Origin of the sequence: Acinetobacter sp. AOR14_HL (genome assembly GCF_027855175.1) — a bacterium.
GTDB lineage: Bacteria > Pseudomonadota > Gammaproteobacteria > Pseudomonadales > Moraxellaceae > Acinetobacter > Acinetobacter calcoaceticus.
Genome location: NZ_JAKTII010000023.1, coordinates 1 through 41,451, shown reverse-complemented (window position 1 = coordinate 41,451; position 41,451 = coordinate 1). Strand labels below are relative to the sequence as shown.

Annotated in this window: 39 protein-coding genes; 32 read left to right on the top strand and 7 right to left on the bottom strand. The window is 40.0% G+C overall.

Annotated elements, in window-relative coordinates:
• From pcaF (MKL38_RS19070) to MKL38_RS19000, 15 genes are all read left to right on the top strand, one after another.
• Positions 1-1,080: 3-oxoadipyl-CoA thiolase (pcaF, locus tag MKL38_RS19070; protein WP_270904131.1), on the top strand; the 1,080-nt coding region annotated here is incomplete at its 5' end.
• Between the two features lie 2 nt (positions 1,081-1,082).
• Positions 1,083-2,441, top strand: coding sequence for a 3-carboxy-cis,cis-muconate cycloisomerase (gene pcaB, locus MKL38_RS19065; protein WP_270904130.1), 1,359 nt, complete (start codon positions 1,083-1,085; stop codon positions 2,439-2,441).
• On the top strand, positions 2,438-3,223 hold the full coding sequence (gene pcaD / locus MKL38_RS19060; RefSeq protein WP_270904129.1) for a 3-oxoadipate enol-lactonase: 786 nt from the start codon (positions 2,438-2,440) through the stop codon (positions 3,221-3,223). Before pcaB ends, pcaD (MKL38_RS19060) begins: the two co-directional genes overlap by 4 nt.
• A gap of 42 nt (positions 3,224-3,265) precedes the next feature.
• Positions 3,266-4,621 carry an MFS transporter gene (locus tag MKL38_RS19055; RefSeq protein WP_005040146.1) on the top strand — a complete coding sequence of 452 codons (1,356 nt, stop codon included), beginning with the start codon at positions 3,266-3,268 and terminating at the stop codon, positions 4,619-4,621.
• Positions 4,622-4,636: 15 nt separating this feature from the next.
• A complete protein-coding gene (pcaC, locus tag MKL38_RS19050; protein WP_005040148.1) occupies positions 4,637-5,050 on the top strand; it encodes a 4-carboxymuconolactone decarboxylase in 414 nt (137 codons plus the stop codon).
• A gap of 10 nt (positions 5,051-5,060) precedes the next feature.
• Positions 5,061-5,786 (top strand): protocatechuate 3,4-dioxygenase subunit beta, encoded by a 726-nt coding sequence (gene pcaH / locus MKL38_RS19045; protein WP_003652026.1) that lies wholly within the window; start codon positions 5,061-5,063, stop codon positions 5,784-5,786.
• A 14-nt stretch (positions 5,787-5,800) separates the two neighbouring features.
• Positions 5,801-6,430 carry a protocatechuate 3,4-dioxygenase subunit alpha gene (gene pcaG / locus MKL38_RS19040; protein WP_003652024.1) on the top strand — a complete coding sequence of 210 codons (630 nt, stop codon included), beginning with the start codon at positions 5,801-5,803 and terminating at the stop codon, positions 6,428-6,430.
• A gap of 69 nt (positions 6,431-6,499) precedes the next feature.
• The gene (gene aroD, locus MKL38_RS19035) at positions 6,500-7,327 is read left to right on the top strand and encodes a type I 3-dehydroquinate dehydratase (protein ID WP_130172936.1); all 828 of its coding nucleotides are present in this window, start codon (positions 6,500-6,502) and stop codon (positions 7,325-7,327) included.
• 19 nt (positions 7,328-7,346) lie between these two features.
• Positions 7,347-8,798 (top strand): NosD domain-containing protein, encoded by a 1,452-nt coding sequence (locus MKL38_RS19030; RefSeq protein WP_270904128.1) that lies wholly within the window; start codon positions 7,347-7,349, stop codon positions 8,796-8,798.
• Between the two features lie 66 nt (positions 8,799-8,864).
• Entirely contained in the window at positions 8,865-10,184 is a 1,320-nt protein-coding gene (locus MKL38_RS19025) for a carbohydrate porin (protein WP_270904127.1), read from the top strand.
• A gap of 81 nt (positions 10,185-10,265) precedes the next feature.
• Positions 10,266-12,695 carry a glucose/quinate/shikimate family membrane-bound PQQ-dependent dehydrogenase gene (locus MKL38_RS19020; protein ID WP_270904126.1) on the top strand — a complete coding sequence of 810 codons (2,430 nt, stop codon included), beginning with the start codon at positions 10,266-10,268 and terminating at the stop codon, positions 12,693-12,695.
• 651 nt (positions 12,696-13,346) lie between these two features.
• Complete coding sequence (locus MKL38_RS19015; protein WP_270904134.1) at positions 13,347-13,805, top strand: DUF6438 domain-containing protein; 459 nt, start codon at positions 13,347-13,349, stop codon at positions 13,803-13,805.
• A 135-nt stretch (positions 13,806-13,940) separates the two neighbouring features.
• Positions 13,941-14,354 (top strand): YeeE/YedE family protein, encoded by a 414-nt coding sequence (locus MKL38_RS19010; protein WP_198079248.1) that lies wholly within the window; start codon positions 13,941-13,943, stop codon positions 14,352-14,354.
• Between the two features lie 4 nt (positions 14,355-14,358).
• Positions 14,359-14,772, top strand: a complete 414-nt coding sequence (locus tag MKL38_RS19005; protein WP_270904125.1) for a DUF6691 family protein — start codon at positions 14,359-14,361, stop codon at positions 14,770-14,772.
• Between the two features lie 4 nt (positions 14,773-14,776).
• Positions 14,777-15,643: an MBL fold metallo-hydrolase gene (locus MKL38_RS19000; RefSeq protein ID WP_270904124.1), complete on the top strand. Its 867-nt coding sequence runs from the start codon at positions 14,777-14,779 to the stop codon at positions 15,641-15,643.
• Positions 15,644-15,738: 95 nt separating this feature from the next.
• On the opposite strand, the gene pcaU is transcribed toward MKL38_RS19000, so the two are convergent.
• Both pcaU and MKL38_RS18990 read right to left on the bottom strand, forming a co-directional pair.
• Positions 15,739-16,551 carry an IclR family transcriptional regulator PcaU gene (gene pcaU, locus MKL38_RS18995; RefSeq protein ID WP_003652006.1) on the bottom strand — a complete coding sequence of 271 codons (813 nt, stop codon included), beginning with the start codon at positions 16,549-16,551 and terminating at the stop codon, positions 15,739-15,741.
• A 43-nt stretch (positions 16,552-16,594) separates the two neighbouring features.
• A complete protein-coding gene (locus MKL38_RS18990; RefSeq protein ID WP_270904123.1) occupies positions 16,595-17,515 on the bottom strand; it encodes a LysR family transcriptional regulator in 921 nt (306 codons plus the stop codon).
• Positions 17,516-17,603: 88 nt separating this feature from the next.
• Between MKL38_RS18990 and MKL38_RS18985 the strand changes: the two genes are divergently transcribed.
• The 4 genes from MKL38_RS18985 to MKL38_RS18970 are packed head-to-tail and all read left to right on the top strand — an operon-like array spanning position 17,604 to position 21,439.
• Entirely contained in the window at positions 17,604-18,845 is a 1,242-nt protein-coding gene (locus MKL38_RS18985) for an acyl-CoA dehydrogenase family protein (RefSeq protein WP_270904122.1), read from the top strand.
• 17 nt (positions 18,846-18,862) lie between these two features.
• Positions 18,863-19,984: a phosphotransferase family protein gene (locus MKL38_RS18980; RefSeq protein ID WP_270904121.1), complete on the top strand. Its 1,122-nt coding sequence runs from the start codon at positions 18,863-18,865 to the stop codon at positions 19,982-19,984.
• Positions 19,981-20,679, top strand: coding sequence for a histidine phosphatase family protein (locus tag MKL38_RS18975; RefSeq protein WP_270904120.1), 699 nt, complete (start codon positions 19,981-19,983; stop codon positions 20,677-20,679). The genes MKL38_RS18980 and MKL38_RS18975 overlap by 4 nt, the downstream gene beginning before the upstream one ends.
• Before the next feature lie 16 nt (positions 20,680-20,695).
• Entirely contained in the window at positions 20,696-21,439 is a 744-nt protein-coding gene (locus tag MKL38_RS18970) for an SDR family oxidoreductase (protein ID WP_004643004.1), read from the top strand.
• 38 nt (positions 21,440-21,477) lie between these two features.
• On the opposite strand, the gene MKL38_RS18965 is transcribed toward MKL38_RS18970, so the two are convergent.
• The 3 genes from MKL38_RS18965 to MKL38_RS18955 all read right to left on the bottom strand — a co-directional run bounded on the left by MKL38_RS18965 (position 21,478) and on the right by MKL38_RS18955 (position 25,082).
• Positions 21,478-22,734 carry an OprD family outer membrane porin gene (locus MKL38_RS18965; RefSeq protein ID WP_270904119.1) on the bottom strand — a complete coding sequence of 419 codons (1,257 nt, stop codon included), beginning with the start codon at positions 22,732-22,734 and terminating at the stop codon, positions 21,478-21,480.
• Positions 22,735-22,849: 115 nt separating this feature from the next.
• Positions 22,850-24,199, bottom strand: coding sequence for a spinster family MFS transporter (locus tag MKL38_RS18960; protein ID WP_270904118.1), 1,350 nt, complete (start codon positions 24,197-24,199; stop codon positions 22,850-22,852).
• Positions 24,200-24,614: 415 nt separating this feature from the next.
• A complete protein-coding gene (locus MKL38_RS18955; protein ID WP_270904117.1) occupies positions 24,615-25,082 on the bottom strand; it encodes a MarR family winged helix-turn-helix transcriptional regulator in 468 nt (155 codons plus the stop codon).
• Between the two features lie 148 nt (positions 25,083-25,230).
• Here MKL38_RS18955 and MKL38_RS18950 point away from each other — a divergent pair, with 148 nt between their 5' ends.
• From MKL38_RS18950 to MKL38_RS18890, 13 genes are all read left to right on the top strand, one after another.
• Positions 25,231-26,340, top strand: coding sequence for an amidase (locus MKL38_RS18950; RefSeq protein WP_270904116.1), 1,110 nt, complete (start codon positions 25,231-25,233; stop codon positions 26,338-26,340).
• A 36-nt stretch (positions 26,341-26,376) separates the two neighbouring features.
• On the top strand, positions 26,377-27,525 hold the full coding sequence (locus MKL38_RS18945) for an acyl-CoA dehydrogenase family protein (protein ID WP_270904133.1): 1,149 nt from the start codon (positions 26,377-26,379) through the stop codon (positions 27,523-27,525).
• A gap of 25 nt (positions 27,526-27,550) precedes the next feature.
• Complete coding sequence (locus MKL38_RS18940; RefSeq protein ID WP_000387554.1) at positions 27,551-27,910, top strand: hypothetical protein; 360 nt, start codon at positions 27,551-27,553, stop codon at positions 27,908-27,910.
• A 10-nt stretch (positions 27,911-27,920) separates the two neighbouring features.
• Positions 27,921-28,448 carry a nuclear transport factor 2 family protein gene (locus MKL38_RS18935; RefSeq protein ID WP_270904115.1) on the top strand — a complete coding sequence of 176 codons (528 nt, stop codon included), beginning with the start codon at positions 27,921-27,923 and terminating at the stop codon, positions 28,446-28,448.
• Positions 28,449-28,477: 29 nt separating this feature from the next.
• On the top strand, positions 28,478-29,755 hold the full coding sequence (locus MKL38_RS18930) for an aromatic ring-hydroxylating oxygenase subunit alpha (protein ID WP_017388273.1): 1,278 nt from the start codon (positions 28,478-28,480) through the stop codon (positions 29,753-29,755).
• Positions 29,756-29,765: 10 nt separating this feature from the next.
• Positions 29,766-30,251, top strand: coding sequence for an aromatic-ring-hydroxylating dioxygenase subunit beta (locus MKL38_RS18925; RefSeq protein WP_270904114.1), 486 nt, complete (start codon positions 29,766-29,768; stop codon positions 30,249-30,251).
• 10 nt (positions 30,252-30,261) lie between these two features.
• Positions 30,262-30,999, top strand: a complete 738-nt coding sequence (locus tag MKL38_RS18920; RefSeq protein ID WP_270904113.1) for an SDR family NAD(P)-dependent oxidoreductase — start codon at positions 30,262-30,264, stop codon at positions 30,997-30,999.
• A 34-nt stretch (positions 31,000-31,033) separates the two neighbouring features.
• Positions 31,034-31,987 (top strand): PDR/VanB family oxidoreductase, encoded by a 954-nt coding sequence (locus tag MKL38_RS18915; RefSeq protein WP_270904112.1) that lies wholly within the window; start codon positions 31,034-31,036, stop codon positions 31,985-31,987.
• A gap of 44 nt (positions 31,988-32,031) precedes the next feature.
• On the top strand, positions 32,032-32,988 hold the full coding sequence (locus MKL38_RS18910) for a p-hydroxyphenylacetate 3-hydroxylase reductase component (protein WP_270904111.1): 957 nt from the start codon (positions 32,032-32,034) through the stop codon (positions 32,986-32,988).
• Between the two features lie 197 nt (positions 32,989-33,185).
• Positions 33,186-34,100, top strand: a complete 915-nt coding sequence (feaR, locus tag MKL38_RS18905; RefSeq protein ID WP_151740789.1) for a transcriptional regulator FeaR — start codon at positions 33,186-33,188, stop codon at positions 34,098-34,100.
• Positions 34,101-34,310: 210 nt separating this feature from the next.
• The gene (gene tynA / locus MKL38_RS18900) at positions 34,311-36,626 is read left to right on the top strand and encodes a primary-amine oxidase (protein WP_270904110.1); all 2,316 of its coding nucleotides are present in this window, start codon (positions 34,311-34,313) and stop codon (positions 36,624-36,626) included.
• A gap of 144 nt (positions 36,627-36,770) precedes the next feature.
• Positions 36,771-37,988, top strand: a complete 1,218-nt coding sequence (locus MKL38_RS18895; protein ID WP_270904132.1) for a hypothetical protein — start codon at positions 36,771-36,773, stop codon at positions 37,986-37,988.
• 33 nt (positions 37,989-38,021) lie between these two features.
• Entirely contained in the window at positions 38,022-39,509 is a 1,488-nt protein-coding gene (locus MKL38_RS18890; protein ID WP_270904109.1) for an NAD-dependent phenylacetaldehyde dehydrogenase, read from the top strand.
• Between the two features lie 63 nt (positions 39,510-39,572).
• Here MKL38_RS18890 and pcaD (MKL38_RS18885) read toward each other — a convergent pair whose 3' ends face one another.
• Both pcaD (MKL38_RS18885) and pcaF (MKL38_RS18880) read right to left on the bottom strand, forming a co-directional pair.
• Positions 39,573-40,352 carry a 3-oxoadipate enol-lactonase gene (pcaD, locus tag MKL38_RS18885; protein WP_270904108.1) on the bottom strand — a complete coding sequence of 260 codons (780 nt, stop codon included), beginning with the start codon at positions 40,350-40,352 and terminating at the stop codon, positions 39,573-39,575.
• 10 nt (positions 40,353-40,362) lie between these two features.
• Positions 40,363-41,451, bottom strand: a 1,089-nt coding sequence (gene pcaF, locus MKL38_RS18880; protein WP_270904107.1) for a 3-oxoadipyl-CoA thiolase, incomplete at its 5' end; no start/stop codon positions are given.

Genomic DNA, 41,451 nt, shown 5'->3' with positions numbered 1-41,451 from the left:
AATGTAGATTGGGAACAGGTCGATGATGTGATCTATGGCTGTGCTAACCAAGCCGGTGAAGACAACCGTAATGTCGGCCGTATGTCAGCACTGCTTGCAGGTTTACCGTATCAGGTTCCAGCAACCACTATTAACCGTTTGTGTGGTTCATCACTCGATGCGATTGCCATTGCTGCCCGTGCCATTAAAGCGGGTGAAGCGAACTTGGTGATTGCAGGTGGTGTAGAAAGCATGAGCCGTGCACCCTATGTGATGGGTAAGTCAGACAGTGCTTTTGGTCGTAGCCAGAAGATTGAAGACACCACTATGGGTTGGCGTTTTATTAACCCAAAACTTAAAGAATTGTATGGTGTAGACACCATGCCTCAGACTGCCGAAAACGTCGCTGAAAAGTTCAACGTAAATCGTGCAGATCAGGACCAGTTTGCCTTGGCGAGCCAACAACGCACCGCAAGCGCGCAAGCCAAAGGCTTTTTTTCTAAAGAAATCGTGGCAGTTGAAATCCCTCAGCGTAAGGGTGATGCTGTTGTGATTGATACCGATGAACATCCACGTGCATCGACCACACTTGAAGGTTTAAGCAAACTTAAACCAGTTGTAAAGGCTGATGGCACTGTCACTGCGGGTAATGCTTCGGGCATTAACGATGGTGCAGCAGCATTACTGATCGCATCTGATGAGGCAGTTCAAGCTTACAACTTAAAACCACGTGCCAAGATCATTGCTTCAACAGCAGTGGGTGTGGAACCGCGCATTATGGGTTTTGCTCCAGCACCAGCCATTAAAAAACTACTTAAACAAGCCAACCTGACTTTAGATCAGATGGATGTGATTGAGCTTAACGAAGCTTTTGCTGCACAAGCTTTGGCAGTGACCCGTGATTTAGGTTTGCCAGATGATTCTGAAAAGGTCAATCCAAATGGTGGTGCAATTGCTTTGGGTCATCCGTTAGGTGCCTCAGGTGCACGCCTAGTGACTACAGCATTAAACCAGCTTGAGCAAACAGGCGGTCGTTATGCCTTGTGTTCAATGTGTATTGGTGTAGGCCAAGGTATTGCACTCATTATTGAGAGAGTTTAATCATGAGCCAGTTATATGCCAGCTTGTTTTATCAAAAAGACGTCACTGACATCTTTAGTGATTCAGCTTTAATCACATATATGATTCAGGTTGAAGTTGCACTAGCTCAAGCACAGGCACAAGTTGGCGTGATTCCTCAAAATGCTGCTCATACAATTGCCCAAGTAGCTGAGCAGGCACTAGAAAAGTTTGATTTTCCAGCGTTGGCTGTAGCAACTGGCTTAGCTGGAAATATCGCAATTCCATTTGTAAAGCAGCTTACGGCAATTGTTAAAGATGTAGATGAAGATGCTTCACGTTATGTACATTGGGGCGCAACAAGTCAGGATATTTTAGACACAGCTTGTATTTTGCAATGCCGCGATGCGTTAAACATTGTGGAAGCACAACTTCAACAGTGCTACACCACTGCATTACAACAAGCTAAGCAATATCGCCATCAGGTCATGATTGGGCGTACATGGTTACAGCAAGCTTTGCCAATTACTTTAGGACATAAGCTTGCACGTTGGGCTTCTGCATTTAAACGTGATTTGGACCGTATACAAGCAATCAAACCACGTGTACTCACTGCTCAGTTAGGTGGTGCTGTGGGTTCATTAGCTTCTTTGCAAGATCAAGGTTCACTTGTGGTAAATGCATTTGCTAAGCAGTTGAATCTGACTGTACCCACAAGCACATGGCATGGTGAGCGCGACCGTATTGTAGAAATCGCAAGTGTGCTCGGCATCATTGTCGGGAATACGGGCAAGATGGCACGTGATTGGTCACTCATGATGCAAACCGAAATTGCAGAATTGTTTGAACCAACTGCAAAGGGTCGTGGTGGTTCATCAACCATGCCGCATAAGCGTAATCCAGTTGCAGCAGCTTCAGTACTTGCAGCAGCAAATCGTGTACCAGCACTTATGTCTAGTATCTATCAAAGCATGGTGCAGGAACATGAGCGTAGCTTAGGCGCATGGCATGCAGAATGGCTGGCAATCCCTGAAATTTTTCAGCTTTGTGCTGGAGCATTAACTCGTACTGGTGAAGTTTTACAAGGTTTCGAAGTTAATGCTGAGCATATGCAGCAGAACCTTGACTGTACTAACGGGTTGATTATGGCCGAAGCTGTGATGATGGCACTGGCTCCAAAAATTGGACGTTTAAATGCACATCATGTTGTTGAAGCAGCTTGTAAAACAGCCGTGGCTCAAAAGCAGCATTTATCTGAGGTGGTTAGTCAGTTAGATGAAGTAAAAGAACATTTTTCCCCAGCAGAAATTTTGGAAATATTTAAAGCAGAAAACTATTTGGGCAACACTCAAGCTCAAATTGATGCTGTTCTGCAAGAAGCACAAGGAGGAGACATAAAGTGAAACAGCTTATAACCAATCGACAAGGTAAACAGCTCGCTGTATATACCGACGGATTAAAAGATGCTCCAGCACTTGTGTTATCTAACTCGTTAGGAACAGATCATGGAATGTGGCAGCCGCAAGTAGATGAGCTTAAAAGTCATTTTAATGTCATTACATACGACACACGTGGTCATGGCGAAAGTGATGTGATCGCTGAATCATCTTTACAAAATTTAGGTGAAGATGTTGCTGATATTTTAGATGCCTTAAATGTTGAAAAAGCTCATTTTTGTGGAATTTCAATGGGTGGAATTACAGGGCTTTGGTTAGGTATTCATTATCCAGAGCGCTTTCACAGCATTACAGTTGCAAATTCAGCAGCCAAAATTGGGCAGGCTGATGCTTGGTTAAGCCGCGCCGAATCTGTAGAACAAAATGGACTGGCTGAATTGGTTAAAACCACACACACACGTTGGTTTAGCGAAAAATTCGACTATCAACATAATGTGGTTGCACAAACGACGATTCAAAGTCTCGCAAACACACCAGCACAAGGTTATGCCAATGCATGTCGTGCTTTAGCACATGCTGATTTAAGAGATGAAATTGCACAAATCCAAATCCCAGTACTGCTGGTTGCAGGGACATATGATCCGGTGACTACAGTAGCAGACGCTGAGTTTATGCATCGTGCTATCAACAATAGCCAACTTGCTAAATTGGAAGCATCTCATCTTTCTAATATTGAACAACCACAAAGATTTACTCAGGAATTGACTAGGTTTATTCAGCAAATCTAATAGCTTAGTGATTTAAAAGGAATTGGCCTTAAGGAGGCAAATATGGCGTCTCAGGATTACGCTGCACCAAACAAAAGTATCGATGCTCAAGCACTGATTAATGATGCTCCACTCAGTAAGTATCAATGGATGATCGCAATCATCTGTTTCTTAATTATTTTTACTGATGGGATCGATACTGCTGCAATGGGTTTTATCGCTCCAGCTTTGGCTCAGGACTGGGGCGTTGACCGTTCTCAGTTAGGCCCAGTGATGAGTGCTGCACTTGGTGGAATGATTATTGGAGCTTTGGTTTCTGGCCCGACAGCTGACCGTTTTGGTCGCAAAATCGTTTTGGCAGTATCAATGCTGATTTTTGGCGGTTTTACCTTGGCATCTGCCTATGCCACAAATCTGGATAGCCTTGTTGTATTGCGCTTTTTGACAGGTATTGGGCTGGGTGCAGCTATGCCAAATGCCACCACATTATTTTCTGAATACTGTCCAACACGCATTCGTTCACTATTGGTGACATGTATGTTCTGTGGCTACAACTTAGGTATGGCAACAGGTGGCTTTATTAGTAGCTGGCTCATTCCGACTTACGGTTGGCACAGTCTATTTTTGCTGGGTGGCTGGTCACCTCTGATCTTAATGATTTTAGTGATTTTCGTTTTACCTGAGTCTTACCGCTTTTTAATTGTTAAAGGTAAAGACCCAGAGAAAGTACGCAAAATTTTAAATCATATTGCGCCAACTCAAGTTAAAGACGTAAGCACTTTTTATGTTCCAGAAGAGAAAACTGAAACGGCTCAAAAGAAAAATGTTTTTGGAATTATGTTTTCTAAACCATATGCGAAAGGAACACTTTTGCTTTGGTTGACCTATTTCATGGGATTGGTTGTTGTTTACTTGCTTACAAGCTGGTTACCAACACTCATGCGTGAAACTGGTGCCTCAATGGAGCGTGCTGCATTTATTGGTGGGTTGTTCCAGTTCGGTGGTGTGGTCAGTGCATTGTTTATTGGTTGGGCGATGGACAAATTCAACCCGAACCGAGTGATTGCTATTTTCTACTTCGCCGCAGGTCTATTTGCGATTGCTGTCGGTCAAAGCTTAGGAAATTCAACTTTACTTGCTGTATTGGTGCTTTGTGCAGGTATCGCGATTAACGGTGCGCAATCTTCAATGCCAGCTTTAAGTGCACGTTTCTATCCAACCCAATGCCGTGCAACAGGCGTGTCTTGGATGACAGGTATTGGACGTTTCGGTGCAGTATTTGGTGCTTGGATTGGTGCAGTACTACTCGGTAACGATTGGTCGTTTACTGCCATTCTCAGTTTATTACTGATTCCAGCGACTGCTGCGGCTGTTGCTGTATTTGTTAAATCACTTGTTGCGCATACCGATGCAACTTAATGGAGGTCTATCACAATGAATGATGAAGAACGCTATAAACAAGGCATTGAAGTGCGGACTGAAGTTTTAGGTGAAAAGCATGTTGGTCGGTCTTTGCAGAACTTGAATGACTTTAACCAAGATTTTCAAAATTTTATTAGCCGTTACGCATGGGGTGAGGTGTGGTCTCGTCCAGGCTTACCACGTCACACACGTAGTTTAGTGACGATCGCAATTTTATTGGCGCTTGGTCGTGAAGATGAACTACGCATGCATTTACGTGCTTGCTTCAATAATGGTGTAACCAAAGAAGATTTAAAAGAGTTGATCTTACATAGCTCACTCTATGCAGGTTTACCTGCTGCAAACGCTGCAATGCATATGGCTGAAGAAGTCTTTAAAGAATTGGGGATAGAAGTAAGCCCAGTTGCAGCGAAAGAACAGGATTAAGGAGATAAAGATGTCACAACATAGCTGGGGTGCTTACGCCCAACGTAATACAGATGATCATCCACCAGCGTATACGCCAGGTTATAAAACAAGTGTATTACGTTCGCCAAAAAATGCATTGATCTCTATTAACGAGACTTTAACTGAAGTCACTGCACCGCATTTTTCTTCAAATCTGTTTGGCCCAAAAGATAACGATTTGATTTTGAACTATGCCAAAGATGGTTTGCCAATTGGTGAGCGTGTCATTGTTCATGGCTATGTTCGTGATCAATTTGGTCGTCCTGTAAAAAATGCGCTTTTAGAAGTATGGCAAGCCAATGCTTCAGGTCGTTACCGTCATCCAAACGATAAATTTATTGGTGCCATGGACCCTAACTTCGGTGGTTGTGGTCGTACATTAACGGATGAAAATGGTTTTTATATTTTCCGTACCATTAAACCGGGTCCATATCCGTGGCGTAACCGTATTAATGAATGGCGTCCGGCACATATTCATTTCTCTTTAATTGCTGATGGTTGGGCTCAGCGCTTGATTTCACAGTTTTATTTTGAAGGTGATACTTTAATCGATTCTTGTCCGATTTTAAAAACCATTCCTTCTGAAGATCAACGTCGTGCACTAATTGCACTAGAAGATAAAAACAACTTTATCGAAGCTGATAGCCGTTGTTACCGTTTTGACATCACTTTACGTGGACGTCGAGCGACTTACTTCGAAAACGAATTGACTTAATCAGGAGCCTTAGCATGAATAACTGGAATTTTCAGGAATTAAAAGAAACTGCATCTCAAACGGGTGGTCCTTACGTTCACATTGGTTTGTTACCACAACAAGCAAATATCGAAGTTTTTGAAAACAACTTCAATAACCAGCTTGTACAAGACCAGACCCAAGGCCAGCGTATCCGTCTTGAAGGGCAAGTATTTGACGGGTTGGGTTTACCTTTACGTGATGTGCTTATCGAAATCTGGCAGGCCGATGCAAATGGTATTTACCCAAGTCAGGCTGATACACGTGAGCAAAAAGCTGACCCAGCTTTTCAAGGTTGGGGCCGTACTGGTGCAGACTTTGAAACAGGTATCTGGAGTTTCAATACTATTAAACCGGGCGCAACTGCGGGGCGTAAAGGTTCAACTCAGGCACCTCATATCGCTTTAGTGATTTTTGCTCGTGGTATTAATTTAGGTCTTAATACGCGTGTTTATTTTGAAGATGAAGCAGAAGCAAATGCCAATGACCCGATTCTAAATAGCATTGAATGGGCACCACGTCGTCAAACACTTATTGCAAAGCGTTTTGAAGAAAACGGTGAAGTTGTTTACCGCTTTGATATTCGTATTCAAGGCGATGACGAAACTGTATTTTTTGATATTTAAGAAACACCCAAGGCTACACATGCTCGTCTATGGATGCGTGTAGCCTTTTTAAGGATGAATGATATGAACATGAAAACATTATTAAGCTTAAGTTTGCTTGCACTCCCATTTTTTACAGCTCAGGTGAATGCTGAACCTGTTGCTTTAGCCGCTCAAACACAACCTACGAGTACAGCCGTTAAAACGATTGTTCCGATTACAGCAAAAACTAAAGAACAAGCTTTAGCGCAAGCTCAAGTTATTGCAAATACGGCAGATGCTGATTTGGCAGAGTTTCGAATCGATTTACTCAGTTTTGCTAGTGATACAAAACAAGTCATTGCGTTAGGTCATGAGTTAAAAAAGATTTTAGGCAATAAGCCAATGATTGCCACAATTCGTACTAAAAACGAAGGTGGTCAACTTGAAATTAGCGATGCGGATTATGGTAAGACCTATCAGGCTTATTTAAAAAATCCGTTCATGGACTGGTTAGATGTTGAAATGTTCCGTGATCAAAAAGTAGTTTCAGAAATTGTTCAAAAAGCACATCAAAAGAAAGTGCTGGTTGTGATGTCTAATCACGACTTCCAAAAAACACCAAGCCAAGATGAAATTGAAAAACGCTTGTTAAAACAAGATCAGATGGGTGCAGATGTTCTCAAAATTGCAGTGATGCCAAAATCTAAACAAGACGTTTTCACTCTAATGAACGCGACTTTAAAAGTGAGTCAGCAAACCACTAAACCTTTATTGACCATGTCAATGGGGCAGTTAGGGACGATCTCTCGTGTTGCGACAGCCAATATGGGTGGAAGTTATAGCTTTGGCATGATTGGTGAAGCATCCGCACCGGGGCAAATTGATGTGACCAAGCTCAAACAGATTTTAAAAACCGTTCAACCAACAAACCCATAAATCATAAGGACATGATGAAATGAATACATTACGTTTAACTACTCTTGCATTAGGTTTGATGGTTTCAGGTGTAGCCGCGGCTCAAACTTATGTTGTTGACCGTTATCAGGACGACAGCAATAAAGGTTCTTTACGTTGGGCAATTGAGCAAGCTAATGCTAACCCAGCCGATGCGAGCGAAATCTTGATTCAGGCAGTGGGCAAAGCACCCTATGCAATCAAATTAGACAGCGCGCTTCCTGAGATTAAAGCACCGGTCAAAATCATTGGTACCCAGTGGGATAAAACTGGTGAATATATCGCGATCGATGGTTCAAACTATATTAAAGGCGAAGGTGCGAAAGCTTGCCCGGGCGCAAACCCTGAACAGTATGGGACCAATGTGCGTACGATGACTTTACCGGGCTTAGTACTACGCGATGTAAATAACGTCACGTTAAAAGGTCTAGATATTCATCGTTTCTGTATTGGTGTATTGATCAACCGTTCAAGCAATAATCTCATTCAACATAACCGTATTAGCAATAACTACGGTGGTGCTGGTGTCATGCTTACTGGTGATGATGGACAAGGTAACCCAACTGCAACCACGACCAATAACAATAAAGTTTTAGATAACATCTTCCAAGATAATGGCGATGGTTTAGAACTAACCCGCGGTGCTGCTTTTAACCTGATTGCAAATAACCATTTTGTTTCAACTAAAGCAAACCCGGAGCCATCACAAGGTATTGAAATTTTGTGGGGTAATGACAATGCCGTAGTCGGTAATAAATTCGAAAACTATTCGGATGGTTTACAGATTAACTGGGGTAAGCGTAACTATATTGCCTACAACGAAATGACCAATAACTCGATTGGTTTTAACATGACTGGCGATGGCAACATTCTCGATAGCAACAAAGTTCATGGTAACCGTATTGGTGTTGCGATTCGCTCGGAAAAAGATGCAACTGCAAAAATTACATTGACTAAAAACCTGATTTGGGACAATGGTAAAGATATTAAGCGCTGTGAAGCGGGTGGTTCATGTGTACCGAATCAGCGTTTAGGTGCAATTGTATTTGGTGTACCTGCACTTGAGCATGAAGGATTCGTAGGTTCTCGTGGTGGTGGTGTAGTTGTTGATCCATCTAAACAACAAAAAACATGTACTCAACCAAATCAACAAGGCTGTAATGCTCAACCTAATCAGGGTATTAAAGCTCCTAAATTAACTGCGAATAAAGGTTCAGTTGCGGTAGAAGTTAATGGTTTACCAAATCAACGTTACCAAGTTGAATTTTTTGGTAATCAAAATGTGGCATCAAAAGAAGCTGAGCAATATTTAGGGGCAATAACAGTTGCTACAGATGCACAAGGAATTGCAAAAGCGAATTGGAAGCCAACTGTAAAAGTTGCCTCAATTACAGCGAATATCACTGATCGTTTTGGTGCAACTTCTGAGCTTGGTTTTACAAGTGTTAAATAACAATAAGGAAAGCGCCTCAAACTGAGGCGCAGCATAGAAATATAGAAATGATAAAAGGGACTTAAAATGCCGAATTTAATGAAACTGAGTGTATTAACAATCGCTGTATTAGGTAGCCAATTTGCGCTTGCGAATGAGCCGTGGTCGCAAGATCGTCAATGGTTGCTTGGCGACTGGAATGGTGAGCGTCAGCAGCTAGAGCAACAGGGCTATAAATTTACAGCTTCTATTATGAGCCAAGCTGCCACAAATTTAGATGGTGGTTACAACGACAGCAATACTTTTGAAAATGCTGCACAACTTTCTTTAGGTGCAAACTTCGACTTAGAAAAAATTGCTGGATGGAAAGATACAACAGCGAGCCTAGTCGTGACTAAACGTGACGGGAATGCACTCACTTTAGAGCGTATTAAAGACCCACGTTCTAGCCAATTAGGCAATGCTCAAGAGATTTATGGCCGCGGTAAAATCTGGCGTCTGTCTCAGGCATGGGTCAAAAAAGGTTTTGTTGATAACACAGTACAGGTCAAAGTGGGCCGTATGGGTATGTCAGAGGACTTTAATAGTTCTCAATGTGAGTTTCAGAACTTATTGCTTTGCGGTGGGCAGTTAGGAAAATCAATCGGTTCAATTTGGTACAACTCACCAGTTGGTGTTTGGGCTACAAATGTTAAATATCAGTTTGCGCCTGAGTGGACTTTGGGTGTCGGTGTTTATGAGGTAAATCCTGACAATATTAAAACCGAATCAAATAGTGATGGTTTTAATCTGGATATGAACAACGTGAAGGGTGCAACCATACCAGTTGAGCTTGCATGGAAACCAAAACTTGCTGCTTTTAATGGCTTACCGGGTGAATATAAAGTAGGGGCGTTGTACTCAACAGCAGAAGCGAATGACATTAAAACTGCCGGCAAAGTTCATGATGGGAAACAAAGTTTCTGGATTAATGCTCAGCAACAACTTACCCATAAAGGTGAAGACCCTAAACGTGGTTTATACGTAAGCTTGAACGGTGTTGTAAATGATAAAGCAACTACCTTTGTTCAAAGTACACAACAACTTGCACTTTGGTATAAAGGGCCGTTTGATAGCCGTCCAAATGATTCGATTGGTTTTGGTATTGCCAATTATGTGGTCAATGATCGTGCTAAAGATAAGCAGATCGCAACAAACGAAAGTCGTGGATATTATAGCTATGATGCGATTGCATCTGACTATATTCCAATTCAAGACGACGAACTAAATGTCGAGTTGAACTATACCTATCAATGGTCTCCGGCCGTTATGTTACGTCCAAACATTCAATATATCCATCAACCTGCTGGTGTAAAAGCGGTCGATGATGCTTGGGTGGCTGGTCTTAGCGTGAAAGTCAATTTTTAACAATGTTGATGGCTGGTTAGACATAGTTTAACTGGCCCAAATGCTTGAACTATTGTGTTCAGTATATGTGGAGTAGGATCTATGTCTGAGTCAGATTCTAAGTTTCATATCTTATTCAAAATATGGTGTTTTCTATTAGGCCTAGTTTTATTGGCTACTGGTGTTTTTTACATCGTAGGCGGTGGAAAGCTAGTGTCATTAGGTGGATCTTGGTATTTCCTCGTCGCAGGGCTGTTGATTACCATTTCTGCATTTAGTATTTTTCGTAAAAAGGCGCTTGGTGTCTGGATTTTTGCGGCTGTTTTCGTTGGCACTGTAATTTGGTCGCTGATTGACGCAGGTTGGGAATTCTGGCCGTTATTCTCGCGGTTAATGTTTCCTGCTGGTCTTTTTGCTGCATTGTTATTTACCTTGCCGTCAATTCGACGTTACCAATTTCAAACTAGCTTGGCATCTTCATCTTATGCAGTGGGTGGATTAGTTGTTGTTGGTATGTTGATTGCGCTCTACCAAATGTTCCAACCACATCCAACAGTAGCAAGTTCAGGTGAAAAGCTACCTTTAGTACCAGTTGACCCTGCTAAAAAACAGGTGAATTGGGAAAATTATGGAAATGATGCTGGTGGTAGTCGTTTCGTTGCTCTCGATCAAATTAACCGAGATAACGTTCATAAACTAAAAGAAGCTTGGCGTTTTAGAACAGGCGATTTTAGCACGGGTAGCGGTAATGGTGCGGAAGACCAAATGACCCCACTACAAGTTGGGAATAAAGTCTTTTTATGTACACCGCATAATAATATTTTTGCGATCGATGCTGATTCAGGCAAACAGCTCTGGAAAGCTGAGGTGAACTCTAAAGCCGATGCTTGGGAGCGCTGCCGTGGTGTTGCATACTTTGATTCGACTAAGCCACTTGTACAACCAACTTTGGCTGGTGCAAATGCAGTAACCACAGTTGCAACCAATACGGCATGTCCACGCCGTTTATATACCAATACACCTGATGGTCGTTTAATTGCAGTCAATGCAGATAACGGTCAGCGCTGTGCTGACTTTGGTGTAAATGGAACAGTTGACTTGTTAGAAGGTCTAGGAGCTGGAACTAAAGCTCCACGTTTTGAAGTCACTTCTGCACCGACTATTGCTGGAACAACCATTGTAGTAGGTAGCCGTATTGCCGATAACGTAGCCGCAGATATGCCGGGTGGTGTTATCCGTGGTTATGACGTGATTACAGGTAAACTTCGCTGGGCATTTGACGCACGTAATCCAGATCCTAACTATGTTCTTAAACCGGGTGAAACTTATAAACGTAGTTCGGCAAACTCTTGGGCTGCAATGTCATATGATCCGCAAATGAATACGGTGTTTTTACCTATGGGTAGCTCATCTGTCGACATTTGGGGTGGTAACCGTAACCCCTTAGATCATAAATATAACACTTCTGTTTTGGCACTTGATGCAACAACAGGTAAAGAAAAGTGGGTATATCAAACTGTTCATAATGATTTATGGGACTTTGACTTGCCAATGCAACCGAGTCTAGTCGACTTCCCATTAAAAGATGGTACGACGAAACCTGCTGTTGTCATTGGAACCAAATCAGGTCAATTCTTTGTGCTTGACCGTGTAACTGGTAAACCATTAACTAAAGTGATTGAACAGCCAGTTAAGCCTGCCAATATTCCGGGTGAGCAATACAGTGCAACTCAACCACGTTCAGTTGAAATGCCTCAAATTGGTAATCAGACTTTAACTGAATCAGATATGTGGGGTGCAACGCCGTTTGATCAGCTCATGTGCCGTATTAACTTCAAGTCAATGCGTTATGAAGGTTTATTTACTGCACCGGGTACTGATGTTTCATTAAGCTTCCCAGGTTCTTTGGGTGGCATGAACTGGGGTAGCATTGCTTTTGATCCGACTCATCGTTATATGTTCGTCAACGATATGCGTCTTGGGTTATGGATTCAGTTAATGGAACAGACCCCTGAAGATATTAAGATTCAGGCGAGTGGTGGAGAAAAAGTAAATACGGGTATGGGTGCTGTGCCAATGAAAGGCACACCATATAAAGTGAATAAAAACCGCTTTATGTCGGCTCTTAGCATTCCGTGTCAAAAACCACCATTTGGCACCATGACTGCAATTGACATGAAAACACGTCAAATCGCATGGCAAGTACCGCTAGGTACAGTACAGGATACTGGACCTATGGGTATCAAAATGGGCTTAAAAGCACCAATTGGTATGCCAACTATTGGTGGACCAATGGCAACACAAGGTGGATTGGTCTTCTTTGCTGCAACACAAGATTACTATTTACGTGCTTTTGATTCATCTACAGGTAAAGAACTGTGGAAATCACGTATGCCAGTAGGTAGCCAAGGAACCCCAATAAGCTATGTTTCACCGAAAACAGGTAAACAATATGTGGTTGTTACGGCAGGCGGTGCTCGTCAGTCTCCTGATCATGGTGATTATGTAGTCGCTTATAGCTTAGAACAGTAATTAAATAAGGCAAAAGAGAGCATTTCTCTTTTGCCTTTAACTTTAATATATTTTTTGTATTAAAGCCTGAGAGTAAGTTCTATTGTTTTATATAGATAGGTTTACCAAATAGTAAAAAAGTGCTTTAACTTATTGCAAAACCTAAAATATTCCTAAGATTGATAACGCTTGAACACTAGATATAGTCGAACTGTTAGATATTTTTTCGCAATGTTTTACCTATAAATAAATCTTATTTGTTTGTTAAGTTTTGTTTAACTTAAAGTTGTGAATTTTAATTAGAAATAAACATTATTAACTTTTTAGTATTGAAAAGTAGGAATTTTTTGCCGAAAAAACAAGCGTAAATATATATTTATATTATATTTATATAATTTATAGCATTACGTTAGAATGATCGTCGCAGGTTATTACTACCCAGTAATAATTTGTATTTCAGGAATTTAAGCTTTTATTGGCTTAAGGCTCATCGCAAGATGGGCCTTTTTTTATGCGACCTAAACTATAATATTTGATTATTATGAAAATAGCCTAAGCAGCGGTGTGTATCAATTAATGAAAACAATCACAAAAAATAGTCTTTAATGACAAGAAGTGTATGATTTGATAAATTAAAGCCACTTGATAATAATAGGTGATACGATGAGATTTTTGGTTCTTGCAACTTTATCTGGTTTAGCTTTGATGGGTTGTGCATCTGTTCAGCAAGCACCGAATACACAAGAAACTATTCGTTATGCTTCTAGCCCATGCTTTGGCACATGTCCAATCTATTCTGTAGAAGTAACACCTACAGGTTTAATTCGCTTTGAAGGTAAACAATACACTAAAGCTATAGGCGTTAAAGAAATTCAAGGTAGTGTAAAAGATTATAAAAAACTTGCAGATGATCTAAAAACTTATCGCCCTGAAACGGGTACACAATCAAAAACTGCGGGTTGTCAGCAAACTGCAACTGATATGTCTAGCTATTACATTACTTGGATTCAACCAAATGGCGCAGAAACAAAATTAAGCCATTACACAGGTTGTATCTCTCCAGCAAATAATAGACTGAATAAAGTCATGGAAAAGTTGCCTGAACAATTAGGCATTAAAGATCTAATTTAATGATGAAAGCCCCAGAATATTGGGGCTTTTTCTTGTTAAGAAGAATTATATACTTGAGAGTTTTGTTTTAAGTATTTCTAAAAGAATCAGCGTATAATACAGATTATAAAAACATATATTGTTAAGAGTGGTTATATGTCAAATATTGTCTATGCCTTTTTGGGTGGTTTGTTACTCGGCATCGCAACAGTTGGATATTTATATATAAATGGTCGTGTAGCTGGAATTAGTGGATTGCTTGCTCAAATCATAAATCCAACTAAAGACACCTTTAAAAGTTCTGCATTCTGGTTCATTGCGGGATTGGTAATTACACCTTTCATATATGGTTATTTTTATCAGCCTGAAATTGAAATCAAAGCCAACACATATGCACTTATTTTAGCAGGTCTAATTGTGGGCTTTGGAACACGGCTAGGATCTGGATGTACAAGTGGTCATGGTATTTGTGGCATGAGCAGGTTATCAAAACGTTCGATGATAGCAACAGCAGTTTTTATGTTTGCTGGCATGTTAACTGTTTATATCATTCGTCATGTGTTGGGGTAATCCTATGAAAAATATCTTTGCTTTTATATTTGGTAGCTTGTTTTCATTGGGTTTAATGATCTCTGGCATGTCTAATCCTGAAAAAGTTTTAAGTTTTCTAGATATATTTGGACAGTGGGATATCAGCTTAATGTTTGTAATGTTAGGTGCTATTGCTGTGGCATTTATTCCGTTTCAAAAGGCTATAAAAAGTCCAAAAACACTTTTTAATGAACAAATTCAATTACCAATGAATACACAGATTGACCAAAGGTTAATTGTCGGGGCTTTTATTTTCGGTATAGGCTGGGGAATAGCAGGTATATGTCCAGCGCCGGCTTTAACGCTTATTGGGTTAGGACATTTTGAAGCGCTTTATTTTATTGTGGCAATGTTATTAGGAATGTTTATTTACCGAGTCTTAAATAAAGGAAATTAAACCTATGCGACAACCTCTAGTAAAAGATTTTTTTCATGAAAATACCAATACTTTTAGCTATGTTGTTGCGGATTTGGTTACGCGTCAATGCGCTATTATTGACAGTGTACTTGACTACGATGCAGCTTCGGCGACTACGAAAACAACCAATGCTGATTTTATTGTCGATTATGTTTTAACTCAAAACTTCAAAGTACAGTGGATTTTAGAAACTCACGTACATGCAGACCATATGACTGCTGCCCAATATTTAAAATCTAAATTGGGTGGCACAATTGCCATTAGTCAAAAAATCTCAGTAGTACAAGAAACTTTTTCTGCTATCTATAATTTTGATTTTAAAAAATTTAATGAAAATCAGCCTTTTGATTATTTATTTGAAGATCATGAGCATTTCAAAATAGGGGATATAGCAGCCTATAACATTCCTACGCCAGGGCATACACCTGCTTGCTTAAGCTATGTAATTGCTGATGCTGTTTTTGTGGGTGATACTTTATTTATGCCTGATTATGGTTCGGCCAGATGTGACTTTCCTAAAGGGAGTGCTGCTGAGCTCTATGACTCGGTACAAAAGCTTTATAAACTTCCTGATGAGATGCGTATGTTCTTGTGCCATGACTATAAGCCAGAAGGTCGTGATGAATATGTCTGTCAAACAGATATAAAAACTCAAAAGCAAAGCAATATTCATTTAAACCGACAAGTTTCTAAAGAGGCATTCATAAAAATGCGCCAAGAAAGAGATGCTACTTTGGCAATGCCAAAATTAATTCTCCCTTCAATTCAAATTAATATGAATGCAGGAAATTTTCCGGCACCTGAAGCGAATGGCATCCGTTATTTAAAAATTCCATTTAATTACTTTTAAAAATGGCCTAAGTGGATTCATTCAATCATTACCACTCAACAAAATAGCCTAAGCGAATAATAAAATTTATCCCATAAAAATAGCCTAAGTAAGATTTAAAGAACTTGTCTCAAATCCCGCGAAGTCTCTTGCAATAAAGGCAAAATGTGTTGAATTAAATATTCTTCAGTTGTTTTCATGGTTGGAGAAACAATGTTTAAAGCTGCAACGACTTTAAAGTCTTGCCCATAAATAGGTACGGCGAGTGCGTGAACACCTAATTCATGTTCTTCACGTGAATAACACCAATCTTGTTCTCGGATCTCTTGTAGTAACTCTAAAAATTTATCGTTTTCAATATGCGTATATTTGGTTAAACGCTGTAGTGGGTATTTTTGAAGCCAGTCCAATTGTTCTTCCTGGCTTAAATGTGCCAGTAAAATTTTACCCGCCGAGGTCGCATGAGCAGGTAAGCGATTACCCAAGTGTAAGCCGTATGGATTTACACGGTCAGTTTGTTGATGCGCCGCACTACGTGCAATAGTAATGGCTTCATAACCGTCAAGTACCATCACTGAATAAATTAGAGAGGTTTGGTTAGTTAATAGGTTTAATAAAGGCTGCGATACTTTTGGAAGTTGGGCTGCACCTAAATAAGCCCCCGAAAATTTAAGAACTTTAGGGGTTAAATAGTAATAGTGACCATCTGACTCAAGATAGCCTAGATATTCTAAGGTTAATAAATGACGTCTTGCTGCCGCTCGGGTAAGTCCGGTTTTTTCAGCAGCCATAGAAATGTTTAGGCGATGTTGATTACTGCTAAAGCTATCTAAAATCGCCATACCTTTACCGATGCCAGCAATGTAATCTTCATGACGAATAGTTTTCTTGTTGTCCTGATTCTGGATTATTCGTTCATCTTTACTCATGACAGGTCCTTGTACGATGTAGGCGTTAGTAGATCAATTTGCTTTATTGAAAAAGTTTAATAATTTCATGTCGCAAAAATTGATGCCTTAAATTATCCCTTAAATCTTCATGCCAAAACATCCCCATTTTGATATTGCTCATCTCAAATGGGAGTGAATGCAAACGAATTTCCGAACTATAGGATAAATGCTGCAAAATCATTCGGGGCATAGTCAATATTGCATTAGATTGTGCACCTAGCACTTGTAACGCCGTTGAGTAGTTTTGACAGCGCATGAATACATTTCTTGAAATTTTTTGATGTTGGTTTAAATAAATATCTTCAAGTAAAGCACCCGTACGGCGTGACGAAACACCGATGTGTCGACCATTGATATAACTAGATAAATCGACTTCTTTAAGTTGACTGCAAATGACAAATTCATCTGTTACCAGATGGTCAAAGGTAATTTTTGGAGATAAGTATTGTTCCAGATCAATCACGAAGTCGAGCTGTTGTGTCGCCAAGTCTGCCATAATATGTTTTCGATCTAGCTTCATACTCACAAACTGCAAATCTAAATTAAGATTTTGAAAATGTTGAGCAAGTCTTGGAAGAATAATAGGCTCAATTTCATCATGCACGGCGATTTTTAAGTTTTTTAAACTGGTTGGGTCAAAGGCATGTTTCTGCTGGCTAATATTTTGAATGGTTAAAAGCGCTTGCTTCACAGTGGGGTAAATCTGTTCTGCAAAAGGCGTTGCAGACATTTTATTACCTACACGTATAAATACATCATCTTCAAGTTGTTGACGTAACCTTTGCAAGGCGTGGCTTGCTGCCGATTGCGTAATATTAAGACTACTTGCCGCATTTGAAATACTTTTTTGCTCATAAATAGCGATAAAAAGCGGATATAAATTGATATCTATTCGGTGGAAAAAGCTTAAATCAAGCCCATGCTGGTTATGAATATTATTCATGATGTGTTATTTAATAAAATCATTTCATTCATATTAAGTTTCAAGTTATGTTGATGTAAAGACAAGATAATGATGTAAAGGAAAAATAATGTTTGAACTCTCAAAAACAGCTCAAGATTTTGTCGAGCGAACAAGAAGATTTATTCAAGAAGAAATAGAACCTGTTGAAGCAAAATTTTGGGAAGAAGTTCATGAGCTAAATCCGGATGGAAACTGGAAAAAATGGCAGTGGCCAGCACTTCTAGAAATGCTGAAATCTAAAGCGAAGCAAGCTGGCCTTTGGAATATGTTTTTACCAGATGACAAGCTTGGTGCAGGGTTAACAGTTCAGGAATATGCTCACATTGCCGAATTAACTGGTCGTAGTTTATTGGCGCCCACCGTTTTTAACTGTAACGCACCTGACACAGGGAATATGGAATTGTTATGGCGCTATGGCAGTGAACAGCAAAAACAGCAATGGTTACAGCCTTTACTGGATGGAAAAATTCGCTCTGTTTTTTGTATGACTGAACCAGACGTTGCTTCAAGTGATGCAACAAATATGCAAGCAACTGCACTCATAGAAGGGAATGAAATTGTTTTAAATGGCAAAAAGTGGTGGTCGTCTGGTTTAGGTGACCCAAATGCCAAAGTCATTATTTTTATGGCTCATACCCCAGATGAAAGCAAAGACCGTCATCATCAACACTCCATGGTTTTAGTGCCTATTGATACGGCGGGTGTTGAAATTCAGCGTATGTTACCTGTGTTTGGTGACTACGATGCGCCACATGGACATGGTGAAGTCCATTTTAATAATGTTCGAGTGCCTCTTGATAACTTTATTGGTGGAGCGGGTCAAGGTTTTGAAATTGCTCAAGGCCGCTTAGGGCCGGGACGTATTCACCATTGCATGCGCTGTATTGGAGCTGCTGAAAAAGCTTTAGAACTGATGATTGACCGTGGTATGTCTAGAACTGCGTTTGGCAAAGAAATTTTAAAACTCGGTGGGAACCTCGAACGGGTAGCTGATGCACGGGTAGCGATAGATCAAGCTCGGCTTTTAACCTTGTATGCAGCCTATAAAATGGATACTTTAGGGAATATGGCCGCTTTAACAGAAATATCTGCAATTAAAGTGGTGGCTCCAAGTGTTTTAGAAAAAGTAGTCGACATGGCGATTCAGCTACATGGTGGCGCGGGCGTTTCAAGAGATACACCATTAACAGGTTTCTTTGCTCAAGCGCGTAGTTTACGTTTAGCTGATGGTCCAGATGAAGTACATAAAGGCATGATTGCCAAATTAGAGTTAGCCAAACGTGGTTATGGTCGTCATAAGAAAGTATAAGTTTAAAGGAAATTAGAATGTCGGTAATTGATATAGGCGGTGAAGTACGTGAAGGTGAAGAACTTGATATTGGGGCAGTTGAAAGCTGGTTAAAGAACCAAGGTGTTGAGTTGGTTGGCCCAGCAATCGTGACCCAATATACAGGTGGTGCTTCAAATTGGACTTATCGTTTAAAGTATGAAAATACCGATTTAATTTTACGACGTCCTCCAAAAGGAACAAAAGCGAAGTCAGCCCACGATATGGCCCGTGAATATATGGTGCAAAAAAATCTTGCGCCTTATTATCCAGTGCTTCCTAAAATGGTGGCACTTTGTCAGGATGAATCGGTTATTGGCTGTGATTTTTATGTGATGGAACGCATTGAAGGAATTATTCCTCGTGCAAAATTACCGCCTGAGCTTGGCTTTAATGAAGAAGATGTTCATCAACTTTGTGTAAATGTGCTTGATAAGCTCATTGAATTACACCAAGTTCCTTATGAAAACACGCCTTTAGCTGAACTGGGCAAAGGTACAGGATATTGCCGTAGACAAGTCGAAGGTTGGGATAAGCGTTATGAAAAGGTCCGAACGCTCAACGTCCCTTCATTTAAATATGTTCGAAAATGGTTGAAAGATAATGTCCCTCAAGATTCAACGACTTGCATTATTCATAACGATTGGCGATTTGATAATGTGATTTTAGATCCAGAACATCCAACTGAAGTGATTGGCGTGTTGGATTGGGAAATGGCAACGCTGGGTGATCCATTAATGGATTTAGGCAGTGCTTTGGCCTATTGGGTTGAGCCTACGGATAATATGATTTTCAGATCGACACGTCGTCAGCCTACCCATTTGAAGGGAATGTTCTCTCGTAAAGAAGTTGTTGATTATTACCTGCAAAAAACAGGTTTGAACCCTCAAAACTGGGCTTTTTATGAGGTATTTGGCGTATTCCGTTTAGCAGTGATTGCTCAGCAAATCTATTACCGCTATTACCATAAACAAACGCGAAATCCAGCGTTTAAAGATTTTTGGATCGTCATTCATGCGTTACATATCAGAGCTTTAAAACTTATTGGGCAGCAAAAAATTCAAGAATCGGAATTTGCCCAGCAATCTCTACAGAAAATACAGGGTATTTTAAGAAAATGACCACAATTTATCTGGTAAGACATGGACAGGCATCATTTGGTAAAAGTAATTATGATGAGTTGTCTGAAAATGGTGAGGCTCAAGCGACTTTATTAGGGCAATACTTTAAGCAAATATTGAAAGAGCAACCTTATGTTGTGGCCGGAACCATGCAGCGCCACGAGCAAACTGCACAACTCGCATTAAATGAATGCTTTCCAGATGCAGTGATTAATCACAATAGTTTATGGAACGAGTTTAACCATCAACAGGTTTTTGCACGCTATGAACCGCGTTTTGAACAACCGGAATTGTTAAAAGCTGACGTAGCACAAGATAATAATCCGCGTGCATATCTTGCCAAAATATTTGAAGGCGCAATTGGACGATGGACAGATGGCGATTTTCATCATGAATATGATGAGTCATGGCCGCATTTTAAAGACAGAGTTGAAACAGCACTACAACAACTTTGTGATGAATTGGCAAAAACCAAACCTCGCTATGCAGTCGTTTTTACCTCTGGTGGTGTGATTTCTGTAGCAATTGGCAAATTACTTGAACTGAGTCCAAATCGAACTTTTGCCTTGAACTGGGCAATTACCAATACAAGTCTCACCACTTTACGTTTAGTTGGAAATGAAGCTCAGGTTTTAAGTTTAAATGAACATCATTTTATAAAAGCTGAACGTCCAGATTTACTGACATGGATTTAAAAATAAGGATAAAAGCATGGCAAAGACAATTTTAATTACAGGTGCAAGTTCTGGGTTGGGTGCGGGTATGGCTCATGAATTTGCAGCGAAAGGCTATAACTTGGCGATTTGTGCACGCCGTTTAGACCGATTAGAGACTTTAAAAACCGAACTTGAAAATGAATATGGCATTCAGGTGATTGCAAAAAGTCTAGATGTGACTCATTACGATCAGGTTTTCGAAGTTTTTCGTGCATTTAAGCAAGAGTTTGGTTATTTGGACCGAATTATTGTCAATGCTGGAGTCGGAAATGGTCGTCGTATTGGTAAAGGCAATTTTGAAATTAACAAAGCCACCGCTGAAACCAACTTTATTTCTGCTTTAGCACAATGTGAAGCTGCGGTTGAAATTTTTAGAGCGCAAAACGCAGGCCATTTGGTGGTGATGTCATCCATGAGTGCCATGCGTGGATTACCAAAACATTTATCGACCTATGCAGCAAGTAAAGCTGCGGTTGCTCACTTGGCTGAAGGTATTCGTGCTGAATTACTGGATACCCCAATTAAAGTTTCTACAATTTTCCCGGGGTACATTCGCACTGAAATGAATGAAGGTGCTAAACATTTGCCATTTGAAGTAGATGCTAAAACAGGGTGCAAAGCACTTGTCAAAGCTATCGAAAAACAACCAGTGAAAGCTTATGTACCGCAGTGGCCATGGTTACCGATGAGTATTGCAATGAAGGTTTTGCCTTTAAGGTTGGTCAATAAATTAGGATAAAAATTACCCCCTAAATTTTAGGGGGTAATTTTTTATTTTTAGAACTTCTTGGTGTAATTGACAAATAAACGGTCTTCACCAAAGTCATTGCCATGTTTGATGTTGTAATCAATACGAATGTATTGCAGGGCAACGCCTTTTAAGTAAGGTTGTTGAAATGCATAGTTCAAAATGACATTTGACTCAGTTTCGTGATTTTTCTCGCCATTGGCTGCCTTGAAGTCATGGCCATAAACATATTTCACCATCGCGTTTAGGCCCGGTACATAGTCCTTAAAGTCGTAGCCGTACATCACATGGTAAGACTTTTCATCTTCTTTAAAGAATCCGGTTGCGTTCCAGTTAATGAAATAGGTTTCAGGTAAGAAGCCATCTGGTAGTGGATAAGCTGATTCACCCATAATTTGTTGGTAGCCCAAACCAAAGGTATGGTTTTTCACTTTTACAGTTTCAAGTAAGCCGATGTTCTGCGCATCAATATCAAAAGTATTGCCATCATCTTTGGCATTGAAGTATTTAAACTTGGAAGTTAGGGCAAAAGTTGGCTGCTTCCATGTATGCTCAAGTCCCACATAATGCTTGTTATACAGATCCTCTAAATTACCAAAGTAATATTCGCCTTTGAGTGATGGCGTAAATTGATAACGCAGGTCAATATAATTCAAACCATCAGATTCTTTAGTAATTCCATTTGCAGTGAAAGAAAACTTTTTAAAGTCTTCTTCATTTCGTGGCGAGACTTTTTCAACCCGACCAATTTCGGCATAGAGTTGATCTGAAAGTTGAGACTTTAAATTGGTTCCCCAATACGAAGTGAGTAACTGACGACTGGCATCGACAGCCGTTACAGGCAAGTCTAACCAAAGCTCACCAACGCTTAATAAAGTTTTGTCATAGCCAAGTTTTAATGTAGCACCGTATTTTAGATAGTCTGATGCCTGAGATTGTGTTTCTTTATTAAAAGGCAAAACTGTATCGGCGACATGTTTATCTGAACTCAAACGAACAGCGTATTGAACAGAGGCATCGGCACCAATCGTGATTGGCTTGTCTGCTATTACTAGTGGGGTGTCATGCATTTTCGATTTATAAAATAAAGAGGCTGCCTGAGACCAACTGCCAGTATCTTTTAAGGCATCGTTATCAAAATCGCGGTTGATATAGGCATTTTTTAAAGTGAATTTCCATTCATCTTCAGTTTGCTGATTCGGGTTTGCAGCCCATGAATTGCTACACATCAATACTAAAGTTGTTATAGCTAAAGGCTGCGGTTTAAAGCGTTGAAATAATTCCATAATCCATTTCCAAAATAGATGCGCCAGTCCTAGGCATTACGTATTGTGAAATATTTGTGTAGTACTCCCTAAGTTCTTAAAGGGAGCACTGTTAAATAGCGGGTGATTTCTTCAATTAATTTAATTTTTCAAGCTTCATACTTTCACTAAAGAATTTGCAGCCTTTGAAAAGTAAAATTAAAGCCAGCACACAAGAGGACCCACCAACAATAGATAAAGATGAGCCAACCATTAAAGGATTAGCAAAAAATTTATCTGTAATGATTGCAACCAATGTTGTGCCAATACCTAGCCCAATTAAGTTACTGATCAAAAGGAAGAGAGCTGAAAGGCGTGCTCTAAATTGATTTGGCGCTAACATTTGTAAGGCTGTTGCGGAAATCACCAGAGGGAAAGATGCAAAGAACATTGCTGGAATGAGTAGGCTCACTGACAACCAAAGCTGATCTGTTTGGGTAAAAAATGAAATTGGAATAATAAGACCAACAATACCAATTACACCCGTAATCATCGGAGCATCTTGGCGTCCTTTTTTGATAAACCAATCATTTAACCAACCTGCACAAAACACCCCTAATGTATTTGCAATTAACAGGATGGTACCGAGCATGTAACCTGTTTCTGTTGGAGCGAGTTGAAACTTTCGGATATAAAATGCGGGTGTCCAACTAGTAAGACTGTAGAGCGCCATAGCATAGAAGGTAAAACCTAAATAGTGACAGGCAAAAGTTTTCGAATGCTTTTTAATAAACTGAAGACATTGTTTAAATTTGACTTGATCAACTTGTCCGTTTTGGTTGAGCTGCTGACCTTTACGTGCTGGGTCTTTAACTGTCAGAATAAATAACAAACCAATAATGATGCCGGGTAAACCCACCACTAAAAAAGCGATTTGCCATGCCTTAAGTGCGCCTAATAAAGGAACTTGAATTAAAGTCACGCCTTTAAGTAAATTAATGACATAACCGCCGACTAAAAAGGCAATACCACCACCTAAAAATGCTCCAACAGAATAGATACCAACAGCGCGACCTAGCTTGTCCTTGCTGAACATATCGCTAAACATTGAATATGCAGCAGGAGATAAGGCAGCTTCGCCTACACCAACAGCCATACGACTTAAAAATAGTTGAATAAAGTTTTTACTTAAACCACACGTGGCTGTTGCCAAACTCCAGACAATAATGCCGATTGAGATAAGCTTTGGGCGTGAAAAACGGTCGGCAATATAAGCTAAAGGTAAACCCATTACGGCGTAAAACAGTGAAAAGGCAAGGCCATGTAATAGACTAAACTGGGTATCTGAAAGTTGAAGATCGGCTTTGATCGGCTCGATCATAAGTGCCAGAATTTGGCGGTCAATAAATGAAAATATATAGGCCAACATACAAAGTATGACCACGTACCATGCATATGCATTGGTTTTCTTCTGTGTCCTTTCAACAGCGATATTACTTTGGTTCATACACTTAATCCTTATGTATAAAACGCTTAAAGAAATTGATATCTAACTTTTATTATTCCTCTCAAGTTTTCGATATTTCCCCCTTTAGAAATGAATAATAAATAGGCTAGAAATGAGTAATTTGGTCTCGTACAGACCGGAAGAGTGCGTCTAAACCCGATTAGGAGTTAATGGGTTTTTAAAGATCATGGAATTATTATTTTCTTTTTATATGTAAAATTCCATTACTTGTTGAGTATGTTAGAATACCTAAAAAGTATGTTAAGTAAACAGATAGTAATAATTTATTGAATTAAGATGCTGATTTTTATTTATTTTTTAATATTAAAACTTATTTTGATAAAGAGCAGCGAGAAAAGAAGAACTATTTTCATGCTGCTCTTGAGCGTATCTAACCCGATATCAAGTCAAATAATTAACTTGATGGCATGAGATCAAATAATTTCTTCAACTGGTTATTTAGATTGTGGAGTTCATCTTCTGAAAAAGCATTCAAAATACCGGCCAAGGTCACAACACTAATCTGATTAATCTGTTCAACCAGCTCAACGCCTTTGGCAGTTAATTTCACCATTGAGATCCGTTCATCCGAAGTAGAAGAGTAGACTTCAACAATTTCATCTTCAACTAACCGATATACAGCCTTGGTTGCAGTGGTTAATTTTAAAGTAGAAAGATTAGCAATATCAGTAATGCTTGCTTCTCTAAGGGCATTAGTACTTAAAATAATTTTACGGCGTGTATTGTCGATACCTAGTTTTTTTATTGATTTTTCAATAAGTTGAGAATACTTTCCATTCACTTGGGAAACCCAAAAAAAAGGGAAATTTTGAATACTCGACGGTTCTTTATTAGGAAGAAATTGTTCTAAATGATCAAGCATAGCTAAGCAATAACTTAGAAAAAAAGGGTAATCCTATTATAAACAAAATTTTGCATATTTCCTTGAGTACAAATTATAAAAAATACTTGACAATTCCATTAAATTTTCTCATATTTTAATTAATAGATAAAAATACATGGAAAAGTGAATGAATATTATTAGTCAAGAAGTGCATAAAGGAAGTGGCAAGCTCAAGGTCATGGTGAAAGACACAATTGATATTCAAGGTCTAAAAACCATTGCTGGCAGTCGAGCTTTATTAAATGTTGAACCTGCTCAGGATGATGCTGAGGTCGTTAAAAACATTTTACAAGCAGATTGTGAAATTATTGCGAAAACGAATTTGCATGAATTGGCTTTTGGCATTACTGGCATTAATCACGCTTTTGGTACACCCATTAATCCAAAATATCCTGAACTTATTCCTGGTGGCTCTTCAAGTGGTTCGGCTGCGGCTATTGCAGCAAAACAAGCTGACTTTACTTTAGGTACCGACACGGGTGGCTCTATTCGTATGCCTGCTGCATGCTGTGGAGTTTTTGGTTTAAAACCGACTTTTGGTCGCGTGAGTAGAAAAGGCGTATATCCACCGTCCAGTTCTTTAGATTGCGTTGGTCCCTTTGCAAATTCAGTCGAGATGATTGAAAAAGCCATGCAAATTATTGATCCAACTTTCAAGCCTTCTGCATGTACTAGCACACCAAAACTTGCGGTTTTAGATGTAAGCGCAGATGAGATTATTTGGAACTGTATTCATCAAGCGCTTCGAAAAGCCAATTTACAGACCACTTTAGAAAAAGTTGAACATTTTGAAGCGGCTTATGATGCAGGTATGCAGATTATTAATTATGAAAATTGGCAAGCTTTTGGTGAGTTAACCCAAACAGGCTTAGTTGGTTCTGATGTAAATGGTCGTTTATTAAAAGCAGCACACACCACCTTAGAGCAAGTAAAACAAGCCGAAGTTGTGAGAGTGCAACTGACTCAAGAACTCGATGCTTTATTAGAAAAATATGATGCATTGGTTCTACCGACACTTCCGCAAATTCCACCGAAAGTTTCTGAAGCTGAAAACACAGTCGCTTTTTTGAATCTTACGGCTTTAGTTCGTCCATTTAATTTATCAGGACATCCCGCCATTTCAGTGCCACTTGAAACCAGTGAAGGTTTACCTGTGGGCTTACAGATCGTATCGAAGCATCAAAACGATGAGCAATTATGCGCAATAGCTAAATTTTGTGTTGATGCAATGCAATAAATTACAAGGAGTTAGATGATGAATAAGTTATCTAAAATGGAGTTTGCTTCTCAAGACAAAGCAGTTGATTTGGATGCTTTGTGCCAAGAAATTCGTGAGCGTGCCTGTACCGGTGAATTTGATAATCAGGCGTATGTGAGCCAAGACATTATCGAAAAACTTAAACAGATTGGTGTTTACCGTGCATTAGTTCCTAAACGTTTTGGCGGTGAAGAATGGTCACCACGACAGTTTTGTGAATTGATCGAAACTTTATCTAAAGCTGATGGTTCAGTGGGCTGGGTGGCAAGTTTCGGTATGAGTCCTGCGTATTTGGGAAGTTTGCCTGAAGATACACTTAAAGAATTGTACCAAAACGGACCAGATGTGGTGTTTGCTGGAGGTATTTTTCCACCGCAACCTGCCGAAATTACTGACGACGGTGTAGTGGTTCGTGGACGCTGGAAATTTTCAAGCGGCTGTATGGGAGCAGACATTGTTGGTGTGGGGATTTCACCGCTTAAAAACAATGAAATGCAAGGTTTACCACGCATGGCGGTGATGCCTGCAAAAAAAGCCAAAATTGAAATGACATGGGACACCGTTGGTTTAAAAGGTACGGGAAGCCATGACTTAGTTGTCGAAGATGTATTGGTCGAAAAGAAATGGACCTTTGTACGTGGCGAACCGTCAAAACTAAGTGAACCATTTTTTAAATATCCGTCACTCTCTTTAGCTACTCAAGTGTTAACGGTGGTGGGTATTGGTGTTGCAGCTGCTGCATTAGAAGAATTTGAAAAATTAGCCCCGGGTAAAGCTTCCATTACAGGTGGGTCAGAAATTGCAAATCGCCCAGTGACTCAATATGAGTTTGCTCAAGCAGATGCAGAGTTTCAAGCGGCAAAGTCATGGTTTTATCAAACCATGGATATTGTCTGGAATGAAATTATTGCTGGGCGTGAAGCAACTGCTGAACAAATTAGCGATATGCGTCTGGCATGTACCCATGCAGCGCGAGTTTGCGCCAAAGTCACCCGAAAAATGCAAATGCTCGCGGGCATGACAGCAATTTATACCAACAATCCATTTAGCCGTTTTGTGAATGACACCAACGTGGTGACTCAGCATGCCTTCATGGGTGATGCGACTTTACAAAATGCAGGCTCAATCAGTTTCGGATTAAAGCCAACCCCAGGTTATTTATAAGTTTAATTTTTTAAAGGATATTGAGATGGAAGCTAAAAAATCATTACGCGTTTTGTTCTGCATGGGTATTAACCAAAACTTTTTTGACGCAGAGCCAGCTGAAGCTAAAGCAGTTTGGGCAGCGTTTGGTGAAATGTGGAATGGCATTCATGACTTACCGGGTGTTCATGTTTTTGGAAATCTTGATGATGACCAAAGTATGGTTGGTCCAAGTGCAGGTTGGCCGTGGACGACATACTTGCTTGCAGATGTTCCAGATATTGAAACCGTACACGCGGCTTGTAATTTGTTTAGAACTACAGTGGTTGGCGAAGGTCCATACAAACTTTGGAAATATTGCAAAGTTGAAGCTCGTGTTGGGCGTGAATTGATTATCCAACGTTAAGGCGACCGCAATGACTGACAAAGTGAATATTGCAGAAATCATAGAGCGGCTAGAACAGTTAGAAGCGCACAACGCTATTCGTAACTGCCTGAACCGTTATATGGAAATCTGTGACGAGCTCAATGCAAATACAGATCTTGATGAACTCATGAATCTTTTTGATCAGGACTGCATTTGGGAAGGTATTGGTGAGAAATATGCCAAATCGTTTGGTCGATATGATTCTTGGCAGTCAATTTACGACATGTTTAAAAGCTATACCCAAAAAGAATCTCACTTTGTCATGAATGCGCACTTTGTAAATTCAGAACAAATTTACGTAAATCAAAATGATGCAAGTGCTTCATGGCTGATGTTGCAAACCTCAACGTTTAAAGATGGCCGTAGTCATCTGAATGCAGCAAAGCTCAACGTGAAGTTTCAAAAGCAAGCAGATGGAATATGGAAGATTAAACATTTCCAGACACAGAATATTTTCAGTCGTCCCGTATCGCATTGGCACAGTGAAGCCGAACTGCCAGTACCTTCCCAGGAATGACCCAGGACATATTTAAAAGGACTATTGATATGAACAGTATTATCCCAACGCATAACATTGGCACTGATTACGAAACTTTAGTTAAAAGTGACCGTGCCCATACTTCTCTTTATAAAGATGAGCGCATTTTTGATGAAGAAATGGAAAAAATCTTTTATAGCACTTGGGTGTGGGTTGCTCATGCCAGCGAAATTCCAGAAGGTGGAAGCTATAAAACCATTAATATTGGTAAGCAGCCTGTTGTAGCGGTACGTGACCGTAAAAAGAAAGTCCATGTACTTTTAAACCGTTGCCGTCACCGTGCCGCAACCGTATGCGAACATAAAAAAGGAAAAACCAATAGTTTTGTATGTCCGTACCACGGTTGGAGTTATGCACTTGATGGTAGCTTACGTGGTGTGCCATCTCCGGAAAGCTACGGCGATTGTTTAGATAAGTCTGAATTACCGCTGGTGAGTCTACGTGTAGAAGAATATAACGGCATGATCTTCGCTTCATTTAAAGAAGACATTCAACCGCTTGAAGAGTTCCTTGGACCTGCAAAAAAATGGATTGACCTGTTTATGAAACAAGGTGCGGGTTATCCAATTAAAGTGTTGGGTGAGCACCGTTTCCGTTTCCCTGGCAACTGGAAAATCCAGCTTGAAAATACCACCGATGCATATCACTTCCCGTTGGTACACAAGTCATTCTTAAGCTCTGTTGATGAAAAAACTGAAGAACTCTTTAACTTCGAAAATCAGCCGGGTTTTGTTGAAGACTTAGGTAATGGTCACAGTGTCATGGTAATGATTCCTGAACTGGTCGATCTAGATGAAGAATTAATGGAACGTCCAATTCAGGAACGTTTTGAAGACTTGGCTCAAGCTTTGCGCGACGAAGGTCATGAAGAATTAGAAGTGCGCCGTATTGTGCGTGCAGTCGGTGGCTCTGGCTTTAACTTAAATTTATTCCCAAATATTGCATGTTCAATGGCGTTCTTCCGTGTGTTACAGCCAATTTCAGTTGCTGAAACAGAAATTCATCACTCGGTGATTACGATGGACGGCGGTCCACAAATTGCCAATCAGTACCGCTTACGTTTGCATGAACATTTCCAAGGTCCATTTGGTTTTGGTACGCCAGATGACTCTGAGGCCTGGGAGCGCGTACAACACGGCGCCAATGCGGGTAATGATTTATGGATTATGTTGAATCGCGGTTTACCGGGCGAAGTCAAAACTGAAGATGGCTTAAAAAGTGATGTCAGTGCTGAAACAGGTATGCGCGCAGCCTATCAGCAGTGGAAAAAGATGATGACGGCTTAAGGAGAGAGCAATGAATATGAATCTGCAATTATTAAATGAAGTCACTGCTTTCATCTGGGCTGAAGCAGACATGTTAGACCACAGTGAATATCGTGAATGGCTCAATTTATGGAATGAAAAAGGCGTTTATATCATTCCAATTGACCCAAATCTCACTGACTACGAAAACAATTTAAATTATGCCTATGACGATAACCACATGCGCACTTTACGTGTAGAGCGTCTTGAAAATGGTGAAGCAATTTCTACAGCGCCGAAAGCAAATACGGTACGCAGTGTTTCTCGTGTACGAGTTATTCAAGACCAAGATAATGAAATAGTTTTACGCTGTGCTCAAAACTTACGTGAGTTCCGTAAAGAAAACCTAAAACATTATACCGCAGATATTACTTACCATTTGGTTCGTGATGCTGATAAGGGTTTTAAGATTAACCGTAAAATCATTAACTTGGTTAATTCTACCGATACCTTAGCTGGTATTAGCTACATTCTTTAGGAGCGGTAACATGAAACAAGTTGTTTTAGTGACAGGTGCTGCTTCTGGACTCGGTAATGTCATTGCTGAATATTTTGCGAGCCAAGGCCATCAAGTGATTTTGTCAGCCAGTACGTTTGAAAAGGCCGAAAAAGCCAAGGCGCAAAGCCAGCATGCACAAAATATGTTCCCAGTGAAATTAGATATTTCAGTCGAAGCAGATTTTCATGCCGTGGTGCAGTGGATTGAAGAGAAGTTTTCTAAACTTGATGTGTTGATTAATAATGCAACTGTCACCAAGGCAACTCCGGTATTAGAAATTACCGCAGCCGATTTTGATTGGGTGACCCAAGTCAACCAACGCGGCACCTTTCAAGCTTGTCAAATTATTGGTCAATATATGGCTAAGAAAGGCTATGGACGCATCATTAATATGGCGTCTTTAGCAGGGCAAAATGGTGGCACGGCAACGGGTGCACACTATGCGGCAACCAAAGGTGCGATTGTGACGTTAACCAAAATTTTTGCTAAAGAATTTGCTGCAAAAGGGGTGACGGTTAATGCGATTGCACCGGGACCAATGGAATCACCGATTGTTCATAGTGTGGTGTCAGACGAAAAAATGGAACAGTTCATCCAGAATATTCCGGTTAAAGCCTTAGGAAGTATGCATTTTATTGCTGAAACTTGTGGGTTACTTGCGAGTCCAAATGCGGGGTTTGTGACTGGTGCAACATGGGATATTAACGGTGGTTTATTCATGCGCTAAGCACGTAGCTTAAGCATGAAAAGGGAGTTGAATCATGACTACACTTTATGATGTTGTCGTTAAAAATCGCCATGTTGAAGGTGGAAATATTGCAGTCATGGAATTTGAGTCTGCAACTTCTGCAACATTGCCAAAAGTTGAAGCTGGTGCACATATTGACGTGCACTTACCAAATGGGATGGTGCGTCAATATTCACTTTGCCAAAATCCAAATGACGAAGGTAAGTTCCGCCTTGGAATTTTGCGTGACCCTGAATCACGTGGTGGCTCAGTCTCGGCTTTTGATGAAATCAAAGATGGCATGCAAATTCAGGTTAGTGAGCCAAAGAATTTATTTCCACTTTTAAAAGCCAAACACAGTGTATTGATTGGTGGTGGAATTGGAATTACACCGTTAATCACAATGGCATATCAACTTGCCCATGAAGGTGAATCATTTGAACTTCACTACTGTGGCGCCAGTGCTGAAAACTGTGCTTTTGTTGATGAAATTAAAAATGGTGAGTTAGCAAAATACACAACCTTCCATTTTAAATCCGAAGGTGCAAGCCACAGAGCATTTTTTGAATCTGCCATTAAAGATATTGATCTTGAAAGCCATATTTACACTTGTGGTCCAGTCGGTTTTATGGACTGGGTGATTAACCTCGCCACGACTCATGATTTCCCTGAGCAGCAAATCCACAAAGAATATTTCCAAATTGAAACTGACACTTCTGGTGATTCATTTGAGGTGGTGGCTGAGCGTAGTGGAAAAATCATTATGGTCGAAGCAGGTGAAACCATTTTGCAGGCTTTAGCTAAAGAAGGCATCGAGATTGAAATGTCTTGCGAGCAAGGCGTATGCGGAACCTGCATGTGCGATGTGATTGAAGGCGAACCCGATCATCGAGATGTTTATTTTACTGACGAAGAAAAGGCCAGCAATGAGCAAATATTGGTGTGCTGTTCACGCTCTAAAACACCGAGATTAGTTTTAGATATCTAATGCTCTCGCGATTTATATGGATATAAGAGAAGTTTAGGAGAAAGATGATGAATGTATTACAACAAATAGATGAGTTTACGGTCGATCCACTACAGTTCCGACGGGCATTAGGAAATTTTGCAACAGGCGTTACTATTATTACTGCACAAAATGCACAAGGTGAGAAAGTTGGAGTCACCGCAAACAGTTTTAACTCGGTGTCACTCGATCCACCACTTATTTTGTGGAGTATTGATAAAAAATCTTCAAGCTTTTCGGTATTTGAAGAAGCGACACATTTTGCCGTCAATATTTTATCGGGCACGCAAATTGAGCTGTCTAATAAGTTTTCGAGACGCAATATTGATAAATTTGCAGACACAAACTTTCAGCTTGGTGCAGGAAGCGCACCAATTTTAGAAAATTGTTCTGCGGTGTTCGAGTGCGAACGTTATCAGGTTATTGAAGGCGGTGACCACTGGATTATTGTTGGTAAAGTGGTTCGTTTTCATGACCAAGGTCGAAGCCCGCTGGTGTACCATCAAGGCGCATATTCTTGTGTAATGCCGCATCCAAGCCTTCAAGTGAAACAAACTGAAGAGAATGGCGTAGACCAAACACATTATGGGCACTTATATAATAATGTCTGCTATTTAATGAGTCGTGCTTTTAAAGCTTACCAGACTGACTATATTCCTAAGCAGATGGCTTCTGGTTTCCGTACCAGTGAATCACGGCTCTTGCTGGTTTTGGCAAGTGGTACTGCTTCAAGTAAAGAAGATTTACCGCGAGATATTGCTATGCCAATGCAAGAGGTTGAGAGGTCGGCCGAAATTTTAAAATTTGAAGGATTGCTGGTTGATCAGGATAATTTGTATGCATTGACCGAGAAAGGTAAACAAACGGCGCAGTATTTATTTGATATTGCCGATAGCCACCAAAATGAAGTGTTTAAAAAATATTCTGAGGAACAAAAGGATATTTTTATTACCATGCTGCGAGACTTTGCAGGAGTAGCATAAGCCCCATTAAGCTGATAAATTGAATTGATTTATCAGCTTCTTTACATCTAGCTGACTATAATCAAAAGAATTCCAAGGATAAGGAATTTTTGGCACACAATTTGTTTATCAATAAAACATGATTGCAAATAAGCCAAGACAGTGAACTACAGCGAAAGAAAATATTTCGCGGTGGCACGTGTATAGAGAGGTAAGGGATGAACCAATATGTAAGTGATGCATTGTTGAATTGGACACACCATATCAAGAATGTTTGCGGAAATTTTGAAACAGATTTTGATGGCACCCGTAATTTATTCATTGGAGAAGTTCAATGCTTTTTATTGGGTGATACCGAAATTGCTTTTATCAGAAATAATGCAAATAAGATTGTCCGAAAAGCCGATGAAATCGATCGAGTGAATAATCGTTTTTGTTTTTTGATTTTGCAGTATTCGGGAAAAATGCTGCTCGAGTATAAAAATGAGACTCTTAGCCTGAATGAAGGCGATATTGTGTTGGTCGATCCGGTCGAAACCATTTCGATGTACCCGCAAGGGTTGGTTAGCCAGATTTCAGTGCACTTGTCGCGTGAAAAATTACTTAAAGAAAATATTAGTACTGAATATTTTGGAAAGCTGATTACTCAAAATATGAGTGGTTTTTTACTCAAGAATATTTTGAAAAACATGTCTGCTGAAAATATTAAACTCTGGTATGCAACCGAAGATGGTAATGCTTTTGAAGATGCTCTAATTGCTTTAATCAAACCTACAATTAATTATAAAAATATTAATAGCTCTAATAACCTGATGGAAAAAGCTGAGCGCTATATTATAGAAAACTTAGCAAAACCGGATTTAACACCTAAATTAATTGCAGAACATATAGGGGTGTCGCTACGTCATCTCTACCGTTTATTTCTTCAAGAAAATTTATCTATTAACAAATATATACAGCTAAAACGCTTAGAAAAAGTCAAAGCAGATTTACTCGATAAAAGAAATAAACAAAGCTCGATTACCCAAATTGCCTTGAAGTGGGGTTTTTGGGACGGCGCTCATTTTTCAAAAATCTTTAAAAAGACTTACGGTATTTCTCCTAAAGAATTTAGAGACGGTGTGTCGGCTTAAACCTTTCATTTTTTGATGTCATTTTTAGACAAGTTCTGGGTCATTCCTGAACAAGCTAGCCCTATGTAACTGTGTTGAAATTAAATTCATTAGAGCAGGTTAGATAAGCTTAATAACTATAGAACTATTAAGTTGGTCTAATGAATTTCACTCACAGGAAAGTGCATTTTTAACTGTCTGATTCAGATAGTTCAGGGATAGATGAAAAGGATGAAACCAATGCGTAAACAACGATTATTGAACGACATACAAAAAATATTGGCACTTAACTTATCAATAGCTGCTAGCTTTTGGGGATTAAATACTCAAGCTTATGCTCATGGTGGAAAGGCCGAAATGGTGTCACTTTATCAAAACATGAGTGAGCAGGGCGCCAAAGTTGTAAAAGATGATTTTACCAATACCTATATGATTACCAAAGGTTCTATGGTGGTTCGGGCCAAACCCAATTCAGATCAGGTTTTGGTGAATGGCAAACCTTTCAAGCTCAGTGTGCCTTTACTAATTAAAGATGGTAAGCCTGTTATTGGAAAAGACTTTTTTAATGAAGTATTTCAGTCTGGTTTAGATCAAACTTTCAAAATTGAAAATACCTTTCATCCTCTTAATAGTTTAAATTCTGACGAAATTAAAAAGACATTTGATGTCATTAATCGCTCGAAATACGCCTATAAAAATATGCGTTTTGCCGAGTTAAAGTTAAAAGAACCAGAAAAAGCTAAAGTTTGGGATTACTTTATTAATCACAAAGAATTTAAAGACGCTCGAATTGCATCTTTCATTTTATTAAAAGGCAATCAAGCGATTGAAGGTGAAGTTAATCTTAACACTCAACAAGTCACAAAATGGAATGTACTTAAAGACACTCATGGAATGGTGTTGCTCGATAATTTTGAGGCCGTACAGCGTGTAATTGAGACGAGTAAAGAATATCAAGACGCGTTACGCAAACGTGGCATTACCGATGTGAAGAAAGTGATTGCTACACCACTAACTGTTGGATATTTTGGCGGTAAAGATGGTCTGGATAAACAACTTAATATATTAAAAGTCGTTGCTTACCTAGATGTAGGGGATGGTAACTACTGGGCGCATCCTATTGAAAATCTAGTTGCTGTAGTCGATTTAGATAAAGAAAAAATTATTAAGATTGAAGAAGGCGCGATCATTCCTGTGCCAATGGCAAATCGACCTTATATGTCAAATAAGCCCGTAGCAAGTAAGCTAAAACCACTCAATATTACTGAACCAGAGGGCAAAAACTTTAGCATTACTGGTCAAACCATACATTGGGGGAATTGGTGTTTGCATGTGGCGTTAGATTCTCGTGTTGGCTTACAGCTTTCAACAGTGACCTACAAAGATAAGGGCGTAAAGCGTAAAGTCATGTATGAAGGCAACTTGGGTGGAATGGTGGTTCCATATGGCGACCCTGATATTGGTTGGTATTTCAAATCCTATTTAGATTCTGGTGAATATGGTATGGGTACGCTTACCTCATCTATTCTTCCTGGAACAGATGCACCCGACAATGCAGTTTTACTTGATGCTGTGATTGCAGACTACAAAGGTCAACCACAAGTAATTCCAAATGCCATTGCTGTATTTGAACGTTATGCCGGACCTGAATATAAACATCACGAAATTTTTGGTAATCAAGATGCCAGTGAAGCCCGCCGTGAACTGGTGGTGCGCTGGATTAGTACAGTTGGAAACTATGATTACATGTTTGACTGGGTATTTGCCCAAAACGGTGTGATTGGGATTAATGCGGGTGCTACAGGTATTGAAGCCGTAAAAGGCGTTAAATCACGCACCATGCATGACAGTACCGCAAAAGAAGACACCAAATATGGCACTTTAATTGACCATAATATTGTGGGGACAACGCATCAGCACATCTATAACTTCCGCTTAGACATGGATGTAGATGGAGAAAAGAACAGCTTTATGCATATGGACCCTGTAGTAAAGGCCAATGACAAAGTTGGTGCTCGTACAAGCACAATGCAAATCGATAGTAAAGTCATTACTAATGAGCAAAATGCGGCTGAAAAATTTGACCCATCTACGATTCGCTTACTGACTAATTTGAACAAGGAAAATAAATTAGGTAATCCGGTTTCTTACCAATTGATTCCATTTGCAGGTGGCACACACCCTGTTGCAAAAGGAGCCAATTTTTCTAAAGATGAATGGTTATTTAAACGTTTGAACTTTATGGATAAGCAAATTTGGGTGACTCAGTACAATCCAGACGAACGCTACCCTGAAGGGAAATATTCAAACCGTTCAACTCATGATACAGGGTTAGGACAATTCATTGGCAACAATGAAAATATTGAAAATAAAGACCTTGTGGTGTGGATGACAACAGGTACAACCCATGTAGCACGTGCTGAAGAGTGGCCAATCATGCCAACAGAATGGGTGAATACACTCATCAAACCTTGGAACTTCTTTGACAGCACCCCGACTTTAAATTTGGGTGAACAAGAGCAAAACACACAGCACGACCATCACTAAACGAGTAAATGATCTAGAGTGGGTAATGAATCGGTTACCCACACTTGAGCACGGTTAGGCCGTTCGCAAAAAAGGAATTTCTCAATGAAAAATTTATTTTCTCAGGTTGTGAGAGGGACTCTCTTTGTCTCATTTTTTTCAACTGTGCATGCCGGTGAGCTTGAAATTAAGCCAACTTTTGAAGCAACTTTTGGAGCTTTTAGTAGTGGTAAAAGCTATAACGGTGAAAATCTAGATGATGAAAGAATCAATTGGCAAGAAGGTCATCTTAAATATGGTGCTAAAGGACAATACACTTTTAAAAATAATCAGCTCTATGCAAGCTTGAGCGGTATTAGCTCGGCAACATTTGGTGATGGTGACGCAGGCCAGAATAGTAATGGAAAAGAACATAAAACAGATGTGAATGAATGGATCATTGGTTTTAAAGACGGCACCAATAAAGATGAGTTGACGACCTATGATTTAAGTATCGGTCGACAAAATATCATGATTGGTGACGGGTTCTTCATTGCAGGTGATGCGTTAAACCTCGGTAAAGTGCCTGCGGACGGCACACTAGACCGGGGTGGAGCATATTATCTGGCAGCTCGTCGAAGCTTTGATTTTACAAGTTTGCTTCAATACAAAGCGCAAGAGAACACAACCTTAAAGCTGGCTTATTTAAAATCAAATAACAAAGCACAATTTTCACCTGAACTCTTTGTGACTGATCTGATATATCAGCTTAAAGATAAGGGCGTTGGGTTCACCTATTTAAATGTATTAGACCTTGATGATGCTGAACACGTTTCAGGGCGCGAAAATCTTAAAAATTATGCTTTACGTTTGAATTATCAACCTTTACCAGAATTACAGCTCAAAACTGAGTTTGTTGTGCAAGATAAAAAAGATGGCCAAGAAAATGCTGGTTACTTAGCGCTGAACTATAACTTTTTATCTTCAAAATATACACCTTCATTAGGCTACCGTTTTAGCCATTTTTCAGACCAATACGACCCTATGTTTTATGGAAATACTGTCGGCTTTGGCACATGGTTTCAAGGTGAAGTTGCCGGAAATTATGCTGGGCCGTTCAATAAAAATGCAGATATTCATCAAGTTTCTTACAGTATGAATCTAAAAGAAAATTTTATGTTGGGTGCTCTGGCTTATAAGTTCAAAACAGTAAATAAGTTTTTAACTAATGTAGATGGACATGAACTGGATGTCTTTTCGGTCTGGTCAGTCAATAAAAAATTCAATGTTATTCCTTTAGTTGGGCTTTATAAACCGAAACACGATATCCATAGTGGCGGTACACAAAACTACGATGACAAAACCAATGTCTATGCGCAGTTAATTTTGCAATACATCTATTAATAGATCCTTTTAAATGAATTGAGAGAAATAAAAATGAGTGAAGTTCAGATTTTAGCAAGCGTACAGCAATTTATGGCGCGTCAACATGGACATTTTATTGATGGAAAATTAGTTGCTGCTGAGCATTTAGATAAAGTAGATATTGTAAATCCATCGACTGAACAAGTGGTTGCTCAAATTAGTATTGGTAGTCAACACGATGTTGAAAGTGCCGTGAAAAGTGCTGAACATGCTTTTCAAAATGCTTGGGCCGAAACTACGCCGTATGAACGTGGCGTTAAACTAAACAAGTTAGCAGATTTAATTGAGCAATATGGTGAAGAACTTGCTCAGCTCGAGACTTTATCTACTGGAAAACTCATCAATATTTCCCGTCATCTTGAAGTCGCACAATCTGTTATTTTCTTAAGATATTTTGCAGGGTGGGCAACTAAAATTAATGGCCAAACCATGCAACCTTCTATTCCATCAATGCAAGGTGAAAAATATACAGCTTTTACTTTAAGACAACCTATTGGTGTGGTTGCAGGTATTGTGCCTTGGAATTTTTCACTCATGATTGGTGTTTGGAAAATTGGTTCAGCTTTAACAACTGGCTGTACCATTGTGCTTAAGCCAAGTGAGTTTGCCAGCTTATCTTTATTACGGTTAGCCGAACTTGCCATTGAGGCAGGTATTCCAGCTGGTGTGATTAATGTGGTTACGGGTAAAGGCAATACAGGACAATATTTAATTGAATCGCCACTCGTTAAGAAAGTCTCGTTTACAGGTTCAGTACCAACGGGCATTGCCATTGGTAAGCTCGCGATGAGCAGTGATTTAACCCGTGTCAGTCTAGAGTTGGGTGGTAAAAATGCCATAGCCGTTTTGGCTGATGCAAATATGGATGAGATTTTACCAACCTTGTTGCAAGCAACTTTTGTGCATCAAGGTCAAGTTTGCGCATCTCCAGAGCGTTTTTTTGTACACCACACAAAATATGATGAACTGGTCGAGAAACTTTCTAAAGCACTATCTCAATTCAAAATTGGGTCAGCGATGGATGAGGGAAGTATGTTTGGCCCACTGTCTAATCAGCCACATTTTCATAAAGTGAAACATTATTTAGATATGGCAAAAGCAAACAACCAGATTATTGCAGGTGGTGAGGTTTTAGATCAGACAGGATATTTTGTACAGCCGACTTTGATTTCCTTCAAAAATACTGATGATCCATTATTTTCAGAGGAAACCTTTGGACCAGTGGTTGGGGTAATGCCATTCGAAACCGATGAAGAACTTATTCAGCTTATGAATCAGTCACGCTTTGGTTTAACTGCAAGTATTTGGACAAATGATCTGTCCAAAGCTTTGCGTTTAATTCCTAAAATTGAAGCAGGGACCTTGTGGGTCAATATGCATACTTTCTTAGATCCGTCAGTTCCATTTGGCGGCGTGAAAGCTTCAGGAATTGGCAGAGAGTTTTCAGATGCATTTATTGAAGATTACACCGAGTTAAAATCGGTCATGATTCGGTATTAATTTAAAGAAGTAAATGCAGATATAAAAAATGGCCCTTATAGGCCATTTTTTTGAATCATTAAATTAACCTAATAAAAAATCCTTTAGGATTTTATTAAAGGCTTCTGGCTGTTCTACGTTTGAAATATGAGAGGCATCTATTTCTGCAAGCTTTGATTGGGGAATATGCTGCTGCATAAATTGACCATCTGCAACAGTCGTTACAGGGTCTTGAGTTCCAGCAATCACTAATACAGGAATTTTGATGTCTTTTAACTGCTCACGGACATCCGCTTTAGCCAAAGCCTCACAACAATTGGCATAACCCATTGCGCTGCCAGCACTTAAGTCGTTACACAGGTTGTTGACAATTGAAGCGTGACTTTGGATAAAGGGATCTGTAAACCATCGCGAAGCTGCTGTGGCTGCGATTGGTTGTAAACCTTGCTCACGTACTAATTTTGCACGGTCAAGCCATGCCTGTTCTTGTCCAATTTTAGCGGCAGTATTTGCTACAACCACATGACTAAAACGCTCAGGGTACTGAATTGCAAGCCATTGACCCGTTAAACCGCCCATAGAAATACCACAAAAAGCAGCTTTGCTAATATTCAGATGGTCGAGTAAACGGACAACGTCTTGACCTAATTGCTCTACAGTGTATGGGCCGTCAGGCGTAGATGATGAACCGTGACCACGAGTGTCATAGCAGATCACAAAAAATTGATCTTTTAACTCATTAAACTGCTTTTGCCACATGCCATAATTGGTGCCCAAAGAATTGGAAAACACCAGAGCAGGGGAAGATGGCTCGCCAAAGGTTTGATAGTTAATTTGTGCTTCGGCAGATTGAAAAGATGGCATTTGTTTCTCCTTAATGTGCTTCAACACGTTCAATAATCAAAGCAATACCTTGGCCCACACCAATACACATTGAACATAAGGCATAACGTCCGCCTGTTTGCTCAAGCTGGTTTAAGGCTGTGGTCACAAGACGTGCACCTGAGGCACCAAGCGGATGACCCAAAGCAATTGCACCACCGTTTGGATTGACCTTGTTGCTATCATCTGGCAAACCTAAATCACGGGTCACTGCCAAAGCCTGTGCCGCAAAAGCTTCATTGAGCTCAATTACATCCATCTGCTCTAAAGTCAGATTGGCTTGTTTAAGAAGTTTTTTGATTGCAGGTGCAGGAGCAAAGCCCATAATGCGGGGTTCTACACCTACTGCTGTTGAAGCAATGATCTTGGCACGTGGTTTTAAGTTGTAAGCTTGAACTGCCTCATCAGATGCGATCAGTAATGCTGCTGCACCATCGTTAATGCCCGAAGCATTACCCGCAGTGACAGTGCCATCAGCCTTTACAACTGGTTTAAGTTTGCTTAAACCTTCAAGTGTGGTCGATGCACGTGGATGTTCATCGGTATCAATCACAACAGCATCACCCTTACGCTGAGGGATTTCAACTGCCACGATTTCTTTAGAAAAAAAGCCTTTGGCTTGCGCGCTTGCGGTGCGTTGTTGGCTCGCCAAGGCAAACTGGTCCTGATCTGCACGATTTACGTTGAACTTTTCAGCGACGTTTTCGGCAGTCTGAGGCATGGTGTCTACACCATACAATTCTTTAAGTTTTGGGTTAATAAAACGCCAACCCATAGTGGTGTCTTCAATCTTCTGGCTACGACCAAAAGCACTGTCTGACTTACCCATCACATAGGGTGCACGGCTCATGCTTTCTACACCACCTGCAATCACCAAGTTCGCTTCACCCGCTTTAATGGCACGGGCAGCAATGGCAATCGCATCGAGTGATGAACCACACAAACGGTTAATAGTGGTTGCTGGAACCTGATACGGTAAACCTGCAAGCAGTGCTGACATACGGCCGACATTACGGTTGTCTTCACCGGCTTGGTTAGCACAGCCATAGATCACATCATCGACCTGTTCCCAATCTACATT

Coding starts and splice junctions, on each gene's coding strand:
- pcaB (WP_270904130.1), top strand. CDS start 1,083: ATGAGCCAGTTATATGCCAGCTTGTTTTATCAAAAAGACGTCACTGAC.
- MKL38_RS19055 (WP_005040146.1), top strand. CDS start 3,266: ATGGCGTCTCAGGATTACGCTGCACCAAACAAAAGTATCGATGCTCAA.
- pcaC (WP_005040148.1), top strand. CDS start 4,637: ATGAATGATGAAGAACGCTATAAACAAGGCATTGAAGTGCGGACTGAA.
- pcaH (WP_003652026.1), top strand. CDS start 5,061: ATGTCACAACATAGCTGGGGTGCTTACGCCCAACGTAATACAGATGAT.
- pcaG (WP_003652024.1), top strand. CDS start 5,801: ATGAATAACTGGAATTTTCAGGAATTAAAAGAAACTGCATCTCAAACG.
- aroD (WP_130172936.1), top strand. CDS start 6,500: ATGAAAACATTATTAAGCTTAAGTTTGCTTGCACTCCCATTTTTTACA.
- MKL38_RS19030 (WP_270904128.1), top strand. CDS start 7,347: ATGAATACATTACGTTTAACTACTCTTGCATTAGGTTTGATGGTTTCA.
- MKL38_RS19025 (WP_270904127.1), top strand. CDS start 8,865: ATGCCGAATTTAATGAAACTGAGTGTATTAACAATCGCTGTATTAGGT.
- MKL38_RS19020 (WP_270904126.1), top strand. CDS start 10,266: ATGTCTGAGTCAGATTCTAAGTTTCATATCTTATTCAAAATATGGTGT.
- MKL38_RS19010 (WP_198079248.1), top strand. CDS start 13,941: ATGTCAAATATTGTCTATGCCTTTTTGGGTGGTTTGTTACTCGGCATC.
- MKL38_RS19005 (WP_270904125.1), top strand. CDS start 14,359: ATGAAAAATATCTTTGCTTTTATATTTGGTAGCTTGTTTTCATTGGGT.
- MKL38_RS19000 (WP_270904124.1), top strand. CDS start 14,777: ATGCGACAACCTCTAGTAAAAGATTTTTTTCATGAAAATACCAATACT.
- pcaU (WP_003652006.1), bottom strand. CDS start 16,551: ATGAGTAAAGATGAACGAATAATCCAGAATCAGGACAACAAGAAAACT.
- MKL38_RS18990 (WP_270904123.1), bottom strand. CDS start 17,515: ATGAATAATATTCATAACCAGCATGGGCTTGATTTAAGCTTTTTCCAC.
- MKL38_RS18985 (WP_270904122.1), top strand. CDS start 17,604: ATGTTTGAACTCTCAAAAACAGCTCAAGATTTTGTCGAGCGAACAAGA.
- MKL38_RS18980 (WP_270904121.1), top strand. CDS start 18,863: ATGTCGGTAATTGATATAGGCGGTGAAGTACGTGAAGGTGAAGAACTT.
- MKL38_RS18975 (WP_270904120.1), top strand. CDS start 19,981: ATGACCACAATTTATCTGGTAAGACATGGACAGGCATCATTTGGTAAA.
- MKL38_RS18970 (WP_004643004.1), top strand. CDS start 20,696: ATGGCAAAGACAATTTTAATTACAGGTGCAAGTTCTGGGTTGGGTGCG.
- MKL38_RS18965 (WP_270904119.1), bottom strand. CDS start 22,734: ATGGAATTATTTCAACGCTTTAAACCGCAGCCTTTAGCTATAACAACT.
- MKL38_RS18960 (WP_270904118.1), bottom strand. CDS start 24,199: ATGAACCAAAGTAATATCGCTGTTGAAAGGACACAGAAGAAAACCAAT.
- MKL38_RS18955 (WP_270904117.1), bottom strand. CDS start 25,082: ATGCTTGATCATTTAGAACAATTTCTTCCTAATAAAGAACCGTCGAGT.
- MKL38_RS18950 (WP_270904116.1), top strand. CDS start 25,231: ATGAATATTATTAGTCAAGAAGTGCATAAAGGAAGTGGCAAGCTCAAG.
- MKL38_RS18945 (WP_270904133.1), top strand. CDS start 26,377: ATGGAGTTTGCTTCTCAAGACAAAGCAGTTGATTTGGATGCTTTGTGC.
- MKL38_RS18940 (WP_000387554.1), top strand. CDS start 27,551: ATGGAAGCTAAAAAATCATTACGCGTTTTGTTCTGCATGGGTATTAAC.
- MKL38_RS18935 (WP_270904115.1), top strand. CDS start 27,921: ATGACTGACAAAGTGAATATTGCAGAAATCATAGAGCGGCTAGAACAG.
- MKL38_RS18930 (WP_017388273.1), top strand. CDS start 28,478: ATGAACAGTATTATCCCAACGCATAACATTGGCACTGATTACGAAACT.
- MKL38_RS18925 (WP_270904114.1), top strand. CDS start 29,766: ATGAATATGAATCTGCAATTATTAAATGAAGTCACTGCTTTCATCTGG.
- MKL38_RS18920 (WP_270904113.1), top strand. CDS start 30,262: ATGAAACAAGTTGTTTTAGTGACAGGTGCTGCTTCTGGACTCGGTAAT.
- MKL38_RS18915 (WP_270904112.1), top strand. CDS start 31,034: ATGACTACACTTTATGATGTTGTCGTTAAAAATCGCCATGTTGAAGGT.
- MKL38_RS18910 (WP_270904111.1), top strand. CDS start 32,032: ATGATGAATGTATTACAACAAATAGATGAGTTTACGGTCGATCCACTA.
- feaR (WP_151740789.1), top strand. CDS start 33,186: ATGAACCAATATGTAAGTGATGCATTGTTGAATTGGACACACCATATC.
- tynA (WP_270904110.1), top strand. CDS start 34,311: ATGAAACCAATGCGTAAACAACGATTATTGAACGACATACAAAAAATA.
- MKL38_RS18890 (WP_270904109.1), top strand. CDS start 38,022: ATGAGTGAAGTTCAGATTTTAGCAAGCGTACAGCAATTTATGGCGCGT.
- pcaD (WP_270904108.1), bottom strand. CDS start 40,352: ATGCCATCTTTTCAATCTGCCGAAGCACAAATTAACTATCAAACCTTT.